Source organism: Truepera radiovictrix DSM 17093, from assembly GCF_000092425.1.
Classification (GTDB): Bacteria; Deinococcota; Deinococci; order Deinococcales; family Trueperaceae; genus Truepera; species Truepera radiovictrix.
Window position 1 is genome coordinate 374,422 of the sequence record NC_014221.1, and the last position, 52,883, is coordinate 427,304.

Here is a 52,883-nt window from a genome sequence, read left to right on the forward strand (position 1 = left end):
CGTCCTGCTCCCCCGTTGCGGCGCGCCCCGCTCTTCGCATGTCTGCTAAACGCTCCGGCATCCTGTTCGTCATGACGGGGGCTTCTGGGGTGGGCAAGGATACCATCCGGCAGGCGGCCTTGCCCGACCTGGACAATCTCTTTTTCTCGATTTCGGCGACCACCCGCGCGCGCCGCCCGGGCGAGGTGCACGGCAAGCAGTACTTTTTTTACGACAAAGCGGCCTTCGAGGCGCTGCTGCGCGAGGACGCGCTTTTGGAGTACGCCGAGTACGTCGGCGACTACTACGGCACGCCGGCGGCGCCCGTGCACGAGGCGCTCGCGAGCGGCCAGGACGTGCTCTTAGAGCTCGAGCTGGTCGGTGCGCGCGAGGTCAAAAGGCGGCTGCCCGAGGCGATCATGATCTTTATCGCCCCGCCCAGTTTGAGCGAGCTCGAACGCCGCCTGCGGGGCCGCGGCACCGACTCCGAGTCGCGCATCCAGAAGCGCCTCGCGCGCGCGCGCGAGGAGATCCGCGCCGTCAAGGAGTTCGACTACGTGGTCGTCAACGACACCTTGAGCACCGCCGTGCGCGACTTTTGCAGCATCATCCACGCCGAGCGCGCCCGCACCAAACACTTGAGCGCGCGCGACATCGCCAACTTTTTGCGCGAGCTCTAAACGACCGCGGCCGTGGGCGCTCACGCGGTTGCGGGGCGACCCGCTGCCCGCGCGCCGCTTCGAGGCCCCGCGCGGCGCTAGGTGACGCGCAGGGGGGCGGCTTCTCAGTAAGCTGACTAAGATGGAGGACTATGGCACAAGAAGGCTTTGACACCCTGATGGCGCTGACCGACTCGCGCTACACCCTTTCGATGATCGTCGCGCGGCGCGCCGCGCAGCTTAAACTCGGTCTCCCCAGCGTGCTCCCCAAAGAGGAGCTGCCGGTAACGCGCAACACCGTCACCATCGCTATGAAAGAGCTCGAGCGGGGGGCGGCGCTGCGGTGGGGGCGGGACCTGCCGAGCACCGAGGAGCTGCGCGCGCTCGTCGAGCGCGAGCGGCGCGAGGAGTCGCCCGCCTACAGCGTCTCGCGGCGTCCGGCCGCCGAAGACGACCTGTAACGGCGACCTTGATCGGTGGCGCTCGGCAGTGGCGAGGCCTGTAGGAGCGCCCTCAGGAGGGGGGCGGTGAGGCTGCTCGTCGCCGCTTCGGGGGGGGTGGCGGCGATCAAGACCCCTTCGCTGCTGCGCCGTCTGCGGGAGGCAGGGCACGAGGTGCGCGCGGTCGCCACCGACGACGCGCTGCAGTTTGTCACCAAGCTCTCCCTGGCGGTGGCGGCGGGCGGGGAGGTCTTCGACCGCGCGGCGTGGTTTGCGCCGGACGGCCGCGCCCGTCACCTCGAGCTCGCGCGTTGGGCGGACGCGCTGCTCGTGGCGCCGGCGACCGCCGACGCGCTCGCGAGCGCCGCGACGGGGCGCGCTGACGACGTGGTCTCGGCGCTCGTCTTGGGCGGGGTGCGCCGGGTGTTCTGGGTCCCCGCGATGAACACCGCCATGTGGACGCACCCCTTGGTGCAGGCCAACGTGCGGACGTTGCAGGCGTTGGGTCACCGCTTTTTGGGGCCGGACGAGGGGCCGCTCGCGGCGCAGGGGGAGGGTTCGGGGGTCGGGCGCATGCTCGAGCCCGAAGCGGTCGTCGCGGCGCTCGGCTTTCCCGGCGACCTCGCGGGGCGGCGCGTGCTCGTCTCGGCCGGTCCGACGCGCGAGTACCTCGACCCGGTGCGCTTTCTCTCAAACCCGTCGAGCGGCCGGATGGGGTACGCGGTCGCCGAGGCGGCCCGCGACCGCGGCGCCGAGGTGGTGCTCGTCAGCGGGCCGACCGCGCTCCCCGCACCCGCGGGGGTGCACTTCGAGGCGGTCGAGACCGCCGAAGAGATGTTGGGGGCGCTGCTCAAGCACTTCGCCTGGTCGGAGCTGCTCGTGATGAGCGCCGCGGTTGCCGACTGGCGGGCTGCGCACCCTAAAGGGGAGAAGGAGGCCAAGTCGGGCGAGCGGCAGACGCTCGAGCTCGTGCGCACCCCCGACATCTTGGAGACGCTCGCCGCGCGGCGGCGCAACCAGGTGCTGGTCGGGTTCGCCATGGAGACGCACGCGGGGGTCGCGCGCGCGGCCGACAAGGCGCGCCGCAAAGGGCTCGCTTTTATCTGCCTCAACTACCCGACCCGCGAGGGGACGGCCTTCGGCGGCTCTGAGAACGAGGTGACGCTCGTGACCCAAGCGGGTGACGCCGAGCCGCTCCCGCGCATGCCTAAACGCGAGCTCGCCGACCGTATCTTAGACCGCGCCAAACCCCTCCTGCCGCCCCCCACACCGTAGGGCGGGCGGCGCGAACGTCGGTGTCGCCCCGCGCCCGCCGATACCTGCTATAATGAATAAATATGCCGAGTAAAGAGTATAGACAACGGCTCATCGAAGAGCTTGTCGAAACCGAGTTTATCTCCACGCAGTCGGAGCTGGCTGAACACCTCGCGGCGCGCGGCGTCAAGGTCACGCAAGCGACCATCAGCCGCGACGTCAACGAGCTGCGGCTCGTGCGCTTGCCCGCCGGCAACGGGCAGCACCGCTACCGCTCGACCCCGCTGGCCGCGCAGGAGGACGTGCTGGGCGAACTCAAGCAGCGCTTCCGCCTCTTCGTACGCGACCTTAAGCGCGGGGAGAACATCATCGTCATCAACACCGACGAGGGGCACGCGGTCGGGATCGCCTACGTCATCGACAAACTCGACCGCGACGAGATCATCGGTTCGCTCGCGGGGCAAAACACCATCATGGTGGTCACGCGCAGCAGCGGCGAGGCGGAGAAGGTGCTGCACGAGCTAGAGGCGCTCTTGGAGTAGCGCCGCCCGGAGCCCGCGTTCCGGCGCCGCGCCGCTGAAAGGTGATCCCGATCAACACCCCCTACCGCTACTTTCGCTGCTGGCTGCTCCTGGGCGCGCTGCTGGCGCTTTCGCTAGCGCACGCGCAGCCGCGCCTGGCGGTCTTCCCCTTCGCCGCGACCGACGCCCGCCTCGGGGTCGCCGTGGCCGACCGCGTTGCCCAGGGGGTCGCCGCGCCGAAGATCGCGCCCGAGCTGGCGCTTACCCTGGTACCGCCCTATATCGTCCAAGAGGGGCGGTTCTTAAGCCCGCTGACGCTCCTGGGGGGGACGGAGAGCCGCCACGCGGCGCGGGTGTTGCAGGGCGCGCTCGGCGTCGAGGTCGCGGTCACGGGTGCGGTGCGCCTCGCCGCCGACGGGCTCGAGCTCACCCTGCACGTCGCCCGCGACGACGGGGCGCGTTCGTTTCGCTTCCGCGCGCCCGAGTCGGCGCCCGGGCGTCTGGTCGCGGCGGCGCGCGCGGCGATTTGGGCCACGACCGACCTGCCGCCGCGCCGCGCCCCGGCGCACATCGACCTCGCCTCGCCTTACGGCGACTTCGTGCGGGGGCTCGTGCTGCTCGGCCAGGGCCGCGCCGCCGAGGCGGCCGAGCTGCTCGAGCGCGCGGCGCGCGCCCCGGGGGCCGAAGCGCGCTTTGAAAACCGGCGGCGCGCGCTCCGGGCGGCTCTCGCCGGCGACCCCGCGAGCCCACCTTTGCTGCGCGCGGCGCTCGCTCTGGGGGCGCAACCGCTCGACGTCGGGGGGGCGCGGCGCGCCTTTGCGGACGCCGAGCGCCACGCGGCGCTCCCGCTCGCGCAGCTCTGGCGGGCGCTGCTCGCCGTGCAGGCGGGGGAGGGCGCCCCTGAACTTGAGGCGCTCGCGCGGGGTTGGGCGAGCTACCCCTTCGGGGCGGTGCAGGCGGCGCTCGAGGCGGCGGTGCGCGAGGGGTCGCTAAGCGCTGCGGCGCGCGCCGAGCTCGCCGCGACGGAGGCGAGCGCCGCGCTGCTCGGCGGGGTGCTGCTCGCGCAGGTGCTCGCCGACCCGGCGCTCGAGGCGGCGCTCGCTTCCCGCTTGGGCCGCCGCCTACCCACCTTCGCCTACCCCTTCGAGCGCGTGTCGCAGCTCGCGCTGGCGGCGGACGACCCGCTCGCGGCGGCGCAGGCGCTGCGCACCGCGACCCGCCTCGAGCCCGCGGGTCCGCAGAGCGACCTCTACTGGACGAACCTCGGGTGGGCGTACTATCTGCTCGGCGTCCTCGGTGAGAGCGAGGCGGCCTCGAGGCGGGCGCTCGAGCTAAACCCCGGCGCGACGGTCGCGCGCTACAACCTCGCGCTCGTGCAGACCATTTCGGGGCGTTTGGGGGAGGCGCTCGCGAGCTACGAAGCGGCCACCGAGCGCGACCTCGCCGCGACGGGGACGGTCGACGCGGCGGCCATCGAGGACCTACGGGCGGCGCGCGCGCGCTTTCCGCAGGTCGCGGGGATCGACTACGCGCTCGCCACCCTGTTGGAGGCGAGCGGCGAGGACGCGGCCGCGGCGCGCGCGCTCGGCCGGTTCGTGGCGCGCGCGGGGCCGCGCGACGCCCCCTTCGTAGCGGCCGCCGAAGCGCGGCGGGCGGCGCTACGCGCCCCCGCCCCGCCGCTCGAGCTGAGCCCCCCGACGGTCGGTCTGGGTCCCGAGCGGCTCGCCGTGGCGCGCTTTCTCCCCGGTGACCGCGTGCAGCTGCTTACGGAGCTCTCGACCCCCGGCGCGCAGCTGCCGCGGCGCGTGACGCTAGAGCTCGCCCTGCGCGCGCCGAGCGGCGAGGTGCTCGTGAGAGAGCGGCGCACCGAGCGCCTCGCGCTCCCCCCGCAGAGCGTCGCGGTGGTGCTCGAAGACCTCGCGCTGACGCTGCCCGCCGGGCTTAGCCCGGGGCCCTACACGCTCCTCGTGCGGGCGCGCGAGGGCGGGCAAGCGGCGGCTCAGGTGACGCTCGAGGTCGGCGAGGGTCGCGCGTCGCTCGCGCGCCAGCTGGTCGCCAGCGGCGTCGTGCTCCGCGACCTCCGCACCCAGCGTCCGCTCTACGCCGCCGGACCCGCCATCACCCCTGACGACCCCGAGGTGGCCGACGCGCGGCTCTTAAACCGCCTGCTGGCGGAGCTGGCGCGCAGCGCGGCGGTGGCTGAGGCGCTGCCCGACGTCACCCAGGGGCGCTTCGTGGGGCTCGCGGGGGCGGAGGTCTTCGCGGCGAGCGGCGCGGACGACGTGCGCGACTTTCTGACCTTTCTGCTCCTCAGCGGTGAGGCGGTCGACGCGCCGTTCGCCGAGCTGTACGCGCGTTGGGCGGTGGCGGGGGCGCCGCGCGCGCCGTTAGCGAGCCCCTAGGGCGTCAACACCAAGTTGTCGCGGTGGATGACCTCGTCGTAGTCCTTGTAGCCGAGCACGCCGACGATCTCGCGGGTGTGCCGCCCGCGGATGGCGGCGAGCGCGTGGCTCGAGTAGTTGCAGAGCCCCTGTCCGACGCGCACCCCGCCGTGGGTGACGGCGACGGCGTCGCCGAAGGCGAAGTCGCCCGCGACCGCGGTGACGCCCCTGGGCAGAAGGCTGCGGCCGGCGCGCAGGGCGGCCAGGGCGCCCGCATCGATCTCGAGGGCGCCGCGCGTCGGCTGCCGGGCGAGCCAGCTTTTGCGCGCCGCGATGGGCGCTTGGGCGAGCAGCCGCGTCCCCCAGAGCTCGCCCTCGGCGAGCGCCTCGAGCGCCGCCCCGCCGCCGCCTATGATGAGCGTCTCCGTCCCCGCCCCCGTCGCGAGCGCGGCCGCGCGCAGCTTCGTCACCATCCCGCCGGTGCCGCGCTTTGTCCCCTCGCTCCCCGCGAGGTGCATCACCGCCCCGACGTCTTCGACGGTGTCTAGGCGTTTGGCGTCCGGGTGGGTGCGGGGGTCGGCGTCGTAGAGGCCGGGGACGTCGGTGAGGATCACCAGCACGTCCGCCCCGACGAGGTGGGCGACCCAAGCCGAGAGGGTGTCGTTATCGCCGAAGCGGAGCTCGGAGGTCGCGACCGAGTCGTTTTCGTTGATGACCGGCAGCGCCCCCAGTTTGAGGGAGGCGAGCAGGGTGTTTTTGGCGTTGACGTAGCGCTCGCGGTCCTGGATGTCGGCGGCCGTGAGGAGCAGCTGCGCGACGGGTTGGGGGGCAAAGGCCCGCGCCCACTCGAGCATGAGGAGCGTCTGCCCGACCGCCGCCGCCGCCTGTTTGTCGGGGACCGTCAGGGGCAGCGAGAGCCTAAGCTGCTCGCGCCCAGCGGCGCCCGCCCCGGAGGAGACCAGTACGACCTTGCCGCGGGTGGCGCGCTGAAGCCGCTCGACGCCGCGCGCGAGCGCCCACAACAGAGGGGGGTAGATGCGCCCGCGTTCGTCGGTGAGGCTGCTCGTACCAACTTTGATGACGATGCGTCGCCACGCCGGCGTCGCGCCGCCAGCGCGCTCGGCGCTTGTCACAGCGTCTGTCACGAGGCCATTGTGCCACAGCGGGTGTCACGCGGCGACACCTGAAAGAGCGACCGGCGAACGGTGGCCGAGCGCCGCTTTGCGCCCGCCCTCCGAGACGATCCCGGTCGCCACGCGCCGACGCCGACGGTGTCACGCGGTGACCCTGTAAGCGCGCCGCGCTAGCGCGGCGCGATCCGGCGCACGAGTTTGGGGGGGAGCGCGGTGTGGAGCGCCATCCTGCCGGGTCCGAGGGAGCCCTCGAGGCGCACCAGCATCCCCTTGCGCATCCGGAGCGCCATCCCGCTCGCGTCGCCGGTGAGCAGGTACGCGGCGAGTTCGCCCAAGTAGGGTTCGTGGCCGACGAGCGCGACGCAGCGGTCGCTCGGCCCCAGCGTCGCCGCGAGGGTGCCCAAAAGACCGGGGTAGTCGTCGTGCGTCAGAGCGCTGAGGGGCTCTGCGCGGCCCCCTTTGGCGTGGGGCGCGAGGGGCGCTGCGGTCTCCGCGGCGCGCGTGTAGGGGCTCGAGAACAGCCGGTCGAAGCGCACCTCGAGCGCGGCGAGCGCGCCCCTAAGCGCCGCGGCCTGGGCGCGGCCCTTGGCGCTCAAGGGGCGCAGGTGGTCGTTCGGGTCGTTCGGGTCGCCCTGCCCCGCGTGGGCGTGGCGCACGAGGTAGAGCGTGAGGTGCTGCGCGTCCGGCATATCAAGCCCCCAGGAGCATCAGCGCGTGCGTGACCTTGTCGTGACGGTGCGGCGTGAGCGCGGCGTGCGCGGCGAGCGCCGCCGCGACCGCCTCGAGCGCGCCGGCCGGGGCGTCCGGGGCGGCCTCGAGTTCGAGCTCTAGAAACTGCACCGTCTGCGCGGGCGCGCTGGCATGTGGCCGCCGCGCCCGCACCGTATCGAAACTCAGCTCGGCGAGACCCCGCGCCCCCGGCTGCGGGGGGTGCAGGCCGACGCGGCGGCGGTGGGTGGCGATCCGCAGAAGCGGCGTGAGCGCGGCGAGGTCGTCCTCCGCAGCGAGCCCCCCCAACGCCGCGAGGCGCGTGCGGATCGCCGCGGGCCACGCGACGGCGTCCTCGGCCGCCGTCGCCAGCGGCAGCTCGAGCTCCTCGCGTTCGTGAAAGCCCCCCCGAACGCGCCCGGGCGCTTTAAGGGTGACGAGCTGCTGGCCCGCAAAGCGCCGCACGCGCAGCGCGACCCCGCGCCGGCGCAGCACCTCCCCCGGCAGGTCGTAGTAGAGGTCCTCCTGGTGCCGTTCGCCGAGCGGCTCGGGGACGAGGCCGCAGCTGCGCAGCGCCCCTTGCAACGCCTCGAGGGGGGGGAAGGCCGGTTCGACCAGCCACTTGTATTCGCGCTCAACCACACCCTACTTTAACGACTTTAACGCGAGCCGGCGCGGGGGGAGCACCCGAGGGGGTGACGTCGCGCGAACGCTTGACACACCCCCGAGCGCTGCCTATACTGAGGCGTACCTTAATTGATTAGGTATACGCGTCGAGGCCCCGCCTCCGCGTCCAAAAACCTCTGCTACCGGCAAAAGGACCTTCATGAACGAGCTTCCCAAGATGCAGCGCAAAGTCTACGAACGCCTCTGCGAGTACAAAGAGCGCACGGGCCGTTCGCCCGAGCTGTCGGTCTTCGCGCGCGACCTCAACATCCACTACGTCTCGCTGCGCCAGCATCTCGAAGCGCTGCACCGCAAGGGCTACGTGATCTTTGAGAGCCGCGGCCGCGGCCAGTCGCCGCGCCTCGAGCTCCCCGCGCGGGCGACCGGGGTCCCCGTTTTGGGGAGCATCCCGGCGGGGCCGCTCAGCGAAGCGCTCGCCGAGCCCGAAGGGTTTTTGCCGCTCACGGGAGCCCGCCAGCAGTTTGCCCTGCGCGTTAGCGGGGACTCGATGGCTGACCTTATCCAAGACGGCGACATCGTGCTCTTTCGCAAAGGGATGCCGACGCGTAGCGGCGAGATCTGCGCGGTGCGGGTCGGTAACAGTGAGGTGACCCTGAAGTACGTCGACCATCACGAACCGCAGACCGTCACCCTGCGCCCGCACAACCCGCAGTACCCCACGGTCGCCGTGCCCGCTACCGAGGTGCACATCGAAGGGGTGTACTTGGGGCTCGTGCGTGGCGAACTGATCGGCGCGCTTTACGAAGCGCTCTAGCACCCGCACGTCCGGGTTGGGTCCGCGCCATCGGCCAAGATACCCGCGACCCACCCAGGCGTGCGCAACCCCTCGAGACGCGCCCCGCACCCTCGCGGTGCGGCGCAGCCAAGGAGAACCGATGAACCATCCTGCCCTACTCTTTAGAGCGTTGTCAAGCGCGTGGCAGCACGACGCGGCGAGCCCGCACGTCGACCTCTTGGCGGCCGACCTGGCGGCCGCCGTGGGGCGCAGCCGCCACCCCCTATGCGTCGGCCTCGTCCGCAAAGAGGCGATCGCCAAGCTTTACGGCCTCGTCTACCTGCTCGACGGCTACGGCGTCACGCTGCGCCAGCGCTACCGCGACGGGGGCGGCGCGTTCGTCTACGCCGAGCGTCGCGGCGAGGTCCCGAGCGAGTTCGCCGGTGCGGTGGTGCTCGAGCACCGTTTGGCGGTGCTGAGCGCCCCGCCCGCCCCGGCGCTGGCAGAGGCGGCCTGAGATGGCCCCGCAAGAGCGTTCCGAAGCGCTGCTCGGCGCGGGCTACTTGACGTGGCCCGAGCTCCTAGCGCAGCTCGCCGAGCCCTTTCCGGTAGAGGCCATCTCCTGGCGCGCGGGCAGCGTCTCGCGCGACAAAAAGCGCGCCCAAGCGCTACCTTACGCCGAACCGCGCGTCTACGAAGACCGCCTCAACGCCCTCTGCCCGGGGCTCTGGAGCGTCGCCTTCCGGCCCTGGGGTGAGCGCATCATCTGCGAGCTCACCATCGGCGCCGTGGGGCCAGACGGGGCGATCCTCTACGCGACGCGCGCCTCGACCGGCGAGCCGGGCGACAGCCCCGCGGCGGTCGCTGGCACCGCCGCCGAGGCGCAGGCGTTCAAGCGCGCCTGCAGCAAGTTCGGCCTCGGCCGCTACCTCTACGACGTCCCCATCACGTGGGTCGACTACGACGACGCCAGCCGCAAGCTGCTGCAGACGCCGAGCTTGCCACAGTCACGGCCACTAGGCCGGCGGCTGGAGCCGCTAACTGAGCGGTCGCTACGCGCAACTTCGTACTCACGGCCACTAGGCCGGCGGCTGGAGCCGCTAACCGAGGCGCGCTTTGTGCCGGAAGCGCAGCCAGCTGCGAAGACGCCGCGCGCATCCCGAGAGGGGACGCAGGCGCCCCCCCAGAGTACCCCTGCGAGCGCTCCCGGCGCGCGGCTGCTGCCCCCGCCGGAGACCGCGCCACCGGCTGCGGCGCTGACGCCGGCCCGCGCCGAGGCGATGCACCGCGAACTGGAGAAGCTCGGGTTGTCGCGCTCCGCCCAGCAGCGGCTCGCTAAGAGCGTGCTGGGGCGCGACGTCGCCGCCTTCGACCAGCTTTTAGAGAGCGAAGCGCTAGAGGTGTGGAACGCGGCCAAGCGCGCCCAAACGCCGCGGCGCGCGGTGGGTTTTTAGGGGGTGGCGAACGTGCCGACCCTAGAAGCCGGCGTTGAATCCGCCGGTACGGTCTACCGCTGTCCGAAGTGCAAGCGCGACGTGACCGTGCTCCTCGCGCGCGCCTCGGTCAGCTGCAGCCGCTGCGGCCGCGCGATGCGGCGCGTCGCCGATGCGCGCCCCTCCTGAACCTTCGCTCCCCGAGCTGCACCCCGTGGCCTGCCCAGCGTGCGGCGGGGACGGCTACACCCTCGTAGCGGGTAGCGGCGAGGACGAGGTGGGGTGCGCCGCGTGCGGCGGCTTCGGCGTCGTCGAGGTCTGCTCGGGGTGTGGGGCGGTGCCAGCGCTCGAGGGCGGTTACGAGGTGTGCCGCTGCACCGAGGCGGCGCTGCCGGAGCGGCGCGCCGCCTAGCGGCCAGCGGTGCCGCGCGCCCCTAAGCGCGCGCCTTGAGCTGCTCTAACACGTCTTGGGCGAGTTCGCGGCCGAGCTCCTCGGCTTCGGCGGCGTCGCCCGTCACCTCCGCCTGGATCATCCAGTCGCCCTCGTCGCGGGCGGCGGCCCCCAAAAGGTGCAGCTCGCCGTCTGCCGTGACGCTGGCAAAAGCGCCGATGTGGTGCGCGGAGCTGCTCATCTGGCGGGCAAAGGCGCGTTCGGCGCAGGCGCGGTCGAACGAGGGGCGGTGTTGGAGGGTGTAGGCGAGGTCACTGGCGAGATCGTCGTCGTCGCGGACGACGAGCGCGAGCGCCCCCTGACCCGGTGCGGGGGGGAGCTGCTGCGGCTCCAACAGGGTCGTGACCCGTTCGCGTTGGCCGAGCTGGATAAAAGGTGCACTCGGCCAGACGAGGGCGCCGAGCTCCTGGGCGCTCAGGAGCGCGAGCGCGTCCTCGAGCTCACCGGTAAAGACCCTCACCTTGAGGTCGCGCCGCGCCGCTAAGACAAAGGCGCGGTCGCGCAGCGTCGGCACCCCGACCTCGGCGCCCTTGGGGAGGTCGCCGAGGCTTTTGGCGCCGCGCGCTAGGAGGGCCGAGCGCGGCTCGAGGCGTTTGGTCACGGCCGCTACGCTGAGCCCGTCGGGGAGGGTGAGCGGCAGGGTGTCGAGGCTCTGCACGGCGATATGGATGCGCCCCCCCTGAAGCGCGTGCAGCAGTTCGTCGGCGCCCCCGCGGCTCTGGAGGGTGCGCTGGCTGATGCTGACGTCAGGCCACCCCTCGCTCAACTCGGCGAGCACGGCGCGCGCCTGGGCGAGCGCCGGCGCGCCGGTGCGGTTGCCTAGCACGATCCTAGGCACGGGGCGCCCTCTCACCTACCTCGCGGCGGTGAGCCCGAAGGGTAGCGGGGGGAGCTTGAAGGGTTAGGGTGTCCACAGCGATCGTCTCACCTGTTGTGTGTGCACCCCTCTAGTCTAGCTCGAGCCCCCCGCCCGCGCTAGCTGCGTTCCCGCGACGCCCTAGGCGGGTTCGGCGGCCTCGAGGGCTGCGGGCGCGAGCTTGGCGGCCTCGGCGCGCAGCTGCGTGACCTTGTCGAGGCGTTCCCACGGCAGCTCCGGCCGCCCAAAGTGGCCGTAGGCGCTCGTCGCTTTGTACATCGGCCGGTTGAGCCCGAGCTGCGCGATAATAGCCGCGGGGCGCGCGTCGAAAACCGTCCTCAAAAGGCGGCTGAGGTCGTCGTCGGAGAGCGCCGCGGTGCCGAAGGTGTCGACGTAGATGCCGACCGGGTGCGCGACCCCGATGGCGTAGGCGAGCTGCACGAGCGCGCGCCGCGCGAGCCCCGCACCCACCAGGTTTTTGGCCATGTAGCGGGCGTAGTAGGCGGCGCTGCGGTCGACCTTGGTGGGGTCTTTGCCGCTAAAGGCGCCGCCGCCGTGGGGCGCGGCCCCGCCGTAGGTGTCGACGATGATCTTGCGTCCGGTGAGCCCGGCGTCCCCCTCGGGACCACCGATCACAAAGCGGCCCGTCGGGTTGATGTAAAAGGCGGTGTCGTCGCGCAGGTACGCTTCGGGCAGCGCGGCGCGGATGACGTGCGTGTAGAGGTCCTCGTGCAGGGTCGCCTCGTCGACGTCGGGGTCGTGCTGCGCCGAGAGGACGACCGCCGTGACCGCCGTGGGGCGGTCGCCGTCGTAGGCGACGGTGACCTGCGCCTTGCCGTCGGGGCGCAGGTAGGGCAAGAGCCCCTCGCGGCGCACCGCAGCGAGCCGGCGCGTCAGCGCGTGCGCGAGGGTAATGGGTAGGGGCATGAGCTCGGGCGTTTCGTCGGTGGCGTAGCCGAACATCATCCCCTGATCGCCCGCGCCGAGCTGGTCGAAGCGGTCGCCAGAGGGGGCCTCCTGAGCGCGCGACACCCCCTGGGCGATGTCGGGCGACTGCTCGGTGAGCGCGATCAGCACCGCGGCGTGGTCGGCGTCGAAGCCGTAGGCCGCGTCGGTGTACCCGACCTCGCGCACGGTGTCGCGGACGATGCGCTGCAGGTCGACGTAACCGTTACAGGTCACCTCGCCGGCGATGAGCGCGAGCCCTTTGGTGAGGATCGTCTCGACCGCCACCCGCGCCTGCGGGTCGATCTGCAGCATGGCGTCTAGGACGCTGTCGCTGATGCGGTCGGCGAGTTTGTCGGGGTGCCCTTCGGTGACGGACTCCGAAGTGACGAGTCGCATAAAACCTCCTGGTGTCAGCGTGGTGAAGTGGGGCGTTGGGTCCCGGAACCGGGGTGCGGCGCGCGCACGAATAAAGGCGAGTATAACAGAGCCCCCGCGCAGCTTCCGTCGCCCTCGCCGCTATGGCGGCACCCCACAAAAGGCCTCGGGGGCGCCCCGTATACTGAGACCATGCCACGCGACTCCGAGCTGCGGCTCGAGCTGCGCCCCGCGCGCCCCGCCGACGCCCCGGCGCTCGCGGCGCTGCAGCGGACCATCTACGCCGAGGGGCGTTGGTTCGTCGGTGACGGCGCGCCGAGCGCCGAGGCGCTCGCGCACAGGCTCCGCCGCCTCGAGGCGGCGCGCTCGCTCGTGCTGCTCGCCTACGCCGCCGACCCGGCGGAGGGGCTCGCCCTCGGCGGTTGGCTCGAACTCCACCGGCTCCGCCCCGCCCGCATGAGCCACGTCGCCGTGCTCACGCTCGCGGTCGCCCCCACCTTTCGGCAGCGGGGTGTCGCCTCGCGCTTGCTCGCCGAGGCCTACCGTTGGGCGCGCGCGGTCGGGGTGCGAAAGGTGCAGCTCAGCGTCCGCGAACATAACCGCGCGGCGCTCGCCCTCTACGAACGCGAGGGGTTTACGCTCGAGGGGCGCGAGCGCTGCCAGGTGTTCGATGCGGGGCGCTTTGAAGACAACCTGCTGATGGCGAAGTTTCTCTAGCGCTTGACTGGCGGCGCCGCGAAAAGCTACGCGCGGGTGTTCTCGGGCGACGCACGTCGCGGGCGCCGCCTAGCGCACCTTCCGAGATGACACCCGCTAGGGGGTATAGTGCGAGGGGGCACGTGCAGAAAGGATGAGGGTGACGCAGCGAGACCCGTTGGACGAGGACCGATTGCAACCGACCAAGCCCGCCGCCAATCACCGCTTCGATCCGAACGCGGCGCGTATCGGGGAGTGGCCGGAGCAGCGCGTCGGGCTCTTTGTCGATACCCAAAACCTCTACTACGCCGCGCGCGACATCTATAGCCGCCACGTCGACTACGCGGTTATGCTCAAGCTGAGCGAGCGCTCGAGGCACCTCGTGCACGCGACCGCCTACGTCGTCGAGCGCGAGGGCGAGGCGACCGCCTACGGTTTCGTCACCAAGCTCTCGGCCCTAGGCTACCGCGTGCGCCGCCGCAAGGTGCGCGTGCACCGCGCCGACAGCGGCGGGCGGCCCGTTTTAGAGGGCGACTGGGACATGGGCATCGCCGCCGACATCGTGCGCGCTTGGGACTACCTGGACGTGATCGTCTTGGCGAGCGGCGACGGCGACTTCGCGCCCATGCTCGAGCTCGCCCAGCAGCGCGGCAAACGGGTCGAGGTGCTGGCCTTCCGAGAGGCCGCCTCGCAGAACCTGCTCGACTTGGCGGACGCCTTTATGGGTTTGGCGGACGTGCCAGACATCTTTGTGTAGGTGCATCCCGTCACCTAAGCATCAAAAAGTCACAAATCAAACTCCAAACCACGTCTGTTGCTGTCAGGTACCGCTGTGACATCAGGCCACCGTCACGAGTGCAATGCCAACCAGGGCCATAACGACCCCGAGGAGTTGAATGCGCGTGAGGCGCTGAGCCAGCACGAGGCGTGCCAGGATCATGGTCGGCAGTGGCGACAGCGCCGCTAGGACCGCCACGATAGAAAGCAAACCCGTTTGGGTGGCGAGGATAAAGGTGACAAAGCCCGTCGCCTGAATCACCCCGATGGCCACGAGCAGGGGCCACTGCGCGAAACCTGTCCTTAAGGGCGGCCTGACGACGAGCGCCGCCAGACCCAGGACCACCAGCGATCCAGCGACTGCTGCCAGCTGTGGCCACAAGGGGTTTCCTGTACCCGTTTGATCAAGGCCGATGAAAAACAGGCCGTAACCAACGCCTGCCAGGATGCCTTCAAGACGGCCCGGTTGAGACGCGCGCCAAGCGCTGATTCCCACGCGCCGGGTAAACTGGGTATCGCCACCCCCTTGACCATCGCTCCGGCTCACCAAGCCCAGGGCTACGATGACAGTACCAATCCCCCACAAAGCCAAAAGTGAAGGGCGCTCACCTAAGAGCAGGCCCGCAGCCACCGGCACGAGCGCCGACCACACCGCCGTATCCGTCGCGACGATGCCCATCTGTCCCAGCGACAACCCGCGGTAGTAGTAGAGGTGGCCTAGCCCCAGCGCGAGGCCGGCGGCCACACCCCAGGCGAGCACCGCCCCGCCCGGCAGCTCATCACGGACAAAAAGCGCAACGAATCCGAAGACGAAGAGGGCGGCAGCTTGTGAGAGGAGAGAGACGACGAGCGCAGGTACGCGTTTTGCCGCGAAGCCTCCCAAGAAGTCTCCTATGCCGAACGCCAAGGCGGTCGACAAGGCGAAGATTACCGCCATGATGTAGCTCCCAGCTGAGTGCAAGGTAACTGCCGGACGACTAGACGACCGGCGACCGAATGTGTGTGCATCCTCGAGCAACTCCTTCAAGACGAAGTGCACACCCGGGTAGTGCTCATTCAAGATAGCTCATCAGGCTAGTTACAGCAAGTACGTACAAAAATGTGCTATAGTGTCATTTTTTATACTAAAGGGAGGATGCAGGTGGCAAGGTCGTTGATAAAAGATAAGTATCACTGCGCGATGGAGGTCACGCTCGAGCTCATCGGCGGGAAGTGGAAACCGCTGCTTCTCTACTACCTGTTCGGGGGTACACGGCGGTTCGGAGAACTCAAGCGCCTCTTGCCCGATGTTACTCAGCGGATGCTTACCCGCCAATTGCGCGAACTGGAGGGGGCCGGGCTCGTTCACCGGGAGGTGTTCAAGGAGGTGCCGCCGCGCGTCGAGTATTCCCTTACAGAGCTGGGCTGGAGCCTAAAGCCGCTCATCGAGGGGATGGATGCCTGGGGCGAGGTTTACGTCACCAAAATCGTGTCCCAAAGCAATGTAGAGTAAAGCAATCTGACGGAGATGTGGGACATGCCTTGTAACAGTTGGTGCGCTGAGGTATGGTCGCTGGCGTAACTTTAGGGCCGAGGCAGTAAGCTACCTCACCGAACCGCTGCCCTACAGCTGTGGGCTGGTCGAGTGCATCCTGAGTGACACTACGAGCCTATGAGTGCTGGAGTGCTCGAGCTTCGGCGAGAATCTGAAAATGCTCCCGGAGCCGCTCAGCACCTTTCCAGCTCACCACATACACTATTTATGCTGAGGCCTTTAACCTGGCAGGAAGAGTGCGGTTCGCTGCTGCACACACTTTTCTTCTCTGGATGCTGGCTGAAGGGCCGGAGGTGAGACTAAAAAGTGGAGTGGGGATATTCGAACCCGAGCTGAGCGCCTACCGGTTAGGCGATGGGCATCAGGTTGAGGCATACAGCTTGGGCTTATCCGACCGCTAACCCGTACATCCTACTTCGGCACGCTCGCATTGGCCTTTAGCTTCCCCTCCAAAAGAGAGCGCACCCGCTCCGGGTTGGCGGTCCCCTTGCTCGCCCCCATCACGCGGCCTAGAAGCGCGTTGATGGCCTTTGGGTTCTCCCGCGCTTGCGCCACGACCTTGGGGTTTTGCGCCATGACCTCGTCGACGAGGACCTCCAAGGCGGCGCTGTCGCTGAGCTGCGTAAGCCCGCGTTCCTCGACCAACGCCTCGGGGTCGGCGCCGGCGATCACTTCGGGCAGGAGGTCTTTGGCGATCTTTCCCGAGATGGTCCCCGCGTCGACCAGGGCGATCAGGGCGGTGAGCCCCTGCGGCGTGAGTTTTGCCGTCTCCAGCGTCCCCTTCTGCGCGTTGAGGTGGCCCGTGACCTCGCTGAGGAGCCAGTTGGCGAGCGTCTGTACCGGGCCGTTGTACGCCGCGAGGGCGGCGTCGAAAAAGCGTGCGAGCTCGCGGTCGTAAGCGAGCGTCGCCGCGTCGTCGGGCCGGACGCCGAGGGCGGTGTAACGCGCCTCCTTGGCGGCGGGAAGCTCCGGCATCGCCGCGCGCACGGCGTCGAGCCAGCCTTTGGTGAGGTGAATAGGGGGCAGGTCGGGTTCGGGGAAGTAGCGGTAGTCGGCCTCTTCCTCTTTGGTCCGCATCAGGTAGGTCTTCTGCCCCCCTTCGTCCCAACCGAGGGTGGCCTGGTGGACGTCGCCGCCATCCTCTAGGATGCGGCTCTGACGTTTGATCTCAAACTCGAGCGCGCGCTGCACGCTGCGAAACGAGTTGAGGTTTTTGACCTCGACTTTGGTGCCGAACGCTTCGCCGGGGCGCCGCACGGAGACGTTGACATCCGCGCGCATCTTGCCCTCTTCGGGGTTGGCGTCGGAAACCTCCAGGGCGCGCGCGAGGGCGCGCACCCGCACCAGAAACTCGCGCGCCTCTTCGGGGGTCCTTAAGTCGGGTTCGGTGACCATCTCGATCAAGGGAGCGCCCGCACGGTTGAGGTCGACGAGGCTGTAGTCGGCGTAGACGGGGTGCTGCAAGCGGCCGGCGTCCTCTTCGAGGTGGCAGCGGGTGATACCGACGCGCCGCCCGCTTGGGAGCTCGAGCGCCCCCCGTTCGCCGAAGGGGTGGTCGTACTGGCTGATCTGGTAGTTTTTCGGCGCGTCGGGGTAGAAGTAGTTTTTGCGGTGAAACTGCGTGACGGCCGGGATCTCGCAGCCGAGCGCGAGGGCGAAGGTGAGCGTTTTCTGGACGGCTTCGCGGTTTACGGTCGGGAGGCTGCCGGGGAGCCCTAAACAGACCGGGCAGGTGTGGGTGTTAGGGGGGCTGCCGAAGGTCTCGGCGGCGCACGCGCAAAAGAGCTTGGTGCGGGTTTTAAGCGCCAAGTGCACCTCGAGGCCGATGACGGGTTCGAACATAGGGCCAGTTTAGCAGCGCCGCCCCTCTGTGCTCGTGCGTGCTCAGTTGTCGTTACGTTGTGAACGTCTCACAGGGGACCGGTCCCCGCGGTAGGGTTCCGGGTGGTACTGCACGCTGGGTTTGTTGCCCCGTGGTTGTGGGTAGAGGCTAATAAGGTCGTAGACTTCGTAGGGCATGTCGGTAACGATGGGGAGACCGAGCTCGCGCGCTTCGGTAACGCTGATGGGGTAATCGTGCGTCCAGGTTCCCTGACTGAGTTGTCGCGCTACCCTTTCGACCTTAGCGGTGTCCCACCCCTTGTGACGCAGCAGGTCGACGACGGTTTGATACACCTGTGCGAGGGCTTTTTGTGCGACGTCAGCGAAGATGAGGGTCTGGTCATCGATGTCTTTGGGGTCTTTGCGCTCGAGCACTTTGAGCAGCGACGCGGCGGGGTACTGCCCCAGCTGAGGGTCGACGGGACCCAAAACAGCGTTTTCGTCCATAACGATCTCGTCGGCAGCGAGCGCGATCAACGTACCCCCGGACATGGCGTAGTGGGGGACGAACACCGTTACCTTGGCGGGGTGACGTAAGAGCGCCTCGGCGATCTGCTCAGCAGCCAGCACGAGCCCGCCGGGGGTGTGCAAGACGAGATCGATAGGGACGGATTTGTCGGTAAGGCGAATCGCCCTAAGGACGTGTTCGGAGTCGTCGATATTGATGTAGCGCGAGATCGGCACCCCGAGGAGGTTGATCGCCTCTTGGCGGTGGATAAGCGTAATGGCCCGGCTTTTGCGCTTTTCCTCGAGCTGCCGCAACCTGCGCGCGCGGGTAGCGAAAAGGGTCTGCTGCTGGAAGTAAGGGGTCAGCGAAGAAAAGATGAAAAAAAGCCAAAACAGCTGAAAAAAAACGTCCATGGCGCTCTCCTAATCGAAGTCGAAACCCTGCTGGTAGCTCGGTTGGCTGCGGTAAGGTGGGTGGTAGCACAGATGCTTTGCCAAAAGGAGACCTACGGCAAAACCGCCTAGGTGGGCCCACCAGGCCACGCCGGGAAGGCCGAGAAGCCCATAGAGAAACTGAAAGAGCACCCAGTACGCAATGTAGGTTGCTACGGGAAACCAGAAGAAAAAGGGGAGGACAAACCAGACCATCGTCAGTACCCAAGCGCGTGAAAAGAACACCAGGTACCCTCCGAGAACCCCAGAGATGGCTCCGGAGGCGCCGACCATCGGGAGCTGCGCGTCCGGCATGGCTAGCCCTTGGGTGAAGGCGGCCCCGACGCCAGCTAGGAGGTAGAGGATCACGTAACGACCGCCCCCCAAGCGACCCTCTAAAGCGGGGCCGAAGACCCACAAAAACCAGAGGTTGCCGAGGAGGTGCCCGACGCTACCGTGCAGAAACATGCTCGTTACAAGACGGTGGCTTTGCTCAAGGGGGGCGTTGAAAAAGAGGGCGGGGACGAAGCCGTAGCGCAAAATACTCGCTTCAAACGCGCGCGCACCCCCTGAGACCTGCCAGAAAAAGACGAGGATGTTAAGCCATAGCAGCAGCTTGGTGACGAAGGCTGGACCGTGGTGAGCGACCGAGTCGCGCAGCGGCAGCATGGACACCTCCTTGGCAGGTAGTATAGCAGGGCTCTAAAACTGCGCCACGTTTCAGCCGCTAGGCACGCCAGACTGGGTAGACTGAGCCATGGACGGGATGGTTAGGGCGGTGCTAGAAGATATCGCGGTCGCGGGGAGCGGCGAGTTTTTCGTCATGCTCCTGAAAACCGCCAAGGGGGAGTTTGTTCCCATCACCATCGGGCACCTAGAGGCGATGTCGATCTTAGCAGGGCGCAGCAAAGAGCGCCTGCCGCGGCCCCTGTCGCACGACCTGATGCTCTCGGCGCTCGAGCTCCTAGGCGCCCGCATCGTACGCGTCGAGGTGACCGATCTCGTGACCACCGACGAAGGTGGCACCTTCTACGCGCGCTTGGTGCTCGAAAACCGCGGCATCGAGCTCGAGCTCGACGCGCGCCCTTCGGACGCGCTCGCGCTCGCCGTGCGGGTCGACGCCCCCCTCTGGGTCGCCGAGCGCGTGGTCGAGCGGGCGGGGCTGTCGGACTTTACGGGGGGGGCGGAAGCTTAAAAGTCAGCAATGAGTACCGAGCAACGAGCAATGAGTAGAGTATTATCACTCATTGCTCGTTGCTCATGGCTCATTGCTGCTTATAACCCGATACTCGGGTTGTCCCGCGGCCTCAGCCCGTAAGGGATGCAGAGCGGCACGCCGCTGCGCGGGTCGGTGACGATGTCGGCTTCGATGGCGAACACGCGGCGCAGGTTCTCCGGGGTCATCACCTCGGCGGGCGTGCCGGCGACCGCCACCTCCCCGCGGACGATGGCGACCATGTGCTGCGCGTAGCGGCTCGCGTGGTTGAGGTCGTGCACCACCATCACGATGGTGCGCCCCTCCTCGCGGTTGAGGCGCTCTAAAAGCTGCAGCACCTCGAGCTGGTGCGCCATGTCGAGAAAGGTCGTGGGCTCGTCCAGAAGCAGCACGTCCGTCCCTTGGGCGAGCGCCATAGCGATCCACGCCCGCTGCCGCTGCCCCCCCGAGAGGCTGCCCACCGGCCGTTCGGCGAACACCGTCATACCGGTGAGCGCGAGCGCCTTATGGATCGCGCGGTGGTCGTCTCGGTTGAGCCCCCCGAGGCCGCGCTGGTGGGGGAAGCGCCCATACGAGACGAGCTCGTGGACGGTGAGGCCTTCGGGGGCTTCGGGGTTTTGCGGCAAGATGGCGAGCGCTTTGGCGACCTGTTTGGTGGACAGGCGGTGAATCGCCTTGCCGTCGAGGTAGGCCGCTCCCGAGCGCGGCTTTAAAATGCGCGCGAGCGCCTTGAGGATGGTCGACTTGCCCGAGCCGTTGGCGCCGACGAGCGCGGTGATCTGCCCTTCGGGGATGGCGAGCGACAAATCGGGGACGATGAGCTGCTCGAGGTAGCCCAGCGAGAGGTGTTGGGTGTGCAAGGTAGGCATTACAAAACTCCAAGCACATGAAAGCCGAGCACGAGGCTCGGATATGTACTGTACGCGTTTCTGTGGGGGGTGTCAAATGAGGGGCAGCGATAAGTGGAGGGAGCAACGAGCCATGCGTCGAGGCTTGTCGCTCACGGCTCATCGCTTAGCTTGCAAGCCACCACCACCCGAAGAGCAGCGTCAGCAGCGTGATCGGCGCGCCCAGCTTGAAAAACGCCCAGAAGGAGACCTTGACCCCCTCGCGGCGCGCGCGTTCGGCCACGATGAGGTTGGCGACCGCGCCCGCGAGCGTGAGGTTGCCGGCCAAGGTCGAGGCCATCGCGACGGCCAACCACGCCGTCTGCGGGTCGCTGAGCCGCGGCACCACCGGCGCGATGAGGAGCACGGTGGGGACGTTTGACAGCACGTTCGACAGGAGAGCGACGGCGGCGACCAAGGAGGCGAGCCCGGCGTCTAGGAGGGGTTGCACGGGCGCGAACAGGGGGGCGCTCGCGCCGCTCGCCCCGAGCGCCCCGACGGTGACGAAAAGGCCGGCAAAGAGCAGCAGGAGGTTCCAGTCGAGCTCGGCGAGGAGCTTGTCGGCCGGAATCCCCCCGACGAGCAGCAGGGCGGTAGCGGCGAGCAGCGCGGCTTCGGCGACGGGCGCGCCGAGCGCAAAGGCGGCGAGCATCCCCGCGACGACCCCCCCGATGCGCCACCTCGAGCCCTCCCTGGGCGCCTTGAGGTCGTCGGGCAGGGCGCTCGGGTTGGGGGTGACGGGGCGCCGAAACTCGCGGGGGTGGCTGAGGGCGACGAGCGCGACGACCACGACGAGGCCAACGAGCGCCACGGGGGCCAAAGCCCGCGCGAAGGCGAGGTAGCCGATCCCCCCCTGCACCCCGACGACGAGGTTTTGCGGGTTGCCAGTCAGGGTCGCGACGCTGCCGACGTTCGCGCTCGCCGCGAGCGCGACCAGGTAAGGGACCGGTTTGAGCCCGAGCTCGAGGCACACCCGCAGCACCAAAGGGGTAAACATCAAGACCACGGTGTCGTTGAGGAAAAAGGCCGAGATGACCCCCGCGGTGAAGCAGAGCACGACGAGGAGCCCCAACGCGCTGCGCGCGCGCGACACCGCCAGGCGGGTCAGCAGGCGGAAGAGCCCTACGTGCGTCAGGGCGGCGTTAACGACCATCAGCGCAAAGAGCAGCGTGAGGATCTCGCCGTCGATGAGCGCCCACGCCTCGCGCAGCTCGAGCACCCCGGCGGCGACGAGCACACCGGCGCCGACGAGGGCGATGGTGGCGCGGTTGAGGTGCAGCCCCGGCAGGCGCCCGAAGGCGACGCCCAAAAGGGTGACCGAGGCGGTGGCCAGCGTGAGGGTCTGGTCGGGGGTCAAGGGTGGCATGGGGACAGCTTATCGGGCTTTGCCGCCGCGCGGCGCCGCAGCCTGCGCCTCAGGGGCTCGCCGCTGCGCGGCAGCGCCCGCACCGGCCCGTGAGCACGGCGTGCGGTTCAAAGAGCTGCCAGCCGTGCGCGGCGCTCCGCGCCCGCAGCGCGTCTACGTACGCCGTCGGCAGCGTGAGCGGCACGACGCCACCGCAACGTCGGCAGAGGAGGTAGACACCCGCAGCCTCCGCCCGAACGAAGAGGGTGCTGCACCCGGGGGCGCGCAGGGCGCGGACGAGGCCGCGGCGCTCGAGCGCCCCGAGCGCCGTGTAGATGCTCGACAGCGCGAGCGGCAGACCGTCCTCTGCGAGCGCGCGCTGCACCCCTTCGGCGGTCGTCGGGCCGAGCCGTGGTAGCACCTCTAAAAGCGCCCCGGGCGCACCCGAGCGCACGCTCCGGAGGGGGGGCGGGGTACGTTCCGTCGGCCGCGGCGAGCGCCCGTGATGGGGTGGGGAGCGAAGAGGGCGTTTCATCACCGGTTAAACCCGAGTTTAACACTCGGGATTGGCTCATGCTAGCGGGTTCGGCCAAGGGTTAGGGGGCGCGGGGGCTGGCGCGTTGCACCGTCTCCTCGTGCAGGAGGCGCAGCACGTAGTCGCGAAAGGCGCGGTCTTCACCCTCGAGCAGCGACGGGAGCGCCTCCCGGAAGTCCTCGCGGCGGCACCAGCCGCGCAGGTAGTCCTCCCAGGTCTGCCAGAGCCGCGCCCGCCTTGCGGTCATGGGGCCGTCGTAGACGAGCATAAACGCCTGCTCAAAAAGGCCCAGGAGGGTGTCGAAGAGCGCGCGCTGCCGCTCGCGCTGTTCGTCGTCGAGCGTGGGGGTGCCGTGCCGGGTGAGGAGTTTGAGGTCGGCGTGCTCGAGCACGAGCGCCATAAACTCGGTGTAGGCTTCGGCGAGCGACTGGTAGAGCGCGTCCTCTTCGTTGCGCCGCGCCTTGCGCTGCTCGAGGATAAAGACGACCAGGGCAAACGGCAAACCGACAATGGTGACGACGTGGCTGAGCACTTCAAGCCAGAACATGAGCTCCATAGCGTGCCGCTCCAAAGCGCCTCAAGTGAGAGTTGGCGGTAGGGGTCGGTCGAAGGGGTCGTAGCGGTCTGCAAGGTGCCCGGAACCGAGGTTCACGCCGGGGGTGGCGTGAGCGCCCGGGAGGCGGCCTCGAGGGCCTCTGGCACCCGTGCGGTCTCGGGGCCGCTCCCTTGAGCGCGCGCTGGTGTGCCGCCGCCGCGCCCGCGGAGATAGGGTAGCGCTGCCCGCAGCGCCGCGCGCAGGTCGCCCTCCCCCGCGGCAGGCCGCGCAAAGAGGAGCTGGGCGCGGCCCTCGCGGGGTGCGGCGAGCAGGGCAGTGAGCCCCCGTTCGGTGAGCTGCCCAGCGAGCGGCTCCAAGAGGTCAGCCTGGTCCTCGCGCAGCGCGTAGCACACCACCCCGCCGCTGGCGCTTCGTCCGAGCTCAGCGGCGAGTCCCGCGGCGAGGCGGGCTCGGGCCGCCTCGAGGTCGCGCTGAAGGTCGTGCAGCGCCGCCTGCAGAGCGCCTACGCGGGCGCTGAGGTCGCTGGGGCGCGCGCTAAAGCGCGCGGCGAGGTCGCTCACGAGCTGGTGCTTGACCCCGTAGTCGGCCTGCGCCTCCCACCCCGCCGCGAAGTGGACGCGGGTCAGGGCGCCCCGGATGCGCTCTAACTTGAGCACCTTGAGCGGGAGCGCCTCACCCGTGCACCGCACGTGCGTTCCGCCGCACGCCGAGAGCTCAAAGTCGCCCATCTGCACGAGCCGCACCCTGCCGGTGACCTTGGGGGGGCGGCGAAGCGGGTAGCGGCTCAGCTCCCCCTCGTCGACCTCGAAGGTCGTGACCGCCAGCGCGGCGTACATGGCCTCCAGGGCGAGCGTTTCGGCCTGCGCCGCATCCTCGGCGCTCGGCGCCCCCGCGAGGTCGAGCGTGCACACCGACCCCGCGAGGCTGACCGCGCGCGTCTCGAAGGCGGGCGCAAGGCGGTAAAACGCCTGCGACAGGAGGTGCTGGGCACTGTGGCGCTGCATGTGGCGGTAGCGCCGCGACCAGTCGAGCGCCCCCTCCACGCGCGCGCCCACCTCGGGGCGCCCCGCGACGAGGTGCCAGACCGCGTCGCCTTCGAGCTTGACGTCGGTCACCGCTGCGCCCCCGAGCGTACCCGTGTCGTGAGGCTGGCCGCCGGAGGTCGGATAAAAGAGCGTGTCCTCTAGGCGCACCCAGCTCTGACCCGTAGCCCCCGGTGCGGGTCGAACGTCAAGCACCGCGCTCGCAAACGTCCTCTGGTAGCTGTTACGCTGGTAGAGCTGCACACGCTACTTTACCAGCGGCGTGGGCGTCGCTTGCCGAAACCCCCGGGAGACCCCGTTCGGTAGACTGAGCCAGAGGTACGCGATGCACCAGATTCCACCCCCCGCCCCCAGCCCCCTCGAGCTCGATGACCCCAGCCCGCTCCCCGAAGCGCAGGCGCTCGAGGCGACCGTCGCGCGCCTTATCGCGCAGCTCGGCGAGGACGTCACGCGCGAAGGCCTGCAGCGCACGCCCGCGCGCGTCGCGCGCTCGCTGCGCTTTTTGACGAGCGGTTACGCCCAAGACGCCCAGAGTGTGGTGCGCGGCGCGCTCTTTCGCGCCGAGGGCGCGGAGCTCGTCGTGGTCAAGGGGCTCGAGTTCTACTCGCTCTGCGAACACCACCTGCTGCCCTTTTTCGGCCGCGTCCACATAGGCTACGTGCCCGGCGAGCACATCCTGGGTCTTAGCAAGTTCGCCCGCGTCGTCGACGTGTTCGCGCGGCGCTTGCAGGTGCAGGAGCGGCTGACGGTGCAGGTCGCCGACGCCCTCGAGGGGGTGCTGCGCCCCCGCGGGGTCGGGGTCGTCGTCGAGGCGAGTCACCTCTGCATGATGATGCGCGGGGTGCAGCAGCAGGGCTCGAGCACGCGCACGAGCGTCTTGCGCGGGGTGCTCGGGGACCCCGGGGTGCGGGAGGAGTTTCTGCGCGCGATCAACACGCCTTAGCTCGCGAGCGGCCGGCCCACGCGCTTCTAGCGACCGTGGCGACCGTTGGTGGCCGGCTGCTCCCCACACGACCTGATGTGGCCCGGTACACAACTGGACACAACTGGCCAGATACCCAACGCGCCTCGGCCACGGCGCCGTCCGAGACGCGTTGCGTCCGGTTCGCCCAAGCGAAAACCCTCGCTAGGCGGCGCCCAACGAGGGTTTCGGGGTAGCCTCCGGCCTGGAGGACGCGACGCGCGGCTCATCCCCCCTACGCGTCGCCGGCGAACAGCGCGTCGTAGTGCGCCTGCACCAGGGGCTCGAGGTCGCGGCCGTCCTCGAGGTAAACCCACACCTTGGCGAGCGACGAGAGCCCTCCGTAGAGGCGGCAGACGTCGCGCTGCAGGGCCTCGGGATCGGCCTTGCCAGCGCGGCAGAGGTTGCACGAGGTCGCCTCGAGCTGCTCCGCTACCATCCCCTCGAGACCGGCGACGGTGCGGGCGGCGGTGGCGTAGTTGGGGTGCGCGCGCACCGCTTCGGCGAGTTTGTGCAGTTCGAAAAGGGCGCGTCGGCGGTCGCAAAGGAGCGCGTAGCGGGTGCGGTTGGTGGCGGCCGTGTTGCGTGCAGTGTGGTCCATAGCGTCCGTTACGGGGTGTGGTGTGGGCAGCGCGTGCCGAGAAGACTCTACCAGGCGCCGCCCCTAATGTCTAGCATTATAGTCGGAATTGGTCACGTGAAGGCATGCTGCGCGACCTCGAGCGGTTCCGGTAGCGGGCGCCGCCGCAACCGCTACGCACCCCAGCCGCCCTGGGAAGGGGCTGCAAGCTGACCAGACCGCTCCAAGCCAAAGGAGCGGGGTTCCCCGCTCCTAGAGGTGCTCGTGATCGTTATGAAGGGCTTCTGGGCAAGCCGCTACTGGCGCTGGACGTGCGCCTCGAGGAAGTAGAGCGACTCGTCGACCTCGCGGGAGATCTCGGTCAAGAGGTCCTCGGTGGTCGGCTCGTCGAGCTCGCCGGAGCGGCGGATCGCCGCGCGGGTCGAGGCGGCGTAGGCGGCCCAGCGCTCGACCATCAGGTCGACGACCTCGTGGCCCTGCACGGTCTCGAGGGGGTATTCGGGGAGCGTGGTCGCCTCCGCGGCCATGCGCACGGTGCCGAGCGCCGCCCCACCGAGGGCCGTCACGCGTTCGGCGAGCAGGTCGGCGAAGTTGCGGGCGCGTTTGGCGAGGTCGTCGAAGAGTTCGTGAAGCTGGAAAAAGTCCATCCCCTTGACGTTCCAGTGCGCCTGCTTGGTCTGCGTAAAGAGGTCCGTGGCGTCGGCGAGCTGTTGGTTAAGGATGTCGATGAGCTCCTTGCGGACGCCCTCTTCGATGTCGATGCGGGTGCTAAAGGTCAGCTGCTGCGTGGTTTTGGTCATGGTCGTAACAACCTCCAGAGGCCAGTCTAGCGGGTCGGCGCAGCGGGCATGTCGCGTTGGGACACAAAATCGGAATAGTTCCGATTTGGACTTACGCGTCGAGTTCGACCCCGCGCCCCTTGGCTTTGCGAATCGCTAGGGCGAGCCCCTGCAGCTGCAGGGTGATGTGTTGGGCGACCCACACGAGGTCGTCGGGCGCGGTCGGCGCAGCGTCGCCGAGCTCGCGCTCAAGGCGCTCAACCTCGCTTGCAGCGTAGAGGTAGGGCGCTTCACCGCAGAGGTCGCGGTAGACGGGGAGCAGCGCCTGCATGTGCTGCAGCGCGCGGCGCGCCTCTTGGTGGTGGTGCTGGCGTTCCGGGTCGTCGTAGCTCAGCTGGGTGGACGTCATAGGGGAGCTCACCTCGCAAGCGTGCGATGACGCGGGGACGGCTGGGGCCGCTCGTAGGGCACGCTGCTACCCTAGCAGGCGCCTTGGTCGCCTGCCTAGGGGTCGGTGTACCACCGAGCTCGGTATTCAAATACCTCGGCATGCAAGTAGCACGCGCTGCGACCAAAGCGCAGCGAAGGTCAGGACAGCACCCCCTGCACGTGCGCCTCGAGCCAGGTCGCCACCCCGAGCGCTTCAGGCTCTTCAATGCGCTCGTCGGCGACCGCGAGGACGTCGGGGTGAGCGTCGCCGACCGCGACGGCGTGTCCCGCCCACTCGAGCATGGTGACGTCGTTGATGCCGTCGCCGAAGGCGACCGTGTCGCGCTGCGCGACGCCTAGCACGCGGCAGATGTGCGCGAGCGCGGCCCCTTTGTGCGCCCCCGGGCCGGTCACCTCCAAAAAGCCGTCGGGCCAGAGGTAGCGCATCAGCTCGGGGTGTTCGTCCCGAATCTCTAAGAGCATCCGCGGCCCGGCGGCGTCGGCGCTAAAGACGATCTTGTCGGCGTCGCGCACCCGGTCTTTGTGAAAGGCGAGCACGTTGCGGTTGAGCGTGTGCGCCCAGCTCCAGCGGGGGTCTTCGGGGTCGCGGACGTAGATGTCGTCGTCGAACATAAAGGCGTACTCGAGCCCCTCGTCGACGCCGTAGCGGTGCACAAGCCGGTCGACGACGGGCGCGGCGATGAGCGAGCGCGAGAGGACCGCGTCGTCCTCACCGAAGACGATCGCGCCGTGGTTGACGGCGTAGGGACCGGCGACGCCAAGCGTGTCCAGAAAAGGGAGCGTCGAGGCCTTTGGACGCCCGGTGAGCACCGTCACGAGATGCCCCGCGCGGCGCGCGGCGGCAACGGCCCGCACGATGGGGTCGGGGATCTCGTTGCCGCGCGTGACGACGGTGTTGTCGAGGTCGAAAGCGAGTAGCATCTCATGAGCCTACCGCAAACTGCGGCGCCGGTAAGGGCGGCTGGCTACGCCCTGCAAGGGCGCGGCCGTCCCTGTCAAGCCCCCCGCCGCGACGCCGTAAACCTAACGTCCCTTACCAAGCTCGGGGGCCCTTGATGGTATCTTTTAAAGGGACGCAGACGACTCTCCAGACGCGTTTAAGAGCCCAAAAGGAGGACTGTCATGTATAGGGGAAGAGAAGGGCAGTGGGCGTTTATCCTGCACCGCTTGTCCGGGTTAGCCGTCTTCTTTTACCTCATGATCCACGTGGTGAATATCAGCCTGGCGAGCTTTGGGCCGCAGGTCTCCGGACCCGTGCTGTCGTTTTTCCACCAGGGGGTCTTTCGCATCGGGCTGGTGCTCGTGATGGCCGGGGTGGTCTACCACGCCTTTAACGGGTTGCGCATTATCTTGATGGACTTTACCACCTGGGGCACGAAGTACCACCGCCAGCTCTGGTACGGCGTGTTGGCGGCGACCGTGGCGATCGGCATCCCGGTGTTGTGGGTTGTCGTCCCGCAGATCGTGGCGGACCTCTCCTGATGGCGGTTCGCGCACCACGGACGCTGCGCGACGCGCGCGCGACCTACACTACCAACGGCGAGCTCGCTTGGTGGGTATTCATGCGCGTGTCGGGGCTCGCGCTCATCTTCCTGACCTTCGGCCACCTCTACATGAGTAACATCGTCATCGACGCCGGTCAGATCGACTTTAGCTACGTCGCGCGGCGGCTCTCGATCACCTGGGTCAAGATCTACGACACGCTCCTCTTGGGGCTCGCCGTGCTCCACGGGGTCAACGGCGCGCGCTACAGCATCGAGGACTACGCCCGCCACCCGGGGTGGCGCTTCGGTATCAAGATGGGGCTCTACTCGGCTACCGTGCTGGTCATGATCATCGGCATTATCTCGCTCTGGGCGGTCGACTACACCCAGTACCTCAACCTGCCGCCGGACGCGATGCCGGGTGCGGCGCCTGGCGCCGTGGCGCCGGGGCACTAGACCTCGGGCTCAACCTACGTTAGGCGCCCCAGCGGGGGCGCGTGAGTACACAGGGAGACAAGACTGGATGGCAAGAGCGCATAAGTATGACGTGATCGTCGTGGGGGCAGGGGGTGCTGGGCTCATGGCGGCGCGCTACGCCGCGCAGCACCCCGGTGTGTCGGTAGCGGTGATCAGCAAGCTCTACCCCACGCGTTCGCATACGGGCGCGGCGCAGGGGGGGGTAGGGGCGGCGCTGGGCAACGTCTCGGAGGACCACCCCGAATGGCACGCCTTTGACACCATCAAGGGGGGCGACTACCTCACCGACCAAGACGTCGCCGAGATGTTCGCCCACGAGGTCGTCGAGGCCGTTTACGAGCTCGAGCACATGGGGTTGCCGTTTTCACGCACCCCCGACGGCAAGATCGCGCAGCGCAAGTTCGGCGGTCACACCCGCGAGTTCGGCAAGTCCGCCGTCGAGCGCGCCTGCTACGCGGCCGACCGCACCGGCCACATGATCTTGCAGACGCTCTATCAGCAGTCGATCAAGGATAACGTCGTCTTTTTCAACGAGTTTCACGTGCTAGACATCCTGATCGAGGGGGGCGAGTGCGTCGGCGTGGTCGCTTACGAGCTTGCCACGGGGCAGCTGCACACCTTCCACGCCAAAGCGACGGTGATCGCCTCGGGCGGCAATGGCCGCATGTTCAAAGTGACCTCGAACGCGCACGCCTTGACCGGCGACCTGATGAGCGTGGTGTACCGCCGCGGGATCCCGCTCGAGGACCCCGAGTTCTACCAGTTCCACCCGACGGGGCTCTACAAGATCGGGGTGTTGCTGACCGAGGGGGCGCGCGGCGAGGGCGGCATCTTGCGCAACAAAGACGGTGAGCGCTTTATGGAGCGTTACGCCCCGACGATCAAAGACCTCGCCCCGCGGGACATGGTCAGCCGGGCGATGTACATGGAGATCCGCGAGGGGCGTGGGGCGGGGCCGGACAACGACTACATCCACCTCGACCTCACCCACATCGACGCGCACATCATCGAAACCAGGCTCCCCGACATCACCGAGTTCGCCCGCATCTACCTAGGCGTCGACCCGGTCAAGGAGCTCGTCCCGATCCAGCCGACCGCGCACTACGCGATGGGGGGCATTCCGACGACCATCAACACCGAGGTGATCCGCGACGGCGACAACACCATTGTCCCGGGGCTCTACGCGGCGGGCGAGGTCGCCTGCGCGTCGCTGCACGGCGCCAACCGCTTGGGGACCAACAGCTTAGGCGACCTTATCGTCTTCGGGCGCCGCGCCGGTATCTACGCCGCCCGCTACGCCGCCGAGACCTCGTACAAAGACCTGCCCAGAGACGAACAGGACTTTTCACGCGCGCTTATCGACCGCGCGCTCAATGGTCCCGGTTGGGAGCGCGTCTCGCGCATCCGGCAGGACCTGCAGGAGTCGATGCAGGACAACGCGTCGGTCTTCCGCACCGAGGAGACCTTGACCAAACAGGTCGAGGTGCTTAAAGAGCTTAAAGAGCGCTACCAAAAGATCGGCGTCGAAGACCAGGGCGAGCAGTACAACACCGAGCTGATGGAGGCGCTCGAGCTCGGCTTCCTCCTCGACAACGCCGAAGCGCTCGTCCACGCCGCGCTAAACCGCAAAGAGTCGCGCGGCGCGCACTCGCGCGAGGACTTTAAAGAGCGCGACGACGAGGCGTGGCTCAAACACACCCTGGTCTACAAAGACGGCGAGGGTGTGCGGATCGACTACAAACCCGTCACCCTCGGCAAGTACGAACCGAAGCCGAGAGTCTACTAGCAATAGAGTTATGAGCGATGCGTAATGAGTAAAAAGCCCCCACTCATTACTCACCGCTCATCACGCGTTGCTTTTACCAAAGGAAGCTATGGCTACAGCACCTGCTAACCTAGAACGCCAGATCAGGGTCCGCATCAAGCGCTTTAACCCCGAGCAGGACAAGCGCCCCTACTGGGCCGAGTACAACGTCACCGCGCGCACGACCGACCGCGTTTTGGACGTCCTGCACCAGATCAAATGGGAGATGGACGGGACGCTCTCGTTCCGCCGGAGCTGCGCCCACGGTATCTGCGGTTCGGACGCGATGCTTATTAACGGCGTCAACCGCCTCGCCTGCAAGGTGCTCGTCAAAGATTTGGGCGACACCATCTCCGTCGAGCCGATCCGCGGCCTTCGCGTGATCAAAGACATGATCGTCGACATGGAGCCCTTTTTCGACTCGTACAAAGCGGTGTTGCCGTACTTTATCAACGACACCCCGGCGCCGAGCGGCGAGCGCTACCAGAGCCCCGAAGACCGCGAGATCTTCGACGCCACCACCAAGTGCATCCTCTGCGCCGCCTGCACGACCTCGTGCCCGGTCTTCTGGGCCAACGGCTCCTACATCGGGCCAGCTGCCATCGTCAACGCGCACCGCTTTATCTTCGACTCGCGCGACGAGGGCACCGCCGACCGCTTGGAGGTGCTCGGCAAAGCCAACGGGTTGTGGCGTTGCCGCACGGCGTACAACTGCACCGAAGCCTGCCCGCGCGGGATCCCGGTCACGCAAGCCATCGAGGACGTCAAGCGCGAACTGCTCTGGCGGCGCACCTAAGCGCGCTGCAACCCGTCAGGAACGCTTGTCAGGGCGACGATCGTCGCCCTTTTTGCGTGGCGCGCCGTGACCAGCCACGCTTGACCTGCCTAGGGCCATCGTTTAGCCTGAGAAGGGCCCCTGCGCCGCCTAGCGGTGCGCGTTCGCCCTCCGGCGTCGCTACAACCGTAGGTTCAGGAACACGCTTCAACGCCAATACGGATCACGCCCAGGTTGGACGGGTGTTGGGGTCGGTGCGCTGCCGAGCGGTTGGCGGCGGGCAGGTGACGCTCACGAGCGATGTGCCGCAGACGGAGCGGTCGTTACGGACAGGGGAGAAGACACCTCTTGCGAGGGGAGGCACCGTTGTTAGACGAACCCGACAGTAGAAGCCGAGTCGCTGACACCCCTTCCCTCGCGGCACGCTAACCTCCGCGTAGGGAACCGTTTGCCCAACCCCGTACCATCCCAAGGAGGTTCCGATGTCCGTATCCGTCCACCCCACCCCGACGTCCGCCCTGCCCGAGGACATCCACCGGCTGATCGACGAGCACCGCTGGCAGGAGCTCGCCGCGCGCAAGGCGGCTTGGCCCGAACCCGATGCGGTCGCGCCGGAGCTCGCCGAACGCCTCCTCGAGCTCAGCAAACCCGACCGCGTCCTCCTCTTTCGCGCGCTGCCGCGTGAGGTGGCGGCTGAGGTCTTTACCTGGCTCGAGGGGGAAAGCCGCGACGCTTTGCTGCGCGACCTCACCGACGCCGAAACCCGCACCCTCCTCGCCGAGATGAGCCCGGACGACCGCACCGAGCTCTTGGGCGAGCTGCCGGGCAACGTCACGCAGCGCCTGCTCAACCTGCTCGGGCCCGACGACCTGCGCGAAGCGCGCGACCTCTTGGGTTACCCCGAGGAGAGCGTCGGGCGCCTCATGACCCCCGATTATCTCGCCGTGCGCCCCGAGTGGACGGTCGCCGAAGCGCTCGAGCACATCCGGGCGCGCGGTCACGAGAGCGAGACCGCCAACGAGATCTACGTCACCGACGAGCGTTGGCGTCTGCTCGACGCCTTGCCGCTGCAGCGCTTTGTGCTGGCGCGCCCCGAGACGCGGGTGCGCGACATCATGGACAACAAGTACGTGGCGCTGCCGGCGACCGCCGACCGCGAGGAGGCGGTGCGCGAGATGGGCCGCTACGACCTCGTCGCGCTCCCCGTGGTGGACTCCTCGGGGACGCTCGTCGGGATCGTCACGGTCGACGACGTGCTCGACGTCGCCGAGCAGGAGGTCACCGAGGACTTTCACAAAACCTCGGCGATGGCGCCTTTGCGCCAGAGCTACTGGGAGACCGGCAAGCGGTTTTTGTTCCGCAACCGTATCGGCTGGCTGGCGATTTTGGTGCTCATCAACCTCGTCTCATCGGGGATCATCGCGGCTTTTGAGGAGACGCTCGAGGCGGTCGTGGCCTTGGCCTTTTTTATCCCGCTCATTATCGACACAGGGGGCAACGCCGGCGCGCAGTCCGCCACCCTCATGATCCGCGCGATCAGCACGGGCGACGTCAAGCTGAGCGAGTGGTTCCGGGCGTTTCTCAAAGAGGCCGTCGTGGGGCTTTCGATCGGCGTCGCCCTGGGGCTTATGGGGATGGCGCTGGGCTTTTTCCGGGGGGGACCGGAGATCGGCATCATCGTCTTGCTGACGATGATCACCATGCTGTTTTTAACCAACCTCATCGGTCTGCTGCTGCCCTTTGTCCTCACCCGCCTCAAGCTCGACCCCGCGCTCGCGAGCGGGCCGCTCATCACCTCGATCGCCGACGCGGTGGGGCTCATTATCTACTTCTCATACGCGGTGTGGATTTTGGGGCTGTAGGTTGATGACGCGGGGGTAGGAGGTCTTTCGCAGCCCCTGCTCACCCTTTTCGCTACTTTGTGTCGAAGGCTCGGTGGCGCACGTCTTCTACCTGCGCAAGTCGAAAAAAGGGGTTGGAACACCACCAAGAGCTTTAAGGTTTAAAGGGCAGCTGCCGCGTAGCCCCCTGTGGCGCTTGCGAGAACGCCTTGAGGCGCTCCGCTTCCGGTGTAGCCGTGAACGCCTGGCCGTCGAAGAGAAAGACGACCTGCTCGACATTGTGCGGTTGCAAGGTCGCCTTATAAAATGCCTGGGTTGCGTCGCAAGGAAATACCTCAACGCTCAGCGTAGACACGTTTATAACGAGATCGAGGTAACCGTCCTCATTTCGATCTTCCCTTTCCCAGCCGACGATCCGAGCGAACTTGGCACCCGGCGCTGGCGGGCTACCGCACGAGGGAAAAGGGTTTACATAGTCGAGCAGCAAGGAGGTATCAAGCTCGTCCGCTTGAAAGTCAGTTACCTGAAGGTCGAAGGTGGCGGTCTCGAAGCCCTCTCCGTAGCCGATGATCAAGGTCCGACCGTCCCTAGTAGGAAAGGTAATAACGCTCTGGCGTACACCTTCCTCTATAAACTGAACCATGTGCCAACGAGTATCCTCGCGCTTGAAAAGAGCTGCGGATGTAGCCCCGGAGTCGGTTTCATAGTGCCCTAATCCAAGAAGAGCTTCCTGCGCCCCTACATGACTAAAAGAGCCGTAGAGAATGAAGCTCATCAAATAGAAGCGATCATCGATGTTAAGCAGGTGCTTTGTGCCATCTACCTGTTGTGTACACTTCTCGAAGGCTTCAAAAATATCGCTAGCACAGATCGCTTGAGCAAACGCCCTAGCCTCAATTTGATTGAGGGGCGCGCCGTCACCAATAGGGAGAAGGGCATGCGAACCTGTGGATTGAGCCCAAGTTGCACTGCTACAAAAAACTCCAAGAAGCCAGGTGAAAGTGAGGGGTAGCAATCCTCCAGTTGGAATCATGGTTTCACCACAGATGGTGTCGTAAACTGACCTCGAGCCCAAACTCCAGCTTGAGGTCAGTTAGAGAAGGTTTAATCGTTACAAGCGGTAGACTGCCAAGCATATCTTCTGTTTACTCGCCAGTCGCCTGCATAGATAGGAGACTTCCGCAAGTAGCAGTCGTACCCGCGCATACCGTACGTGCCGTTGACGCCGGTATTACCAGATACGATGCCGCCACGGTCTGGGTCAAAATGTAAATGAACGCCGGTTGAAGTTCCGGTAGTTCCTATGTCACCTAATGGAGCTTCCTCAACTACAGCTTTGCCGGAGTAAACGTTGTAGCTTCCTGGGCTACCCGTTACTAGGTGGTAGTATCGCACGTCAGCATCAACTGCCGCGTGGTACACACGTACAGTCACACCGCAGCCCCCGTCGCTACCTACTGCACGTACTGTACCACCCCTCGCTGCTCTAGCTACCTTCTTCACACCGAAAGGGCGAGGGGCGAAGTCAAGTGCATAACTGCCTCGTGTTGAACTATGCCAACTAGTCGTAAGTATGCTTACTCCAAGATAGGGAAGGCGGAATGTTGGAGTACCCTGGAGGGCTTGGAGGCTGCGTACTTCCGAATTGATCCGGTAAGGGACTGCTTTAGTCGATTCAAGCGCTCCATCCTGTGTAACCTTGGATAAAGTGCAGCAGCCTCACCACGCCTCGTCGCTTGGCTTACTAGAGGTGTAGTCGCTTGGGTACCGAGGTTGCTAGGTACGTCGAGAATGTAAAGATCATGCTCAGTCGTGAAAGGCGAGAGCACTCCTTTACGCGATGCGGTATCAAGATTCATCAGGGAAACGGTGCGGCTGGCGCGAAAGGCGAGTTGGTGTCCGTCCGGGGAGATTGCTAGGCTCCTGCCCAGAATGCCGATGAGCGCGCCGTCAAGCACACTGCGATCTTCCGCTATAAGTGTCACCTTACTTGAGTTTAACGAGATAGCGTAGATGGCCCAGTTGTTCTCCGTATCGATGTTGACAAACACCGTTTTGCCATCAGGTGAGAAGATGCCACCCTCAGCGTAGAAGTGTTCACCAAACCGCTCAGGCGTTGTCAACAGCGTTACTTTCCCTGAAATCACATCTTGAAGGTAAACTCTACCATCCGTTGTAACCGTACCATCCTCTAAAGTTACAGTTTTAGAAACTGTTCTTATACCCTCAAACTCGTCAAAAGTGAAGTACGACTGAAAAGGAGCTTCCAGCTCATGCGAGATGTTAGTGCAAGAAGCTGCTAAGAGAACAAGCACCATACTCGTGAGTACGAGGTTCATTCGCTTCATGGCTCAGCCTCCTTGTATTGCCTCTGCGGCTTGAAAGTTGCGTCTCCAGTGAGCCATCAGTTTGAGTGGTCGTCACAACCAGCAACGCACCTCCATCAAGCAGATGTTTGTGCTTAAGACGTAGCTCGCAGTTTTGATTGCGCTTCTAGCTAAGAATAGTCAGGCAAGAAACTGTTTAGATAGTGCCTTTCGACCCGTGCCGTTTGGCACGTGCCCTTAGTCACGCTTTCGGCGCGGCGGCTCCCAGCCGCTCTCCATGAGCACGTGCCACAGCCCGAAGTAGTAGAGCGTCAGGTGCGCTTGGCTCTTCAACCCCAACTTCTGATAGATGGCCGAAACCGTATTCTTGACGCGGCCCTCGCTGACCTCCCTGTGGTGAGCGACCTGCTTTGGCGAGCGCCCGTGTGCCAGCAGGCGGAGCGTGAACTGCTCCGCCGGCGTGAGGCTCGAGCGCGGCGACGGCTGAGCTAGGCAAGGGTCTTGCAAATGCTCGGCGAGCTGCTCGATGGAGACGTTGTGTAGAAGTGCCCTAGGGCGGTGCTCCAGGAGGTGCAAACGGTACTCCGGACACGGGTTATCGCTAACAACGACCATTTGCGCCGGGCACAAGTGGCGTAGCCGGGGCGGGGCCCAACCCCACGGCGCGTCGACGAGCAGGGTGTCGCGCGCCGCTGCGTCGATGGCGACGCCGAAGGCGCGCAGCCCCTCGGCGAGCCCCACGGCGAGCGCCTCCAGCCCCGCGAGCACGCGGTAACGCGTTCTCATGGCAGGAGCCTACCATGGCTTTAGCACCAAGCTTCGTAAGTTTTGGTAGCCAAAAGCCGCCCGCAGCGCCTCTAACGGAGCCAAAAGCCCCCGGCGACCCGCGTTCAAAGGCTCGTGTTAGGGTAAATCCGTATGACGTTTTTCGAAGCCATCTTGCTCGGCATCATTCAGGGTGTGACGGAGTTTTTGCCCATCTCCTCGTCGGGGCACCTGGTGGTGATACGCGACTGGTTCGGTATCACCGAGGCGGCGCTGTCGTTTGACGCGGTGATCCACCTGGGCAGCCTGCTCGCCGTGATGGTCGCCTTTCATAGCGAGCTGCGGGCGATCGTTCGGGGTCTAACGGGCGCCCGAGACGACGAAGCGAAAGAGGGGCGCAAGCTGCTGCGCTACCTCGTGCTCGCCACCCTGCCTTTGGTCGTCGCCGCGCTCTTTTTCCGCGACACCGTCGCGCTCGCCTTTGAATCGACGCTCTTTACGGCGCTCATGCTCTACTTTACGGGGGCGCTTCTCCTCTACGCCGAGAAGCGCCCGCCCCCTCGCATCGAACTCGTCCCCTCGAGGCGGCACGTGCTGGCGATGGGGTTTGCGCAGATTCTGGCGCTCTTACCCGGGTTGTCGCGCTCGGGGATGACCATCGGGGCGGGGATGCTCGCCGGGTTGTCGCGCGTGCAGGCGGCGCGCTTTTCGTTTCTGATGTCGATCCCGGCGATTCTGGGGGCGTCGCTCTTTGAGCTGACGCACGTCGCCAGGGCGAGCGCCGGACCGGGGGGGCTACCCGGCGAGGAGCTCGCCCAGACCATCTCCACGGGGGCGCTGATTACCGGAACCGTCACCTCGCTGATCGCCAGCTACTTGTCGATCGTCGTGCTGCTGCGCTTTCTTAAGAGCGGGCGGCTCGTGGGTTTTGCCATCTACACCTGGGTCTTGGCGACCCTGCTGTTGGTACTCGAGGTGTTCTAAAGGAGCGGGGCACCCCCCGAAAAAGCCGGGAGCCACCTGTCCCGTTTCCGGCGCCCTACGTTTAAGGCCTTACGTCTGAGGGATGAGGGCGACCGCCTCGATCTCGACGCGCACGTCGCGCGGCAGGCGGGCGACTTCGACGGCGCTGCGGGCAGGGGGGACGGCGCCAAAAAAACGCCCGTACACCTCGTTCATCGCCGAAAAGTCGTTCATATCCTTTAGAAAACAGGTGCATTTGACCACGTGCTCGAGCCCCGAGCCAGCGGCGTGGAGCACCGCGCTGAGGTTGTGGAGCACCTGTTCGGTCTGCGCGCGGATGTCACCCTCGAGGAGGGTGCCGTCGGGTTTGAGGGGGATCTGACCGGAGGTGAAGACGAGGTTGCCGACGCGCACCGCTTGCGTGTAGGGGCCGATGGCGGCGGGGGCGGCGTCGGTCTGGATGGGGGTCTTTTGGGGCGTCATGGGCTACTTTACCGCGCTCTCGGGCGGCCGTGCGCTACAGACCCTGTGGGCAACCGAGACGTCTGGCGGGGCACGTAGCCAGGCAGCCGACGGGGCCGCGCAGCTAGGGGCGGTAGAGCGCAAAGACGACAAAGAGCACCACGAGCACCGCGCAGCCGAGCAGCCAAAAGCGCAGCGGCCACCACGCTTGGCGTCGCAGGCGGGCGAGCGCGCCCCCTTCGCCAAAAGCGTCCTCGACGGTGTAGAGCCCCTCGGGACCGGCGCCTAGGGTGACGCTCAAGGTGCGCTCCGCGGGGAGGGTGTAGCGTTTCGGTCTGGGCTCAACCGCCCCCACGACGAGGAGCGCGGCGGTGATGTTGTCGGGGCTGCCGCGCGCTTTGGCGCGGCCGATGAGCGCCTCGACCGCGGCCTCGGCGGGGGAGAGGGTGGCGGCCTCGAGGAGCGCGGCGTCACCGAGCACCCCGCTCAAACCGTCGCTGCAGACCAGCAGGCGGTCGCCCGGGGCGACGTGCAGGTGCGAGAGCTCCAACGTGACGGTGGGGTTGGGGCCGAGCGCGTTGGTGAGCACGTTGCGCCAGCCGTGCCGTTTGGCCTCCTCGGGGGAGAGGAGACCCTGGCGGAGCCGGTCGGCGACCCACGAGTGGTCGCGCGTCAGCTGCGTGATGGCGCCGTCTCGGATCAGGTAGGCCCGCGAATCCCCGACGTGCCCGATGAGCGCGATGGGGTCGTCGAGGAGGACGAAGGTCAGGGTGGTGCCCATGCCGAAGCTTTCGGGGTTGGCGCTCGCGTACGCGTGGAGGTCGAGGTTGGCGCGCTGCACCGCCCTGGCGAGGGCGCTCGGGAGCCGCGGCTGGGGTCTAGCGAGCGCCTGCACGAGGGTGTCGCGCGCCCGTTGGCTGGCGATCTCCCCGCTCTGGTGCCCCCCCATCCCGTCGGCGACGAGCACGAGCGCCCCGTTGGGGGTAGCGCCCGCGTAGACGGCGTCTTGGTTGACCGCGCGCACCTCGCCGACGTCGCTCTTGGCGGCGAAGCGGCGCTCGGTCGGTGGGGGGGCGGTGCGGGTCATGCCTCGTTCAAAGTATATCGGGGCGTCACCGGAGAGCGACGCGGGTGTGGCCACCCGTAACGTTCGAGGCGTGATGGGGGCGTCTTTGGAGAACGTGGGGTGGCGCGGTATGCTGCACGGGTGACGTTAGCATGCGACATCGCGGAAGCGGTCGGCTCGGGCCGCGAGCGCGCCGAGACGGTGGTGCGGCGGGCGCTGTCTCGAGCCGACAGGGTGCAGCGCGAGACAAACGCGTTTATCACCCTCTGCGGCGAGGCGGCGCTGGCGCGCGCCCGCGCGCTCGACGCGCGCCTCGCCGCGGGGGAGGCGCCGCCGCCGCTCGCCGGTGTGCCGGTCGCCGTGAAAGACAACCTCTGCACCCGTGGGGTGCGGACGACGGCGGGCTCGAGGTCTCTAGAGCACTTCGTCCCCCCCTTCGACGCGACGGTCGTCGCGCGGCTCGAGGCGGCGGGCGCGGTAGTCATCGGCAAGACCAACCTCGACGAGTTCGGCATGGGGAGCACGAACGAGCACTCGGCGTTCGGCCCGGTGCGCAACCCGTGGGACCTCGAGCGGGTGCCCGGGGGCTCGTCGGGGGGCTCGGCGGTCGCCGTGGCGGCGGGGGTGGTGCCGCTGGCGCTCGGTACCGACACGGGGGGGTCGGTGCGGCAGCCCGCGAGCTTTACGGGCGTCTTGGGCTTTAAGCCCACCTACGGCGTGCTGTCGCGGAGCGGGGTCATCGCCTTTGCGAGCTCGCTCGACCAGGTCGGGGTCTTCGGGCGCAGCGCGCGCGACCTCGCGCTCGCGCTGACGGCGATGGCGGGCCCCGACCCCTTGGACGCCACCAGCCTCGAGGCGCCCCCCCTGAGTGCCGACCTCGGCACCGGCACCGAGCTCTCGGGGCTTAGAGTCGGGCTCATCAAAGAGCTCTCGGGGGCGGGCAACAGCCCCGAGGTGCGCGAGGCGCTCGGCCGCACCACCGCGGCGCTGCGCGACCTGGGCGCTGAGGTCAGCGAGGTCTCCTTGCCCCACGCCCCGTACGGCACGGCCGCCTACTACATCGTGGCGCCCGCCGAGGCCTCCTCGAACCTGGCGCGCTTCGACGGCATGGTCTATAGCCGCCGCGTGGGTGAAAGCCGCCTCGGCCAGGGGGAGGTGATGCGGCGCTCGCGCGGCGCCCTCTTCGGGCCGGAGGTGCGCCGCCGCATCCTGGTGGGCACCTACGCGCTCTCGGCGGGTTACTACGAGGCTTTTTACGGAAAAGCGCTCAAGGTGCGGCGGCTCATTGCCGACGAGGTGCGGCGCGCCTTCGGGCGCTTTGACCTGCTGCTCACGCCGACCGCGCCGAGCCCCGCCTACCGCTTGGGCGAGGTGGCCGACCCGCTGAGGATGTACTTGGGCGACGTCGACACGGTGCTCGCCAACTTGGTGGGGTGTGGCGCGGTGAGCGTACCGGCGCCCACGCCGGGGCTACCCTGCGGGGTGCAGTTTTTGGCCCCCCCGTTAGAGGACGCGCGGTTGTTGCGGGTCGCGGGGGCGCTCGAGGCGGCGGCTGCGGGGGCGTTTGCACCGCTGGCGCCGGCTTATCGGTAGGTCCTCGGGGGGGCTGCAGCGTTCGGGGTCGGTCGAACGCGCCTAGCAAAGCGCAGGGGCGATGTGGTATGCTCTTACGTCTTGTCGGGTGGCCGCCACCTCACTGCCAGGGCCCCATAACATCCCCGTGAAGCCTTCGTCAGCGTGGTCACCCCTTGGAGGAAGCGTATGAAACGTACCTATCAACCCAACCGGCGCAAGCGCGCCAAGACCCACGGCTTTCGCGCCCGTATGAAGACCGCCGCCGGCCGCAACGTCATCCGCCGTCGCCGCGCCAAAGGCCGCGCCAAACTCTCCGTTTCAGACGAGTAACGCCCATGCCGGTCATCCAGTCGTTAAAGGGTGACCGCGCCTTTCAACGTCTGCGCCGGGGTCGGGCGGGGCACGCCAAGCTCCTCAGCCTCCGCTGGCGCCCCCTGCGCCCGCCCAGCGGTGCTCCGGCGGGTGCGCCCGTGAGCACCGCGTTCGTAGGTATCGTGGTCAGCAAAAAGGTCGGCAAAGCGGTGTTGCGCAACCGCGTCCGCCGCCGCCTGCGCGAGGCGTTGCGGGCTGTGCTGGCCTGCGCCGAAGCGCGCGCGAACCCCGCCCAGGGGTTGCGTCACCCCGCCTTTGAGCTTGTGATCATCGCGCGCCCGGACGCCGCCGAGGCCGACTACGGGCAGCTTAGAAGCGCCCTCGAGCACGCCCTACGCAAGGGGCAGCTGCTATGAGCGGGGGGGCTAAGCTCTCGCTCGCGCAGCGGCTCGTCTTGGCGCCCATTACGTTCTACCAGCGCTACGTATCCCCCTTAAAACCGTCCCCGAGCTGCCGCTTCTCCCCGACGTGCAGCCGCTACACCGCCGAAGCGGTGCGCGTGCACGGGGTGCTGCGCGGCCTTCTGCTCGGCGCCCGCCGCCTTCTCAAGTGCCACCCCTTTCACCCCGGTGGTTTCGATCCGGTGCCCCCCGCGCGCCCTTCGGAGGAACTTTGAACGTCAAGTTGGTTTTTTTGCTCGCGCTCCTGCTCCTAGGGAGCGCGTCGGCCCGCGTGACCTTCGGCGTCAGCGAGTTTAGCGCCGCCGACCTGCGCAACCCGCAGCTGCTCGACGAGCTGTGCGCGGGGGAGAGCGCCTCGTTCTGGTGCGAGGCGCGAGACGCCACCCTGCAGCTCATCACCACCAAGGGTGCGGACTACCTGTTTAACGACGTCGGCGAGATCGTCGCGCTCTACGCCAAGCAGCAGCGGGGCCAGGACTTTCGCGGCAACTACGCCCTCGACAACAACCAGAACCTGATCCCCCACACGGCCCCGCATCCGGGTGGGGCGGTGCTCTTTGACGGGGTGTACCACCCGCGCAGCGGGGTGAGCAGCACCTGGGAGGAGACGACGCTCGCGGGCGCCCCCGCCCTGCGCGGCACCTTTTCGTACACCGTGGGCGAGATCGCCGAGGTCACCAAGGTCGTGACCGTGAGTTCGGTGCTGAGCTCGATGGACGTCTCCGTCGAGGTGACGCGCCTCGGGGCCGGGGAGGAAGCGGCGGTGCAGTACGCTTTTCCGGGGATCGCGCGGCAGAACCAACCGGCGCTCAAGGTCGGTCAGGGCGAGTCGTTTACCCTCAACCCCCCCGCGCAGGCCTTTCCCGCAGCCAACTACATCTCGCTCCAGAGCAACAACCGCAACACGGGTTTCGCCCTCGTGCTGCGGCCCCACCCGGAGGTGCCGGGGGCCGGGGATGAGCTCGCGGCGTTTCCGCTTTCGGCCAACCAGATCGCGCTCGGGCGGACCCTGGGGGCCGAAGCGGGGGCGACTGCGGGGCTCGAGCTGCAAGCGTACGGCGGCCCCAACGAGATGGTGCGCTTCGCCCAAGAGGGGTACCTCGACCTGCCGGGGCTCTTTCGGCCCAACCTTTTAGGGAGGCTCTCGCTCGGCATCATCGTCGTGCTCGAGGCGATCTACGGCGTTGTCGGGAGCTGGGGCCTAGCCATTATCCTCCTGACGCTCCTGTTCCGCGCGCTCGTCTGGCCGCTGATCTCGGCGCAGACCAAATCGATGGTCGGGATGCAGAAGATCCAGCCGAAGATGCAGGAGCTGCAGAAAAAGTACAAGAACGACCGCGAAAAGCTCACCCAAGAGACGATGAAGCTCTACCAGGAGGCGGGGGTCAACCCGGCGGGCGGGTGTCTACCGATCCTCGTGCAGATGCCTATTTTCATCATCTTGTGGCGGGTGTTTATCAACTTCGAGTTTAACGAGGGCTTTTTGTGGATCCCCGACCTGGGGCTTAGCGACCCCTTCTACCTCCTGCCCATCTTGTACGTCGCCGTGATGGTCGGGCAGTCGGTGGTGGCCTCCAAGGGCAACACGCAGATGCTCCGCCAGCAGCTGCTCATCAGCGGGGTGTTCGTCTTTTTCATCTTCGGTTTCCCCGCCGGGGTGACGCTCTACCTGATCACCTCGATGCTCATCCAGGTGCTGCAGCAGTGGCTGATTCAACGCAACATGGACGCCGCCCCCGCGACGCTCGCCACGGGCGTGACGCCCGTGCCCTCACCCCCCTCGGCGACGGCGATCGAGACGGCGGCGCAGAACCCGGCGACCCGCGAGGCCTCGGGCAAGGCGACCGGCACCGGCGCCAAGGGGGGCAAGCCGCGGACGAAAAAGGCGCGCGCGAAGTAGCCGATGGCGAGCGATCTCGACAAGTACTTAAGCGACCTCGGGATCGATACCGAGGACGAGGCGCAGCCGAAGCTCCCCACCGCCCCCCAGGCCGCGGCGGCCGAGCCGGCGCCGAGCGCGGCGGCCGAGGGGAGCGCCGCCGAACGGCTCGAGGCCTTTTTGGTGGGGCTGCTGCTCCACCTCGACCCCGGTTACGCGGTCGAGGTGACGCCCGCGGGGGAGCGCGAGCTGCGCGCCGAAGTCGTCGGGGGTGACCCCGGCAAGATCATCGGGCGCGGGGGGCGCACGCTCGCCGCCCTCGAGTACCTCGCCAACGCTGTGCTCAACCGCGACGAGGGCGCGCCGCACGTGCGCGCCTCGCTCGACGTGGGGGGCTACCGCGCGCGCCGCGACGAGCGGCTGCGCGGCGTCGCCCTCAAGGCGGCCGCGCGCGCGCGCAAAACGGGGCTGGCGGTCGAGCTCGAGCCCATGAGCGCCGCCGAGCGCCGCGTGATCCACATGACCCTGGCTGACGACCCCAGCGTCGAGAGCGCGTCTTCGGGTGAGGGGCGCGAGCGGCGGGTGGTGGTGCGGCCGGTCGGCTAAGGCGCCCCGCCCTACTTGTAACCCCTTACTTGTACCCTTTGGCCGCGCGCAGCGTCCCTCGGACGCTGCGCTACAGTGTCGGCGTGACGGCCGTGCGACCCTAAGCGGGTCTGGGGCAGCGACGTCCGCACGGTAAACCCGCTCGCGCCGACGCGGGCGCGAGCGGGCGTGACAACGGCGTGCGGCACGTGGCACGCCGTCACACCCGTCGACGCACGACGGGCCTGGCGCGCCTGAGGGTGGCGCCTGCGGGTATCTACGCCGATTCACGAGAGGGGGACCGATGGACATCCCGACCAAAGAGGATCTGACCGCTCTAAGCGAACAGGGGGAGGGCTACGCGGTGTCGATCTACATGCCGACGCACAAGGCGGGCAAAGACACGCGCGAAAACCCCATCCGCTTTAAAAACCGCCTGCAGGAGGCCGAGGAGCAGCTGAGGCGCCACGGCCTCAAGGGCGACGACATCGACGCGCTCCTAGCGCCCGCCCGCAAGCTCGACGACTACCGCTTCTGGCAGAACCAGCGCGAGGGGCTCGCGGTGTTCGTACAGGGGGGGAGCGAAAGGCACTTTCTGCTCCCGTACGCGCCAGACGAGCTGACCGTCGTCGCGCGGCGCACCCACCTCAAACCGCTCCTGCCGCTGCTAACGGGCGACGGGCGCTTTTTCATCCTGGCGATGAGCTTGGGGGGCGCGCGGCTTTTGGAGGCGACGCGCTACAGCGTGACCGAGGTGCCCGTAGAGGGCGTCCCGACGAGCCTCGAGGAGGCGCTGCAGTACGACGACCCCGAGCCCTTTCACGAGCACTACACCGTGACGGCCGCCAACCGCGGCGGCGAGGCGCTCGTTCAGGGGCAAGGGGCTGGCGAAGACGAGCGCAAGACGAACATCCTGCGCTTTTTCCGCGCCTTCGACAACGGCCTGCGCGCGCTTTTGGCGCCCCAAGGGGACCGCATCCCGGTGGTGTTTGCGGGCGACAAGGGGCTGTTTCCCATCTACCAGGAGGCGAACCACTACAACGGCCTGCTCGATAGGGCGGTCGAGGGCAACCCCGAGGGCCTGCGCGAAGAGGAGCTGCACGCGCGCGCTTGGGAGGTCGTCGAACCGCACTTCCGGGCGCAGCGCGAGCGCGACGCCGCCGCGTTCGGTGAGGCGCTCGGGACGGGGCGCGCGGGTACGGCGCTCGAGGAGGTCCTGTGGGCCGCGCTCGACGCCCGCATCGCGACGCTCTTCGTCCCCCTGGGCGAGCGCGCGTGGGGCACCTTCGACGCCGAAGCGCGCCGCTTGGAGCGCACCGACGAGGGGCCCGAGAGCTACGACCTCTACGACGCGGCCGCGACCTACACCCTCCTGTACGGCGGCACGGTGTACGCCGTGGCGCCCGACGAGGTCCCCGGCGACGGCCCGCTCGCGGCGGTCTACCGCTTTTAGCCGTCGCTGCACCCTGCGAGGAGGTTGCATGACCCCCACGACCCCCCCTCCCGCGCGCCCGCCGGAGGCGTGGATGCGCCTCGCGGCCGAGGTCGCCGAGCGCGGCCAGACGATGTTCGGCGCGGTGCTGGTGCGCGGTGGGGCGCTGCTCGCCGAAGCCGCCAACACCGTCGCCAAAGACCGCGACCCGAGCGCGCACGCCGAGCTGAGCCTTATCCGCCGCGCCTGCCGCGAGCTCGTCACCACCGACCTAGACGGTTGCACCCTCTACACGACCGTCGAACCCTGCCCGATGTGCGCCGCGGCGTGCGTGTGGAGCGGGGTCTCGGGGGTGGTCTTCGGCGCCTCGATCGCCGAGGTCGCCGAGCTGGGGGTGCCGCAGATCGCGCTCTCCTGCGAGGAGCTCTTCGGCCGGGTGCAGCACGCGCCGACCCTGCGCGGCGGGGTCGAGCGCGAGCGCTGCCTCGAGCTCTGCCAAAGGTTCTGGTAGTGCTCGCCGAGATTCGCGCGGCGTGCGCCGAGGTGGCGCGGCGCTCGCGGTGGGTGCGCCTCGATGAGGGGGGGCTAGCGCGCTTTGCCGAGACGCTCGAGCTCGCCTCCGTGACCGCCCCCCGTTACGACGCGGCGCACCACTACGTGGGCGACCCCGAGGCCATGCTGGCCTTTAACCTCACCCTCGACGCGGTCAACTTCGGCTCCGGCTACTTCCCGCACCTGCGCAAACGCCCCGGCAAGTCGGGGTACTTCACGGTCGCGCTGGCCCTTAAGGAGCACTTTGAGGCGCACGGTCCCCTCGCGCCGCGCGAGCTCGTGGCGCTCACCCCGCCGCGCACCGCCGCGCTCTTCGGCCAAGACCTAGGCGACCCGGTGCGCGCCGAGCTGATGCGCCACTTTACCGAGGCGCTGCACCAGCTCGGCAGCTACCTCGTAGAGCGCTTCGGCGGCTCGTTTGCAGCGCTCGTGGCGGCGGCACAGGGGCGCGCGGAGCGCCTCGCTGAGCTCTTGGCCGAGATGCCCTACTTCCGGGACGTCGCGCGCTACGGCGAGCTCCGCGTGCCCCTTTACAAGCGCGCCCAGATCGCCCCCTCGGACCTCGCGCTAGCGTTTGACGGGCAGGGCTACGGCCACTTTAGCGACCTCGAGCAGCTCACCATCTTCGCCGACAACCTCGTCCCGCACGTTCTGCGCGTCGACGGCGTGCTGGTCTACGACCCCGCGCTTGTGGCGCGCCTCGAGGCGGGCGCGCTGATCCCGGCGGGCTCAGAGGAGGAGGTCGAGATCCGGGCGGTCGCGCTGCACGCCGCCGAGCGGCTCGTGGCGCAGCTGCGCGCCGCCGGAGAGGCGGTGAGCGCGCGGCAGCTCGACGTCTACTTGTGGAACCGCGGTCAACAGGAGCGCTACAAAGCCGCGCCGCGCCACCGGACGCGCTCGGTGTTCTACTAGGGCGCCGTCGGCGCGGGCTTGTAGCGCGTGGCCTGTAGCGCGTGGTCTGTGGGAGCCCGGGTCACCCGCCACGCGCTCTAGCTGCGGAGGTCGAAGCGGGCCGCTAAAGCCCCGCCTCCTCGAAGGTCGCCATGTCGCGCAGCACCGCCGCGGCGCCCTCCAAAAGGCCGAACGCCAGCACCGCCCCCGACCCCTCGCCGAGCCGCAGCCCGAGGTCGAAAAGCGGGGTTAGCCCGAGGTGCTGCAGCTGCACCGCGTGGCCGGGTTCTTGGGAGCGGTGCGCGGCGAAGAGGTAGTCGCGCACCGCCGGGGCCAGCGCGGCGGCGACGAGCGCCGCGGCGGTGGCGATAAATCCGTCGAGCACCACGGGGGCGCGCAGGGCCGCGGCGCCGACGTAAAAACCGGTCAAGGCGGCGATCTCGAGGCCGCCAAAACGCCTGAGCGCCTCGAGCGGCTCCGTCGCCTGCTCCCCGTGGCGCTCGAGCACCTGTTCAACGACGGCCACCTTGCGCGCTAGCCCCGCGTCGTCCAAGCCGCTCCCGCGCCCCGTGACGGCCCGGGCGGGGGCGCCCGTGAGGTGCGCGGTGAGGGCCGCGGCGGCGGTCGTGTTGCCGATGCCCATCTCGCCACCGGCTAAGAGCACAGCCCCGCGCGCGGCGAGGTGCTCGGCCGCCTCGACCCCCGCGGCGCACGCCGCGAAGAGCTCGGCGCGGGTCATGGCGGGGCCGTGGAGCATGTTGCGGGTGCCGCGCGCGACCTTGCGCGACCACAGCGCCGGGTGATCGTCGACGTCGGCGGCGACCCCGACGTCGACGATCAGCAGCTTTGCGCCGGCGGCGGCGGCGAGCGCGTTGACGGCCGCGCCGCCGGCGAGAAAGTTGCGGACCATCCCCGCCGTGACGCTCTGCGGGTAGGCCGACACCCCCGCCGCCGCGACGCCGTGGTCGGCGGCGAAAACGGCGACCGCGCGGCCCTCTGGGCGCGGTTTAAGCGTACCCAACACCGCCGCGAGGCGCGCGCCGAGGGGCTCGAGCGCGCCCAAGCTGCCGGGGGGTTTGGTGAGCGCGGCGTGCCGCGCTAGCGCCCGCTGGTAGAGCTTTTCGTCGACCCTGTGAACGCGCGCTAGCGCCCCCCGAAAGGTCGCCTCAGCCGTCACGCGTCCCCCTCATCGAGCGTCACCTCCGGCAGGGTGCCCTTGAGGAGCTGCGGCAGCCCCACCACGCAGAGCGCCACGGCGTCGGCAGCCGCGGCGACGCGGGCGTTGGCGAGGCCCAGCGCGTCGCGGAAAAGGCGACCGAGCGCGTAGGCGGGCACCACCCCGCTACCGACCTCGTTGGTCACCACCACGACGGTTTTGCCCGCGCGGCGAACCGCCCCCAAAAGCGCGTCGACCCCCGCCAAGGCCGCCGCGATGGCCTCGTCGCCGGCCTGCGCGGCGGCCTCCGCTTCGCTCTGTTCGCCCGCAGCGTAGCGGCTAAGGAGCAGGTTCGCGACGTAGCCCGACAGGCAGTCGAGCAGCACCACCCGCTCGGGGGCCGCCGCGAGCGCCTCGGCCGGGGCGAGCGGGGTCTCGAGCGTCCGCCAGCTCACGGGTCGCCGCGCGCGGTGCCGCGCGACGCGCCGCGCCATCTCCGGGTCGCTCGCGCGCAACGTCGCCAGGTAGAGCGCCCCCTCGCCCGGCTCCAAAAAGCGCCGCACGAGCGCCTCGGCGTAGCGCGACTTGCCCGAGCGCGCCCCGCCGGTGACCAGCACGAGCCGCGGGGGGCGCCGCGGGGCGCGCCCGCGAAAGAGGGCGTCGTCGATGGCGCTGACGTCTAAGTGCGCCTCGACGTGGTCGGCGAGCCGGTCGAGCGCCGCCTCGAGCCCCGCCTCGGGGTCTAGCTGTGCCGCGCTCACGCCGAGCGCGCCGAGCAGGTAGCGGACGAACGCCGCGTCCTCCAAGAGCCCGTGCGGATAGACGCCCAGGACGCGCCCCTGCCGAAACCCGAGGCCGTCGGCAAGGAGGGGTTGCGCGCGGCCCCCGGCGCGGGTGCGGCCGTGGTGAATCTCGTAGCCGGTGACCGTTTCGCCCGTCGCCAACAGGGTACTTTGGACGTTTCGCGTGACCTTAATGGGCGCCAGGGTGGTCTCCAGGTCCAAAAGCCCCAACCCCGTAACCGTCCCCGCTGCCCCCTCGAGCCCGTGGGGGTCGTGGATGACGCGGCCCAAGAGCTGCATCCCACCGCAGATCCCGAGCACCAGCGCGCCGCTCTCCGCGCGCTCCTGCACCGCCGCCCCGAGGCCGGTGCGTTGCAGCCAAGCGGCGTCCGTGGTGAGGTGCTTCGAGCCGGGCAGCACGATGAGGTCGGCCGCGGCCAGCGCGCTCGGCGCCTCGACCCAGCTGAGCGCCACCGCCGGGTGCCGCGCGAGGGGGCCGAACTCGTCGAAGTTGGAGACCGTCGGAAAGCGCAGAGCGGCCACCCGGACGGGCGCCTCGCGCGCGGCCGCCCCCGCCGGCGGCAGGTCCTGCGCGTCCTCCTCGGGGAGCGCGAGCGGCAGATAGGGCACCACCCCCAAAGTCGGCCGCCCCGTGCGCGCCGCTAACCACGCCGTGGCGTCCCCCAAGAGGGCGGGGTCGCCGCGGAACTTGTTGAGCACGAAACCGAGGAGCGTCTCCCGTTCGGCCGCCTCCAAGCACGCCCAGGTGCCCAAGAGGTGGGCGAACGCCCCCCCGCGGTCGATGTCGGCGACGAGGAGCACCTTCGCGTCGGCCTCGAGCGCGGCGCGCATGTTGACGATGTCGCCCGCTTTCAAGTTGACCTCGGCGGGGCTGCCCGCGCCCTCCAAGATGACCAGCTCGAACGCCTCCAGAAGGCCCCGCAACGACGCCGCCACGTGCGGCCAGAGGCGCGCCTTGCGCGCCTCCCAGGGGAGCCGTGAGAGCGCCGGGTCGGCGCGGCCGAGGAGCACGACCTGCGAGCGCCGGTCGCCTTCGGGTTTGAGCAGCACCGGGTTCATCCGCACGTCGGGGACGACGCGAGCGGCGCGGGCCTGCACGAGCTGCGCGCGGCTCATCTCGAGCCCGTCGGGCGTGACGCCGGCGTTGTTGCTCATGTTCTGCGCTTTGAAGGGGGCGACCCGCACGCCGCGCCGCGCGTAGAGGCGGCAGAGGGCGGCTGTCAGGTACGACTTGCCCGCGCCGCTGCTGCACCCCTGCACCATGAGCGCCCGCCCCCTCACGCCGGCCCCTGTGCGCGGGCGTCCTCGGGGGGGAGGTCCTCGAGGTGGGCGACGTCGCCGACCGTCTGGAGGATCGCCCCCCGGTCGCCCAAGACGAGTTTGCTCAGGCTCGCGGGCGGCACCGCGAAGCGCCACCGCCCCCCCTGCGGGGTCCCCGTCAGGCTGTAGAGAAGGGCCAAGATGGGGCCGCCGTGGGTAAAGGCGAGCACCCGCCCGCGCGCGCCTAGCTCGCGCCGCCACGCCGTTACGCGCGCCAGGAGCGCTTCGTAGCGCTCACCGCCGGTCGGCGCGTGCGCGTAAGGGTCGTCGTACCACGCCCCGAGCGCGGTGCCGTCGGACGCGGCGACCTCCTGCCAGCGCCGCCCCTCCCAGCGGCCGAAGGCGAGCTCGCGCAGGCGCGCGTCCGGTACGGCGCTCCGCCCCGGCAGGGCGAGCCGCGCCGTCTCCCGGGCGCGCGCGAGGTCGGAGGTGAAGACCGCGTCGAACGCCGCGCGCTGCAGGCGCGGCCGCAGGCGCCGCGCCGCCTCGCGGCCCCGGTCGCTGAGCGCCGGGTCGCCCTGCCCCTGCACCCGCCCCTCGAGGTTCCAGAGGCTCTCGCCGTGGCGCACGAGCCACAGCTCGAGCCCCCCGGCGTGCTCCGTTGCGTGCTCACGCATCGCTCCCTCCGGGACCGAGAAAGCGCGGGAACGCCGCCAACAAGCGGTGGTTGTCCTCGGGGCGCCCCGCCGCGAGCCGCACGCAGCTGTCTAGCCCCAAGCTCGAGGCGTCGCGCAGCCGAAACCCCGCCGCGCGGGCGCGAGCGCTCACCGCGCTCGCGCTCCCGACCTCCACCAAAAAGAAGCTCGTGGCGCTCTCCCAAACCTCGAGCCCGAGCGCGCACAACCCCCGTTGCAACGCGCGGCGCTCGGCCAAGAGGCGCGGCACGCTGTGGCGCACGAAGGCCGCGGCGGCCGGCGAGCGGCACCAGCGCACGGCGGCCGCCGCGGGGGTGCTCACCGACCAGGGGGGGGCGGCGCGGCGCAGCACCTCGGCGACCTCGGCGGGGGCGAGCGCGTAACCCGCGCGCAGCCCCGCGACGGCGAAGGTTTTGGTGAGCGCGTGGAGCTGCACCGCGCCCTCGGGGAGCTCGGCGGGGGCGCTCGCGCGTTCGCTCAGCTCGAGGTAGGCCGCGTCGAGCACCAGCAGCGCCCCCCGCGCCGCGCAGCGCTCGGCGAGCTCGTGCAGCGCCCCCGCCTCCCAGGCGTGCCCCGTGGGGTTGTTCGGGTGGCAGAGCCACACGAGCGCGGGGCGAACACTCTCCACGGCGCGCGCGAGGGCCGCCGCGTCGGGGGGTGCGCCCCGCCGGTAGACCGCGCAGGTGGCGACCCGCGCCCCCTGCAGCTGGCTCGCGCGGGCGTACTCGCCGAAGGTCGGGGTGGCGACCAGCACCGCGTCGTTCGGGCGCAGGTAGCAGGCTGCGAGCCGGTAGATGAGTTCGGCGGCGCTCCCCAAGGTGACCCGCTCGAGCGGGGCGCCGTGGTGCGCCGCGGCGGCCGCGCGCGCCTCCTTGTAGCTCGGGTCGGGGTAGCTGGCGAGCGCGAGCTCGCGCAGGTGCTCGAGCAGCTCGGGGGGCGGCCCGAAGGGGTTGCTGTTGACGCTGAAGTCGCGCCCCTCCCCCACGGCGGTGCCGTCGGGGCCGCCGTGGGGGAGGGGGGGGAGGTGCAGCCACGGTTTAGGCTCGGGCACGCGCGCTCCCTAAAAGCCACCAGCCGAGCATCCCGAGCCCGAGCGCAGCCCCCACAAGCTGCTGCGCGCGCCCGATGTCGGCGGCGGTGGGTGCCCGACCGGCGGCGTTAAGGACGTAGACGCCGCGCTTTTCGAGCCGCACCCCGAGCCCGGCGGCGGCGAGCGCCATGGTGACCCCGCCGTTCGGGCTCGGGGTGCGCCGCGCGTCGCGTTTGAGGCCGCGCCACGCGGCGCGCGCGTCGCCGCCCGCGAGCGTGAGGGCGAGGAGCAGCAGCCCCCCCGAGAGGCGCGCCGGGACGAAGCTCAAGAGGTCGTCGGCGCGGGCGGCCGCTCTGCCGAAGTGCTCGAGCGCCGGCGTGCGGTAGCCGAGCACCGCGTCGGCGGTGTTGACGAAGCGGTAGACCGCCGCCCCCGGCAACCCGAAGGCGGCCGCGTAGAGAAGGGGCGCGGTGATGCTATCGGTGAGGTTCTCCGCGAGCGACGCGACCGCCGCCCCCGCGACCTCGCTCGGCGTGAGCCCAGCGGTCTCGCGGCTCACCAGGTGCCACCCGAGCAGCCGCCGCGCGGCCGTCAGGTCGCCCGCCGCCAGAGCGTCCCGCACCGCCCCGCCGGCCGTTAGAAGCGCCCGGACGCTAAAGAGCGGCGCGAGCGCGCACGCGAGCAGCGGCCTCCGCGCGGGGTCGGGGAGGCGCTGCGCGCCGCGCTGCACCCCCCAAGCGAGGCCGCCCGAGAGCGCCGCGCCCAGGGCGACGAACCCGAACCCCGCAGCGAGGCGCGCCCTGGGGCGGCGGGCGCGCGCCAAGAGCGCCCCCTTGAGGTTCAAGTAGCGCCCCATCGCCACGACCGGGTGCAGCCGCGCGGGCGGCTCGCCAAAACACAGGTCGAGCGCGAGGCTGAGGAGCGCGGCCCCAAACGGCACGCCCACCGGCGCCATCAGTGCTCGACACCCCGCTGCGCGGGCACCCCGGCGTCGAAGGCGTGCTTGACCTTGTGCATCTCCGTGACGGTGTCGGCGACCGCTAGAAGCCGCTCGTGCGCGTCGCGGCCGGTCAGCACCACGTGCATCTTGGGGGGCCTTGCCCGCAAGGTCGCGATGACGTCGTCCACCTCGAGCCACCCCCACGACACGGGGTAGGTCACCTCGTCGAGCACCACGAGGTCGTACGCGCCGCTAAGGATCGCCGCTTTGGCCCGCTCCCAGCCGGCGACCGCGAGCGCGCGGCTGGCCTCTAGGTCGCGCGAACGCCACGAGAAGCCGTCGCCCAACCCCTCGTAGGGGACGCCGAGGGCGGCGAGCGCGCGGTGCTCGCCGAAGCTCGCCCCCTCGTGTTTGATAAATTGAAACAGGCGCGTTTTTAGGCCGCGCCCGTGCGCGCGCAGCAAAAGGCCCAGGGCGGCGGTCGTCTTGCCCTTGCCGTGGCCCGTATAGACGATGACGAGCCCGCGGCGCTCGCCCTGGGGTTTGGGGGTGGTGTAGGTCGTCGGCGGGGTCTTAGCCATCGAGCCTCCTTAAAGCGCGCGCGAGCGCGGTGTAGGCGGTGTCGGCGACCAGAAAGCCGGGCGCCGTGGCGAGCCCCGCGTAGGGGCTTCGGGGCGCGGGGGCGAGGC

The 52,883-nt window shown here is 68.7% G+C and carries 61 protein-coding genes (1 of these 61 running past the window's edge); 30 read left to right on the forward strand and 31 right to left on the reverse strand.

What is annotated here, in order from left to right; all coding sequences use genetic code 11:
* Positions 1-38: 38 nt before the first annotated feature.
* From gmk to TRAD_RS01670, 5 genes are all read left to right on the forward strand, one after another.
* Entirely contained in the window at positions 39-659 is a 621-nt protein-coding gene (gene gmk, locus TRAD_RS01650) for a guanylate kinase (RefSeq protein WP_013176842.1), read from the forward strand.
* A gap of 131 nt (positions 660-790) precedes the next feature.
* Positions 791-1,099: a DNA-directed RNA polymerase subunit omega gene (locus TRAD_RS01655; RefSeq protein ID WP_013176843.1), complete on the forward strand. Its 309-nt coding sequence runs from the start codon at positions 791-793 to the stop codon at positions 1,097-1,099.
* Between the two features lie 66 nt (positions 1,100-1,165).
* Positions 1,166-2,353 carry a bifunctional phosphopantothenoylcysteine decarboxylase/phosphopantothenate--cysteine ligase CoaBC gene (gene coaBC, locus TRAD_RS01660; RefSeq protein WP_013176844.1) on the forward strand — a complete coding sequence of 396 codons (1,188 nt, stop codon included), beginning with the start codon at positions 1,166-1,168 and terminating at the stop codon, positions 2,351-2,353.
* Between the two features lie 62 nt (positions 2,354-2,415).
* Complete coding sequence (gene argR / locus TRAD_RS01665) at positions 2,416-2,874, forward strand: arginine repressor (RefSeq protein WP_013176845.1); 459 nt, start codon at positions 2,416-2,418, stop codon at positions 2,872-2,874.
* Positions 2,875-2,915: 41 nt separating this feature from the next.
* Complete coding sequence (locus tag TRAD_RS01670) at positions 2,916-5,255, forward strand: hypothetical protein (protein ID WP_013176846.1); 2,340 nt, start codon at positions 2,916-2,918, stop codon at positions 5,253-5,255.
* Here the strand turns inward: TRAD_RS01670 and proB are convergent.
* The 3 genes from proB to TRAD_RS01685 all read right to left on the reverse strand — a co-directional run bounded on the left by proB (position 5,252) and on the right by TRAD_RS01685 (position 7,717).
* Positions 5,252-6,379: a glutamate 5-kinase gene (gene proB, locus TRAD_RS01675; RefSeq protein WP_221401634.1), complete on the reverse strand. Its 1,128-nt coding sequence runs from the start codon at positions 6,377-6,379 to the stop codon at positions 5,252-5,254. The genes TRAD_RS01670 and proB overlap by 4 nt on opposite strands.
* 158 nt (positions 6,380-6,537) lie before the next feature.
* Positions 6,538-7,056, reverse strand: coding sequence for a SixA phosphatase family protein (locus TRAD_RS01680; RefSeq protein ID WP_013176848.1), 519 nt, complete (start codon positions 7,054-7,056; stop codon positions 6,538-6,540).
* 1 nt (position 7,057) lies between these two features.
* On the reverse strand, positions 7,058-7,717 hold the full coding sequence (locus TRAD_RS01685) for a CYTH domain-containing protein (RefSeq protein WP_013176849.1): 660 nt from the start codon (positions 7,715-7,717) through the stop codon (positions 7,058-7,060).
* A gap of 184 nt (positions 7,718-7,901) precedes the next feature.
* Here TRAD_RS01685 and TRAD_RS01690 point away from each other — a divergent pair, with 184 nt between their 5' ends.
* The 5 genes from TRAD_RS01690 to TRAD_RS01705 all read left to right on the forward strand — a co-directional run bounded on the left by TRAD_RS01690 (position 7,902) and on the right by TRAD_RS01705 (position 10,322).
* The gene (locus tag TRAD_RS01690) at positions 7,902-8,516 is read left to right on the forward strand and encodes a LexA family protein (RefSeq protein WP_013176850.1); all 615 of its coding nucleotides are present in this window, start codon (positions 7,902-7,904) and stop codon (positions 8,514-8,516) included.
* A gap of 121 nt (positions 8,517-8,637) precedes the next feature.
* The gene (locus TRAD_RS01695; RefSeq protein ID WP_013176851.1) at positions 8,638-8,994 is read left to right on the forward strand and encodes a hypothetical protein; all 357 of its coding nucleotides are present in this window, start codon (positions 8,638-8,640) and stop codon (positions 8,992-8,994) included.
* A 1-nt stretch (position 8,995) separates the two neighbouring features.
* On the forward strand, positions 8,996-9,931 hold the full coding sequence (locus tag TRAD_RS01700; protein ID WP_013176852.1) for a hypothetical protein: 936 nt from the start codon (positions 8,996-8,998) through the stop codon (positions 9,929-9,931).
* Positions 9,932-9,943: 12 nt separating this feature from the next.
* The gene (locus tag TRAD_RS16190; RefSeq protein WP_185095186.1) at positions 9,944-10,099 is read left to right on the forward strand and encodes a hypothetical protein; all 156 of its coding nucleotides are present in this window, start codon (positions 9,944-9,946) and stop codon (positions 10,097-10,099) included.
* Entirely contained in the window at positions 10,083-10,322 is a 240-nt protein-coding gene (locus TRAD_RS01705) for a hypothetical protein (RefSeq protein ID WP_013176853.1), read from the forward strand. Before TRAD_RS16190 ends, TRAD_RS01705 begins: the two co-directional genes overlap by 17 nt.
* 22 nt (positions 10,323-10,344) lie before the next feature.
* Here TRAD_RS01705 and TRAD_RS01710 read toward each other — a convergent pair whose 3' ends face one another.
* Positions 10,345-11,199 (reverse strand): hydroxymethylbilane synthase, encoded by an 855-nt coding sequence (locus TRAD_RS01710; RefSeq protein WP_013176854.1) that lies wholly within the window; start codon positions 11,197-11,199, stop codon positions 10,345-10,347.
* Positions 11,200-11,358: 159 nt separating this feature from the next.
* Positions 11,359-12,561, reverse strand: a complete 1,203-nt coding sequence (gene metK / locus TRAD_RS01715) for a methionine adenosyltransferase (RefSeq protein ID WP_013176855.1) — start codon at positions 12,559-12,561, stop codon at positions 11,359-11,361.
* A 171-nt stretch (positions 12,562-12,732) separates the two neighbouring features.
* Between metK and TRAD_RS01720 the strand changes: the two genes are divergently transcribed.
* Together TRAD_RS01720 and TRAD_RS01725 are read left to right on the forward strand one after the other, a co-directional pair.
* Entirely contained in the window at positions 12,733-13,257 is a 525-nt protein-coding gene (locus tag TRAD_RS01720) for a GNAT family N-acetyltransferase (protein ID WP_013176856.1), read from the forward strand.
* Between the two features lie 139 nt (positions 13,258-13,396).
* Positions 13,397-13,993 (forward strand): LabA-like NYN domain-containing protein, encoded by a 597-nt coding sequence (locus TRAD_RS01725; protein ID WP_013176857.1) that lies wholly within the window; start codon positions 13,397-13,399, stop codon positions 13,991-13,993.
* Positions 13,994-14,074: 81 nt separating this feature from the next.
* On the opposite strand, the gene TRAD_RS01730 is transcribed toward TRAD_RS01725, so the two are convergent.
* On the reverse strand, positions 14,075-14,950 hold the full coding sequence (locus TRAD_RS01730; RefSeq protein ID WP_013176858.1) for a DMT family transporter: 876 nt from the start codon (positions 14,948-14,950) through the stop codon (positions 14,075-14,077).
* A gap of 243 nt (positions 14,951-15,193) precedes the next feature.
* Here TRAD_RS01730 and TRAD_RS01735 point away from each other — a divergent pair, with 243 nt between their 5' ends.
* Positions 15,194-15,505, forward strand: coding sequence for a winged helix-turn-helix transcriptional regulator (locus TRAD_RS01735; RefSeq protein ID WP_245523522.1), 312 nt, complete (start codon positions 15,194-15,196; stop codon positions 15,503-15,505).
* A 453-nt stretch (positions 15,506-15,958) separates the two neighbouring features.
* On the opposite strand, the gene gatB is transcribed toward TRAD_RS01735, so the two are convergent.
* The 3 genes from gatB to TRAD_RS01750 are packed head-to-tail and all read right to left on the reverse strand — an operon-like array spanning position 15,959 to position 18,976.
* Positions 15,959-17,389, reverse strand: a complete 1,431-nt coding sequence (gatB, locus tag TRAD_RS01740) for an Asp-tRNA(Asn)/Glu-tRNA(Gln) amidotransferase subunit GatB (RefSeq protein ID WP_013176860.1) — start codon at positions 17,387-17,389, stop codon at positions 15,959-15,961.
* A gap of 42 nt (positions 17,390-17,431) precedes the next feature.
* On the reverse strand, positions 17,432-18,289 hold the full coding sequence (locus TRAD_RS01745; RefSeq protein WP_013176861.1) for an SDH family Clp fold serine proteinase: 858 nt from the start codon (positions 18,287-18,289) through the stop codon (positions 17,432-17,434).
* A gap of 9 nt (positions 18,290-18,298) precedes the next feature.
* Entirely contained in the window at positions 18,299-18,976 is a 678-nt protein-coding gene (locus TRAD_RS01750; protein ID WP_013176862.1) for a rhomboid family intramembrane serine protease, read from the reverse strand.
* A gap of 88 nt (positions 18,977-19,064) precedes the next feature.
* Between TRAD_RS01750 and TRAD_RS01755 the strand changes: the two genes are divergently transcribed.
* A complete protein-coding gene (locus TRAD_RS01755; protein WP_013176863.1) occupies positions 19,065-19,502 on the forward strand; it encodes a bifunctional nuclease family protein in 438 nt (145 codons plus the stop codon).
* Between the two features lie 80 nt (positions 19,503-19,582).
* Here the strand turns inward: TRAD_RS01755 and TRAD_RS01760 are convergent, their stop codons facing one another.
* The 5 genes from TRAD_RS01760 to TRAD_RS01780 all read right to left on the reverse strand — a co-directional run bounded on the left by TRAD_RS01760 (position 19,583) and on the right by TRAD_RS01780 (position 24,132).
* A complete protein-coding gene (locus TRAD_RS01760; RefSeq protein WP_013176864.1) occupies positions 19,583-20,392 on the reverse strand; it encodes an ABC transporter ATP-binding protein in 810 nt (269 codons plus the stop codon).
* Positions 20,393-20,537: 145 nt separating this feature from the next.
* A complete protein-coding gene (locus tag TRAD_RS01765) occupies positions 20,538-21,776 on the reverse strand; it encodes an SLC13 family permease (protein WP_013176865.1) in 1,239 nt (412 codons plus the stop codon).
* 49 nt (positions 21,777-21,825) lie between these two features.
* Entirely contained in the window at positions 21,826-22,290 is a 465-nt protein-coding gene (locus tag TRAD_RS01770; protein WP_148221159.1) for a transcriptional repressor, read from the reverse strand.
* Positions 22,291-22,351: 61 nt separating this feature from the next.
* Positions 22,352-22,837, reverse strand: coding sequence for a hypothetical protein (locus TRAD_RS01775; RefSeq protein ID WP_221401635.1), 486 nt, complete (start codon positions 22,835-22,837; stop codon positions 22,352-22,354).
* Between the two features lie 101 nt (positions 22,838-22,938).
* Positions 22,939-24,132, reverse strand: a complete 1,194-nt coding sequence (locus TRAD_RS01780; RefSeq protein ID WP_013176868.1) for an alanyl-tRNA editing protein — start codon at positions 24,130-24,132, stop codon at positions 22,939-22,941.
* Between the two features lie 82 nt (positions 24,133-24,214).
* On the opposite strand from TRAD_RS01780, the gene folE reads away from it, so the two are divergent.
* A complete protein-coding gene (folE, locus tag TRAD_RS01785) occupies positions 24,215-24,832 on the forward strand; it encodes a GTP cyclohydrolase I FolE (protein ID WP_013176869.1) in 618 nt (205 codons plus the stop codon).
* Between the two features lie 253 nt (positions 24,833-25,085).
* Here the strand turns inward: folE and TRAD_RS01790 are convergent, their stop codons facing one another.
* The 4 genes from TRAD_RS01790 to TRAD_RS01805 form a co-directional block, all read right to left on the reverse strand.
* Positions 25,086-25,451 (reverse strand): hypothetical protein, encoded by a 366-nt coding sequence (locus TRAD_RS01790; protein ID WP_013176870.1) that lies wholly within the window; start codon positions 25,449-25,451, stop codon positions 25,086-25,088.
* Positions 25,452-25,726: 275 nt separating this feature from the next.
* Entirely contained in the window at positions 25,727-26,230 is a 504-nt protein-coding gene (gene dps, locus TRAD_RS01795; RefSeq protein WP_013176871.1) for a DNA starvation/stationary phase protection protein Dps, read from the reverse strand.
* Between the two features lie 91 nt (positions 26,231-26,321).
* On the reverse strand, positions 26,322-26,618 hold the full coding sequence (locus tag TRAD_RS01800) for a hypothetical protein (RefSeq protein ID WP_013176872.1): 297 nt from the start codon (positions 26,616-26,618) through the stop codon (positions 26,322-26,324).
* A 179-nt stretch (positions 26,619-26,797) separates the two neighbouring features.
* Complete coding sequence (locus TRAD_RS01805; RefSeq protein ID WP_013176873.1) at positions 26,798-27,580, reverse strand: HAD hydrolase family protein; 783 nt, start codon at positions 27,578-27,580, stop codon at positions 26,798-26,800.
* Positions 27,581-27,781: 201 nt separating this feature from the next.
* Here TRAD_RS01805 and sdhC point away from each other — a divergent pair, with 201 nt between their 5' ends.
* The 5 genes from sdhC to mgtE all read left to right on the forward strand — a co-directional run bounded on the left by sdhC (position 27,782) and on the right by mgtE (position 33,061).
* Positions 27,782-28,141 carry a succinate dehydrogenase, cytochrome b556 subunit gene (sdhC, locus tag TRAD_RS01810; protein ID WP_013176874.1) on the forward strand — a complete coding sequence of 120 codons (360 nt, stop codon included), beginning with the start codon at positions 27,782-27,784 and terminating at the stop codon, positions 28,139-28,141.
* The gene (locus TRAD_RS01815) at positions 28,141-28,599 is read left to right on the forward strand and encodes a succinate dehydrogenase hydrophobic membrane anchor subunit (RefSeq protein WP_013176875.1); all 459 of its coding nucleotides are present in this window, start codon (positions 28,141-28,143) and stop codon (positions 28,597-28,599) included. Before sdhC ends, TRAD_RS01815 begins: the two co-directional genes overlap by 1 nt.
* Positions 28,600-28,666: 67 nt before the next feature.
* Positions 28,667-30,406, forward strand: coding sequence for a succinate dehydrogenase flavoprotein subunit (gene sdhA / locus TRAD_RS01820; RefSeq protein ID WP_013176876.1), 1,740 nt, complete (start codon positions 28,667-28,669; stop codon positions 30,404-30,406).
* An 88-nt stretch (positions 30,407-30,494) separates the two neighbouring features.
* Positions 30,495-31,220 carry a succinate dehydrogenase iron-sulfur subunit gene (locus TRAD_RS01825; RefSeq protein ID WP_013176877.1) on the forward strand — a complete coding sequence of 242 codons (726 nt, stop codon included), beginning with the start codon at positions 30,495-30,497 and terminating at the stop codon, positions 31,218-31,220.
* 461 nt (positions 31,221-31,681) lie between these two features.
* A complete protein-coding gene (gene mgtE / locus TRAD_RS01830; RefSeq protein WP_013176878.1) occupies positions 31,682-33,061 on the forward strand; it encodes a magnesium transporter in 1,380 nt (459 codons plus the stop codon).
* 133 nt (positions 33,062-33,194) lie between these two features.
* Here the strand turns inward: mgtE and TRAD_RS15890 are convergent, their stop codons facing one another.
* The 4 genes from TRAD_RS15890 to TRAD_RS01840 all read right to left on the reverse strand — a co-directional run bounded on the left by TRAD_RS15890 (position 33,195) and on the right by TRAD_RS01840 (position 36,153).
* Positions 33,195-34,073, reverse strand: a complete 879-nt coding sequence (locus tag TRAD_RS15890) for a hypothetical protein (protein ID WP_148221160.1) — start codon at positions 34,071-34,073, stop codon at positions 33,195-33,197.
* Positions 34,074-34,144: 71 nt separating this feature from the next.
* Positions 34,145-34,543, reverse strand: coding sequence for a M23 family metallopeptidase (locus TRAD_RS16760; RefSeq protein ID WP_185095187.1), 399 nt, complete (start codon positions 34,541-34,543; stop codon positions 34,145-34,147).
* 74 nt (positions 34,544-34,617) lie between these two features.
* On the reverse strand, positions 34,618-35,388 hold the full coding sequence (locus TRAD_RS15895; protein WP_013176880.1) for a TolB family protein: 771 nt from the start codon (positions 35,386-35,388) through the stop codon (positions 34,618-34,620).
* A 216-nt stretch (positions 35,389-35,604) separates the two neighbouring features.
* Positions 35,605-36,153, reverse strand: coding sequence for a helix-turn-helix transcriptional regulator (locus TRAD_RS01840; RefSeq protein ID WP_013176881.1), 549 nt, complete (start codon positions 36,151-36,153; stop codon positions 35,605-35,607).
* A 132-nt stretch (positions 36,154-36,285) separates the two neighbouring features.
* Between TRAD_RS01840 and TRAD_RS01845 the strand changes: the two genes are divergently transcribed.
* Entirely contained in the window at positions 36,286-37,116 is an 831-nt protein-coding gene (locus TRAD_RS01845; protein WP_013176882.1) for an undecaprenyl-diphosphate phosphatase, read from the forward strand.
* A gap of 69 nt (positions 37,117-37,185) precedes the next feature.
* Here the strand turns inward: TRAD_RS01845 and TRAD_RS01850 are convergent, their stop codons facing one another.
* Complete coding sequence (locus TRAD_RS01850; RefSeq protein WP_013176883.1) at positions 37,186-37,578, reverse strand: RidA family protein; 393 nt, start codon at positions 37,576-37,578, stop codon at positions 37,186-37,188.
* Positions 37,579-37,681: 103 nt separating this feature from the next.
* The gene (locus TRAD_RS01855; RefSeq protein ID WP_013176884.1) at positions 37,682-38,644 is read right to left on the reverse strand and encodes a PP2C family protein-serine/threonine phosphatase; all 963 of its coding nucleotides are present in this window, start codon (positions 38,642-38,644) and stop codon (positions 37,682-37,684) included.
* A gap of 120 nt (positions 38,645-38,764) precedes the next feature.
* On the opposite strand from TRAD_RS01855, the gene gatA reads away from it, so the two are divergent.
* From gatA to TRAD_RS01900, 9 genes are all read left to right on the forward strand, one after another.
* The gene (gene gatA / locus TRAD_RS01860; protein ID WP_041947093.1) at positions 38,765-40,216 is read left to right on the forward strand and encodes an Asp-tRNA(Asn)/Glu-tRNA(Gln) amidotransferase subunit GatA; all 1,452 of its coding nucleotides are present in this window, start codon (positions 38,765-38,767) and stop codon (positions 40,214-40,216) included.
* Positions 40,217-40,384: 168 nt separating this feature from the next.
* Positions 40,385-40,528, forward strand: coding sequence for a 50S ribosomal protein L34 (rpmH, locus tag TRAD_RS01865; protein WP_013176886.1), 144 nt, complete (start codon positions 40,385-40,387; stop codon positions 40,526-40,528).
* A gap of 5 nt (positions 40,529-40,533) precedes the next feature.
* Positions 40,534-40,926 (forward strand): ribonuclease P protein component, encoded by a 393-nt coding sequence (rnpA, locus tag TRAD_RS01870; protein WP_013176887.1) that lies wholly within the window; start codon positions 40,534-40,536, stop codon positions 40,924-40,926.
* Positions 40,923-41,186 carry a membrane protein insertion efficiency factor YidD gene (yidD, locus tag TRAD_RS01875; protein WP_013176888.1) on the forward strand — a complete coding sequence of 88 codons (264 nt, stop codon included), beginning with the start codon at positions 40,923-40,925 and terminating at the stop codon, positions 41,184-41,186. The genes rnpA and yidD overlap by 4 nt, the downstream gene beginning before the upstream one ends.
* A complete protein-coding gene (locus TRAD_RS14970; protein ID WP_013176889.1) occupies positions 41,183-42,871 on the forward strand; it encodes a YidC/Oxa1 family membrane protein insertase in 1,689 nt (562 codons plus the stop codon). The genes yidD and TRAD_RS14970 overlap by 4 nt, the downstream gene beginning before the upstream one ends.
* Positions 42,872-42,874: 3 nt before the next feature.
* Positions 42,875-43,456, forward strand: coding sequence for a Jag family protein (locus TRAD_RS01885; RefSeq protein WP_013176890.1), 582 nt, complete (start codon positions 42,875-42,877; stop codon positions 43,454-43,456).
* Positions 43,457-43,739: 283 nt separating this feature from the next.
* A complete protein-coding gene (locus tag TRAD_RS01890) occupies positions 43,740-44,888 on the forward strand; it encodes a baeRF3 domain-containing protein (protein ID WP_013176891.1) in 1,149 nt (382 codons plus the stop codon).
* A 28-nt stretch (positions 44,889-44,916) separates the two neighbouring features.
* Positions 44,917-45,378 carry a nucleoside deaminase gene (locus TRAD_RS01895; protein ID WP_013176892.1) on the forward strand — a complete coding sequence of 154 codons (462 nt, stop codon included), beginning with the start codon at positions 44,917-44,919 and terminating at the stop codon, positions 45,376-45,378.
* Positions 45,378-46,331, forward strand: coding sequence for a queuosine 5'-phosphate N-glycosylase/hydrolase (locus TRAD_RS01900; protein ID WP_013176893.1), 954 nt, complete (start codon positions 45,378-45,380; stop codon positions 46,329-46,331). Before TRAD_RS01895 ends, TRAD_RS01900 begins: the two co-directional genes overlap by 1 nt.
* Before the next feature lie 103 nt (positions 46,332-46,434).
* On the opposite strand, the gene cobT is transcribed toward TRAD_RS01900, so the two are convergent.
* The 7 genes in view from cobT to TRAD_RS01935 are tightly spaced (each overlapping or abutting the next) and all read right to left on the reverse strand, a layout consistent with a single transcriptional unit that may run on beyond the window.
* On the reverse strand, positions 46,435-47,487 hold the full coding sequence (gene cobT / locus TRAD_RS01905; RefSeq protein WP_013176894.1) for a nicotinate-nucleotide--dimethylbenzimidazole phosphoribosyltransferase: 1,053 nt from the start codon (positions 47,485-47,487) through the stop codon (positions 46,435-46,437).
* Positions 47,484-49,550 (reverse strand): cobyric acid synthase, encoded by a 2,067-nt coding sequence (locus TRAD_RS01910; RefSeq protein ID WP_221401636.1) that lies wholly within the window; start codon positions 49,548-49,550, stop codon positions 47,484-47,486. Before TRAD_RS01910 ends, cobT begins: the two co-directional genes overlap by 4 nt.
* The gene (locus TRAD_RS01915) at positions 49,547-50,206 is read right to left on the reverse strand and encodes a histidine phosphatase family protein (RefSeq protein WP_013176896.1); all 660 of its coding nucleotides are present in this window, start codon (positions 50,204-50,206) and stop codon (positions 49,547-49,549) included. Before TRAD_RS01915 ends, TRAD_RS01910 begins: the two co-directional genes overlap by 4 nt.
* Complete coding sequence (locus tag TRAD_RS01920; RefSeq protein ID WP_013176897.1) at positions 50,199-51,275, reverse strand: pyridoxal phosphate-dependent aminotransferase; 1,077 nt, start codon at positions 51,273-51,275, stop codon at positions 50,199-50,201. The genes TRAD_RS01915 and TRAD_RS01920 overlap by 8 nt, the downstream gene beginning before the upstream one ends.
* On the reverse strand, positions 51,262-52,209 hold the full coding sequence (gene cbiB, locus TRAD_RS01925) for an adenosylcobinamide-phosphate synthase CbiB (protein ID WP_013176898.1): 948 nt from the start codon (positions 52,207-52,209) through the stop codon (positions 51,262-51,264). Before cbiB ends, TRAD_RS01920 begins: the two co-directional genes overlap by 14 nt.
* Complete coding sequence (cobO, locus tag TRAD_RS01930) at positions 52,209-52,775, reverse strand: cob(I)yrinic acid a,c-diamide adenosyltransferase (protein WP_013176899.1); 567 nt, start codon at positions 52,773-52,775, stop codon at positions 52,209-52,211. The genes cbiB and cobO overlap by 1 nt, the downstream gene beginning before the upstream one ends.
* Positions 52,768-52,883: the 3' end of an adenosylcobinamide amidohydrolase gene (locus TRAD_RS01935; protein WP_013176900.1), read on the reverse strand. The gene runs 595 nt beyond the window's last position; only the last 116 of its 711 coding nucleotides appear in the window; its start codon lies beyond the right edge, outside the window — the gene reads right to left on this strand; its stop codon occupies positions 52,768-52,770. The genes cobO and TRAD_RS01935 overlap by 8 nt, the downstream gene beginning before the upstream one ends.

Excerpts from the sequence above, each read along its gene's own strand:
- TRAD_RS01765 (WP_013176865.1), bottom strand. The coding sequence starts at position 21,776 with ATGCCACCCTTGACCCCCGACCAGACCCTCACGCTGGCCACCGCCTCG.
- rpmH (WP_013176886.1), top strand. The coding sequence starts at position 40,385 with ATGAAACGTACCTATCAACCCAACCGGCGCAAGCGCGCCAAGACCCAC.
- yidD (WP_013176888.1), top strand. The coding sequence starts at position 40,923 with ATGAGCGGGGGGGCTAAGCTCTCGCTCGCGCAGCGGCTCGTCTTGGCG.
- folE (WP_013176869.1), top strand. The coding sequence starts at position 24,215 with ATGCACCAGATTCCACCCCCCGCCCCCAGCCCCCTCGAGCTCGATGAC.
- TRAD_RS01800 (WP_013176872.1), bottom strand. The coding sequence starts at position 26,618 with ATGACGTCCACCCAGCTGAGCTACGACGACCCGGAACGCCAGCACCAC.
- TRAD_RS01845 (WP_013176882.1), top strand. The coding sequence starts at position 36,286 with ATGACGTTTTTCGAAGCCATCTTGCTCGGCATCATTCAGGGTGTGACG.
- TRAD_RS01895 (WP_013176892.1), top strand. The coding sequence starts at position 44,917 with ATGACCCCCACGACCCCCCCTCCCGCGCGCCCGCCGGAGGCGTGGATG.
- sdhA (WP_013176876.1), top strand. The coding sequence starts at position 28,667 with ATGGCAAGAGCGCATAAGTATGACGTGATCGTCGTGGGGGCAGGGGGT.
- gmk (WP_013176842.1), top strand. The coding sequence starts at position 39 with ATGTCTGCTAAACGCTCCGGCATCCTGTTCGTCATGACGGGGGCTTCT.
- mgtE (WP_013176878.1), top strand. The coding sequence starts at position 31,682 with ATGTCCGTATCCGTCCACCCCACCCCGACGTCCGCCCTGCCCGAGGAC.
- cbiB (WP_013176898.1), bottom strand. The coding sequence starts at position 52,209 with ATGGCGCCGGTGGGCGTGCCGTTTGGGGCCGCGCTCCTCAGCCTCGCG.
- TRAD_RS01885 (WP_013176890.1), top strand. The coding sequence starts at position 42,875 with ATGGCGAGCGATCTCGACAAGTACTTAAGCGACCTCGGGATCGATACC.
- TRAD_RS01700 (WP_013176852.1), top strand. The coding sequence starts at position 8,996 with ATGGCCCCGCAAGAGCGTTCCGAAGCGCTGCTCGGCGCGGGCTACTTG.
- TRAD_RS15890 (WP_148221160.1), bottom strand. The coding sequence starts at position 34,073 with ATGATTCCAACTGGAGGATTGCTACCCCTCACTTTCACCTGGCTTCTT.
- sdhC (WP_013176874.1), top strand. The coding sequence starts at position 27,782 with ATGTATAGGGGAAGAGAAGGGCAGTGGGCGTTTATCCTGCACCGCTTG.
- metK (WP_013176855.1), bottom strand. The coding sequence starts at position 12,561 with ATGCGACTCGTCACTTCGGAGTCCGTCACCGAAGGGCACCCCGACAAA.
- TRAD_RS01890 (WP_013176891.1), top strand. The coding sequence starts at position 43,740 with ATGGACATCCCGACCAAAGAGGATCTGACCGCTCTAAGCGAACAGGGG.
- TRAD_RS01755 (WP_013176863.1), top strand. The coding sequence starts at position 19,065 with ATGGACGGGATGGTTAGGGCGGTGCTAGAAGATATCGCGGTCGCGGGG.
- TRAD_RS01850 (WP_013176883.1), bottom strand. The coding sequence starts at position 37,578 with ATGACGCCCCAAAAGACCCCCATCCAGACCGACGCCGCCCCCGCCGCC.
- TRAD_RS01770 (WP_148221159.1), bottom strand. The coding sequence starts at position 22,290 with ATGAAACGCCCTCTTCGCTCCCCACCCCATCACGGGCGCTCGCCGCGG.
- TRAD_RS01690 (WP_013176850.1), top strand. The coding sequence starts at position 7,902 with ATGAACGAGCTTCCCAAGATGCAGCGCAAAGTCTACGAACGCCTCTGC.
- TRAD_RS01695 (WP_013176851.1), top strand. The coding sequence starts at position 8,638 with ATGAACCATCCTGCCCTACTCTTTAGAGCGTTGTCAAGCGCGTGGCAG.
- TRAD_RS01745 (WP_013176861.1), bottom strand. The coding sequence starts at position 18,289 with ATGGACGTTTTTTTTCAGCTGTTTTGGCTTTTTTTCATCTTTTCTTCG.
- TRAD_RS01735 (WP_245523522.1), top strand. The coding sequence starts at position 15,194 with ATGGAGGTCACGCTCGAGCTCATCGGCGGGAAGTGGAAACCGCTGCTT.
- TRAD_RS01825 (WP_013176877.1), top strand. The coding sequence starts at position 30,495 with ATGGCTACAGCACCTGCTAACCTAGAACGCCAGATCAGGGTCCGCATC.
- TRAD_RS01680 (WP_013176848.1), bottom strand. The coding sequence starts at position 7,056 with ATGCCGGACGCGCAGCACCTCACGCTCTACCTCGTGCGCCACGCCCAC.
- TRAD_RS01805 (WP_013176873.1), bottom strand. The coding sequence starts at position 27,580 with ATGCTACTCGCTTTCGACCTCGACAACACCGTCGTCACGCGCGGCAAC.
- argR (WP_013176845.1), top strand. The coding sequence starts at position 2,416 with ATGCCGAGTAAAGAGTATAGACAACGGCTCATCGAAGAGCTTGTCGAA.
- cobO (WP_013176899.1), bottom strand. The coding sequence starts at position 52,775 with ATGGCTAAGACCCCGCCGACGACCTACACCACCCCCAAACCCCAGGGC.
- TRAD_RS01655 (WP_013176843.1), top strand. The coding sequence starts at position 791 with ATGGCACAAGAAGGCTTTGACACCCTGATGGCGCTGACCGACTCGCGC.
- TRAD_RS01775 (WP_221401635.1), bottom strand. The coding sequence starts at position 22,837 with ATGTTCTGGCTTGAAGTGCTCAGCCACGTCGTCACCATTGTCGGTTTG.
- dps (WP_013176871.1), bottom strand. The coding sequence starts at position 26,230 with ATGACCAAAACCACGCAGCAGCTGACCTTTAGCACCCGCATCGACATC.
- TRAD_RS01760 (WP_013176864.1), bottom strand. The coding sequence starts at position 20,392 with ATGCCTACCTTGCACACCCAACACCTCTCGCTGGGCTACCTCGAGCAG.
- TRAD_RS01790 (WP_013176870.1), bottom strand. The coding sequence starts at position 25,451 with ATGGACCACACTGCACGCAACACGGCCGCCACCAACCGCACCCGCTAC.
- TRAD_RS01855 (WP_013176884.1), bottom strand. The coding sequence starts at position 38,644 with ATGACCCGCACCGCCCCCCCACCGACCGAGCGCCGCTTCGCCGCCAAG.
- gatB (WP_013176860.1), bottom strand. The coding sequence starts at position 17,389 with ATGTTCGAACCCGTCATCGGCCTCGAGGTGCACTTGGCGCTTAAAACC.
- TRAD_RS01720 (WP_013176856.1), top strand. The coding sequence starts at position 12,733 with ATGCCACGCGACTCCGAGCTGCGGCTCGAGCTGCGCCCCGCGCGCCCC.
- TRAD_RS01915 (WP_013176896.1), bottom strand. The coding sequence starts at position 50,206 with ATGCGTGAGCACGCAACGGAGCACGCCGGGGGGCTCGAGCTGTGGCTC.
- TRAD_RS01840 (WP_013176881.1), bottom strand. The coding sequence starts at position 36,153 with ATGAGAACGCGTTACCGCGTGCTCGCGGGGCTGGAGGCGCTCGCCGTG.
- TRAD_RS01730 (WP_013176858.1), bottom strand. The coding sequence starts at position 14,950 with ATGGCGGTAATCTTCGCCTTGTCGACCGCCTTGGCGTTCGGCATAGGA.
- TRAD_RS01750 (WP_013176862.1), bottom strand. The coding sequence starts at position 18,976 with ATGCTGCCGCTGCGCGACTCGGTCGCTCACCACGGTCCAGCCTTCGTC.
- TRAD_RS01705 (WP_013176853.1), top strand. The coding sequence starts at position 10,083 with ATGCGCGCCCCTCCTGAACCTTCGCTCCCCGAGCTGCACCCCGTGGCC.
- TRAD_RS15895 (WP_013176880.1), bottom strand. The coding sequence starts at position 35,388 with ATGAAGCGAATGAACCTCGTACTCACGAGTATGGTGCTTGTTCTCTTA.
- rnpA (WP_013176887.1), top strand. The coding sequence starts at position 40,534 with ATGCCGGTCATCCAGTCGTTAAAGGGTGACCGCGCCTTTCAACGTCTG.
- TRAD_RS01815 (WP_013176875.1), top strand. The coding sequence starts at position 28,141 with ATGGCGGTTCGCGCACCACGGACGCTGCGCGACGCGCGCGCGACCTAC.